This window comes from Streptomyces sp. NPDC051740, assembly GCF_044453165.1.
In the GTDB taxonomy this organism is placed as follows: Bacteria; Actinomycetota; Actinomycetes; order Streptomycetales; family Streptomycetaceae; genus Streptomyces; species Streptomyces atrovirens.
The window spans coordinates 55,131-111,809 of the sequence record NZ_JBITCL010000002.1; the positions used below are offsets into that span (position 1 = coordinate 55,131).

Annotated in this window: 50 protein-coding genes and 1 tRNA gene (2 of these 51 running past the window's edge); 17 read left to right on the top strand and 34 right to left on the bottom strand. The window is 71.4% G+C overall.

The annotated features are described in order from the left end of the window. A protein-coding gene (locus tag ACIA6T_RS03350; protein ID WP_399445298.1) for a carbohydrate ABC transporter permease crosses the window boundary here: on the bottom strand, positions 1–222 show its beginning. Its footprint begins 792 nt before the window's first position; 222 of the gene's 1,014 nt are visible here — the first part of the coding sequence; its start codon is at positions 220–222; its stop codon lies beyond the left edge, outside the window. Between the two features lie 5 nt (positions 223–227). Next, positions 228–1,586 (bottom strand): ABC transporter substrate-binding protein, encoded by a 1,359-nt coding sequence (locus ACIA6T_RS03355; protein WP_399444863.1) that lies wholly within the window; start codon positions 1,584–1,586, stop codon positions 228–230. A gap of 343 nt (positions 1,587–1,929) precedes the next feature. Between ACIA6T_RS03355 and ACIA6T_RS03360 the strand changes: the two genes are divergently transcribed. Continuing rightward, complete coding sequence (locus ACIA6T_RS03360) at positions 1,930–2,985, top strand: LacI family DNA-binding transcriptional regulator (protein WP_399444864.1); 1,056 nt, start codon at positions 1,930–1,932, stop codon at positions 2,983–2,985. Positions 2,986–2,989: 4 nt separating this feature from the next. Here the strand turns inward: ACIA6T_RS03360 and ACIA6T_RS03365 are convergent, their stop codons facing one another. The 4 genes from ACIA6T_RS03365 to ACIA6T_RS03380 form a co-directional block, all read right to left on the bottom strand. Continuing rightward, positions 2,990–3,841: a DUF6461 domain-containing protein gene (locus ACIA6T_RS03365; RefSeq protein WP_399444865.1), complete on the bottom strand. Its 852-nt coding sequence runs from the start codon at positions 3,839–3,841 to the stop codon at positions 2,990–2,992. A 134-nt stretch (positions 3,842–3,975) separates the two neighbouring features. After that, positions 3,976–4,048 (bottom strand) — tRNA-His (locus ACIA6T_RS03370). A 118-nt stretch (positions 4,049–4,166) separates the two neighbouring features. Further along, positions 4,167–4,769, bottom strand: a complete 603-nt coding sequence (gene orn, locus ACIA6T_RS03375; protein ID WP_399444866.1) for an oligoribonuclease — start codon at positions 4,767–4,769, stop codon at positions 4,167–4,169. A 261-nt stretch (positions 4,770–5,030) separates the two neighbouring features. Then, positions 5,031–6,248, bottom strand: a complete 1,218-nt coding sequence (locus ACIA6T_RS03380) for a helix-turn-helix domain-containing protein (RefSeq protein ID WP_399444867.1) — start codon at positions 6,246–6,248, stop codon at positions 5,031–5,033. Between the two features lie 764 nt (positions 6,249–7,012). On the opposite strand from ACIA6T_RS03380, the gene ACIA6T_RS03385 reads away from it, so the two are divergent. Then, the gene (locus tag ACIA6T_RS03385) at positions 7,013–7,540 is read left to right on the top strand and encodes a universal stress protein (protein ID WP_385053766.1); all 528 of its coding nucleotides are present in this window, start codon (positions 7,013–7,015) and stop codon (positions 7,538–7,540) included. 206 nt (positions 7,541–7,746) lie between these two features. Here the strand turns inward: ACIA6T_RS03385 and glmS are convergent, their stop codons facing one another. The 15 genes from glmS to ACIA6T_RS03460 all read right to left on the bottom strand — a co-directional run bounded on the left by glmS (position 7,747) and on the right by ACIA6T_RS03460 (position 27,094). Beyond that, a complete protein-coding gene (gene glmS, locus ACIA6T_RS03390) occupies positions 7,747–9,564 on the bottom strand; it encodes a glutamine--fructose-6-phosphate transaminase (isomerizing) (protein WP_085570645.1) in 1,818 nt (605 codons plus the stop codon). Positions 9,565–9,576: 12 nt separating this feature from the next. Further along, positions 9,577–9,834, bottom strand: a complete 258-nt coding sequence (locus ACIA6T_RS03395) for a hypothetical protein (protein WP_030217181.1) — start codon at positions 9,832–9,834, stop codon at positions 9,577–9,579. An 85-nt stretch (positions 9,835–9,919) separates the two neighbouring features. Continuing rightward, positions 9,920–10,807 carry a DUF4429 domain-containing protein gene (locus ACIA6T_RS03400; RefSeq protein ID WP_399444868.1) on the bottom strand — a complete coding sequence of 296 codons (888 nt, stop codon included), beginning with the start codon at positions 10,805–10,807 and terminating at the stop codon, positions 9,920–9,922. A 170-nt stretch (positions 10,808–10,977) separates the two neighbouring features. Next, entirely contained in the window at positions 10,978–12,750 is a 1,773-nt protein-coding gene (locus tag ACIA6T_RS03405; protein WP_399444869.1) for an IucA/IucC family protein, read from the bottom strand. Next, on the bottom strand, positions 12,747–13,295 hold the full coding sequence (locus ACIA6T_RS03410) for a GNAT family N-acetyltransferase (RefSeq protein ID WP_399444870.1): 549 nt from the start codon (positions 13,293–13,295) through the stop codon (positions 12,747–12,749). Before ACIA6T_RS03410 ends, ACIA6T_RS03405 begins: the two co-directional genes overlap by 4 nt. Next, positions 13,292–14,584 (bottom strand): lysine N(6)-hydroxylase/L-ornithine N(5)-oxygenase family protein, encoded by a 1,293-nt coding sequence (locus ACIA6T_RS03415; protein ID WP_399444871.1) that lies wholly within the window; start codon positions 14,582–14,584, stop codon positions 13,292–13,294. Before ACIA6T_RS03415 ends, ACIA6T_RS03410 begins: the two co-directional genes overlap by 4 nt. Next, complete coding sequence (gene desA, locus ACIA6T_RS03420) at positions 14,568–16,010, bottom strand: lysine decarboxylase DesA (protein ID WP_399444872.1); 1,443 nt, start codon at positions 16,008–16,010, stop codon at positions 14,568–14,570. Before desA ends, ACIA6T_RS03415 begins: the two co-directional genes overlap by 17 nt. A gap of 181 nt (positions 16,011–16,191) precedes the next feature. Then, entirely contained in the window at positions 16,192–17,241 is a 1,050-nt protein-coding gene (locus ACIA6T_RS03425; RefSeq protein WP_399444873.1) for an ABC transporter substrate-binding protein, read from the bottom strand. A 209-nt stretch (positions 17,242–17,450) separates the two neighbouring features. Further along, positions 17,451–18,146, bottom strand: coding sequence for a hypothetical protein (locus ACIA6T_RS03430; protein WP_399444874.1), 696 nt, complete (start codon positions 18,144–18,146; stop codon positions 17,451–17,453). Positions 18,147–18,194: 48 nt separating this feature from the next. After that, positions 18,195–18,500: a hypothetical protein gene (locus ACIA6T_RS03435; protein ID WP_399444875.1), complete on the bottom strand. Its 306-nt coding sequence runs from the start codon at positions 18,498–18,500 to the stop codon at positions 18,195–18,197. A 32-nt stretch (positions 18,501–18,532) separates the two neighbouring features. Further along, a complete protein-coding gene (locus ACIA6T_RS03440) occupies positions 18,533–20,737 on the bottom strand; it encodes a glycoside hydrolase domain-containing protein (protein ID WP_399444876.1) in 2,205 nt (734 codons plus the stop codon). Between the two features lie 606 nt (positions 20,738–21,343). Continuing rightward, on the bottom strand, positions 21,344–22,504 hold the full coding sequence (locus ACIA6T_RS03445; RefSeq protein WP_399444877.1) for an acyl-CoA dehydrogenase family protein: 1,161 nt from the start codon (positions 22,502–22,504) through the stop codon (positions 21,344–21,346). Positions 22,505–22,509: 5 nt separating this feature from the next. Then, the gene (locus ACIA6T_RS03450) at positions 22,510–23,457 is read right to left on the bottom strand and encodes a hydroxymethylglutaryl-CoA lyase (RefSeq protein ID WP_399444878.1); all 948 of its coding nucleotides are present in this window, start codon (positions 23,455–23,457) and stop codon (positions 22,510–22,512) included. Continuing rightward, the gene (locus tag ACIA6T_RS03455) at positions 23,454–25,463 is read right to left on the bottom strand and encodes an acetyl/propionyl/methylcrotonyl-CoA carboxylase subunit alpha (RefSeq protein ID WP_399444879.1); all 2,010 of its coding nucleotides are present in this window, start codon (positions 25,461–25,463) and stop codon (positions 23,454–23,456) included. Before ACIA6T_RS03455 ends, ACIA6T_RS03450 begins: the two co-directional genes overlap by 4 nt. Positions 25,464–25,477: 14 nt before the next feature. Further along, on the bottom strand, positions 25,478–27,094 hold the full coding sequence (locus ACIA6T_RS03460) for a carboxyl transferase domain-containing protein (RefSeq protein ID WP_399444880.1): 1,617 nt from the start codon (positions 27,092–27,094) through the stop codon (positions 25,478–25,480). An 87-nt stretch (positions 27,095–27,181) separates the two neighbouring features. Here ACIA6T_RS03460 and ACIA6T_RS03465 point away from each other — a divergent pair, with 87 nt between their 5' ends. The 4 genes from ACIA6T_RS03465 to ACIA6T_RS03480 all read left to right on the top strand — a co-directional run bounded on the left by ACIA6T_RS03465 (position 27,182) and on the right by ACIA6T_RS03480 (position 30,901). Continuing rightward, positions 27,182–27,778 (top strand): TetR/AcrR family transcriptional regulator, encoded by a 597-nt coding sequence (locus ACIA6T_RS03465; protein WP_399444881.1) that lies wholly within the window; start codon positions 27,182–27,184, stop codon positions 27,776–27,778. Between the two features lie 183 nt (positions 27,779–27,961). Next, positions 27,962–29,119, top strand: coding sequence for an acyl-CoA dehydrogenase family protein (locus ACIA6T_RS03470; RefSeq protein WP_399444883.1), 1,158 nt, complete (start codon positions 27,962–27,964; stop codon positions 29,117–29,119). Positions 29,120–29,154: 35 nt separating this feature from the next. Next, positions 29,155–30,024 (top strand): acyl-CoA thioesterase II, encoded by an 870-nt coding sequence (gene tesB / locus ACIA6T_RS03475; protein ID WP_385058580.1) that lies wholly within the window; start codon positions 29,155–29,157, stop codon positions 30,022–30,024. A gap of 355 nt (positions 30,025–30,379) precedes the next feature. Beyond that, a complete protein-coding gene (locus tag ACIA6T_RS03480) occupies positions 30,380–30,901 on the top strand; it encodes a DUF4232 domain-containing protein (RefSeq protein ID WP_399444884.1) in 522 nt (173 codons plus the stop codon). 64 nt (positions 30,902–30,965) lie between these two features. On the opposite strand, the gene ACIA6T_RS03485 is transcribed toward ACIA6T_RS03480, so the two are convergent. Together ACIA6T_RS03485 and ACIA6T_RS03490 are read right to left on the bottom strand one after the other, a co-directional pair. Then, positions 30,966–31,757, bottom strand: a complete 792-nt coding sequence (locus ACIA6T_RS03485; RefSeq protein ID WP_399444885.1) for a phosphatase — start codon at positions 31,755–31,757, stop codon at positions 30,966–30,968. A 119-nt stretch (positions 31,758–31,876) separates the two neighbouring features. Next, entirely contained in the window at positions 31,877–33,520 is a 1,644-nt protein-coding gene (locus ACIA6T_RS03490; protein ID WP_399444886.1) for a helix-turn-helix domain-containing protein, read from the bottom strand. 152 nt (positions 33,521–33,672) lie between these two features. Here ACIA6T_RS03490 and speB point away from each other — a divergent pair, with 152 nt between their 5' ends. Genes speB through ACIA6T_RS03510 form a run of 4 tightly spaced genes read left to right on the top strand, consistent with a single transcriptional unit; the run spans position 33,673 to position 39,051 of the window. Continuing rightward, positions 33,673–34,641: an agmatinase gene (gene speB / locus ACIA6T_RS03495; RefSeq protein WP_399444887.1), complete on the top strand. Its 969-nt coding sequence runs from the start codon at positions 33,673–33,675 to the stop codon at positions 34,639–34,641. Beyond that, positions 34,638–36,323 (top strand): thiamine pyrophosphate-binding protein, encoded by a 1,686-nt coding sequence (locus tag ACIA6T_RS03500; protein WP_399444888.1) that lies wholly within the window; start codon positions 34,638–34,640, stop codon positions 36,321–36,323. The genes speB and ACIA6T_RS03500 overlap by 4 nt, the downstream gene beginning before the upstream one ends. Before the next feature lie 59 nt (positions 36,324–36,382). After that, positions 36,383–36,802 (top strand): hypothetical protein, encoded by a 420-nt coding sequence (locus ACIA6T_RS03505; protein ID WP_399444889.1) that lies wholly within the window; start codon positions 36,383–36,385, stop codon positions 36,800–36,802. Beyond that, entirely contained in the window at positions 36,799–39,051 is a 2,253-nt protein-coding gene (locus ACIA6T_RS03510; protein ID WP_399444890.1) for a tetratricopeptide repeat protein, read from the top strand. The genes ACIA6T_RS03505 and ACIA6T_RS03510 overlap by 4 nt, the downstream gene beginning before the upstream one ends. Before the next feature lie 101 nt (positions 39,052–39,152). Here ACIA6T_RS03510 and ACIA6T_RS03515 read toward each other — a convergent pair whose 3' ends face one another. The 6 genes from ACIA6T_RS03515 to ACIA6T_RS03540 form a co-directional block, all read right to left on the bottom strand. Further along, positions 39,153–39,509: a peptidase inhibitor family I36 protein gene (locus ACIA6T_RS03515; protein ID WP_344563490.1), complete on the bottom strand. Its 357-nt coding sequence runs from the start codon at positions 39,507–39,509 to the stop codon at positions 39,153–39,155. A 518-nt stretch (positions 39,510–40,027) separates the two neighbouring features. Then, complete coding sequence (locus tag ACIA6T_RS03520) at positions 40,028–40,639, bottom strand: TetR/AcrR family transcriptional regulator (RefSeq protein WP_399444891.1); 612 nt, start codon at positions 40,637–40,639, stop codon at positions 40,028–40,030. Positions 40,640–40,755: 116 nt separating this feature from the next. Beyond that, complete coding sequence (locus tag ACIA6T_RS03525) at positions 40,756–40,962, bottom strand: DUF397 domain-containing protein (protein WP_399444892.1); 207 nt, start codon at positions 40,960–40,962, stop codon at positions 40,756–40,758. Positions 40,963–40,969: 7 nt separating this feature from the next. After that, entirely contained in the window at positions 40,970–41,200 is a 231-nt protein-coding gene (locus tag ACIA6T_RS03530; protein ID WP_399444893.1) for a DUF397 domain-containing protein, read from the bottom strand. After that, positions 41,133–41,987, bottom strand: coding sequence for a helix-turn-helix domain-containing protein (locus ACIA6T_RS03535; protein ID WP_399444894.1), 855 nt, complete (start codon positions 41,985–41,987; stop codon positions 41,133–41,135). Before ACIA6T_RS03535 ends, ACIA6T_RS03530 begins: the two co-directional genes overlap by 68 nt. 167 nt (positions 41,988–42,154) lie before the next feature. Continuing rightward, entirely contained in the window at positions 42,155–42,412 is a 258-nt protein-coding gene (locus ACIA6T_RS03540) for a hypothetical protein (RefSeq protein ID WP_399444895.1), read from the bottom strand. Positions 42,413–42,429: 17 nt separating this feature from the next. Here ACIA6T_RS03540 and ACIA6T_RS03545 point away from each other — a divergent pair, with 17 nt between their 5' ends. Next, positions 42,430–42,747, top strand: a complete 318-nt coding sequence (locus tag ACIA6T_RS03545; protein WP_399444896.1) for a hypothetical protein — start codon at positions 42,430–42,432, stop codon at positions 42,745–42,747. Here ACIA6T_RS03545 and ACIA6T_RS03550 read toward each other — a convergent pair. Next, the gene (locus ACIA6T_RS03550; RefSeq protein WP_399444897.1) at positions 42,710–43,516 is read right to left on the bottom strand and encodes an endonuclease I family protein; all 807 of its coding nucleotides are present in this window, start codon (positions 43,514–43,516) and stop codon (positions 42,710–42,712) included. The genes ACIA6T_RS03545 and ACIA6T_RS03550 overlap by 38 nt on opposite strands. Positions 43,517–43,659: 143 nt before the next feature. On the opposite strand from ACIA6T_RS03550, the gene ACIA6T_RS03555 reads away from it, so the two are divergent. The 4 genes from ACIA6T_RS03555 (at position 43,660) to ACIA6T_RS03570 (ending at position 50,425) form a co-directional block, all read left to right on the top strand. Next, complete coding sequence (locus ACIA6T_RS03555) at positions 43,660–44,628, top strand: esterase-like activity of phytase family protein (protein ID WP_399444898.1); 969 nt, start codon at positions 43,660–43,662, stop codon at positions 44,626–44,628. A 77-nt stretch (positions 44,629–44,705) separates the two neighbouring features. After that, positions 44,706–48,413 carry an ABC transporter ATP-binding protein gene (locus ACIA6T_RS03560; protein ID WP_399444899.1) on the top strand — a complete coding sequence of 1,236 codons (3,708 nt, stop codon included), beginning with the start codon at positions 44,706–44,708 and terminating at the stop codon, positions 48,411–48,413. A gap of 95 nt (positions 48,414–48,508) precedes the next feature. Further along, positions 48,509–48,895, top strand: coding sequence for a hypothetical protein (locus ACIA6T_RS03565; RefSeq protein ID WP_399444900.1), 387 nt, complete (start codon positions 48,509–48,511; stop codon positions 48,893–48,895). 96 nt (positions 48,896–48,991) lie between these two features. Beyond that, positions 48,992–50,425: a S28 family serine protease gene (locus ACIA6T_RS03570; protein ID WP_399444901.1), complete on the top strand. Its 1,434-nt coding sequence runs from the start codon at positions 48,992–48,994 to the stop codon at positions 50,423–50,425. A 14-nt stretch (positions 50,426–50,439) separates the two neighbouring features. Here ACIA6T_RS03570 and ACIA6T_RS03575 read toward each other — a convergent pair whose 3' ends face one another. The 3 genes from ACIA6T_RS03575 to ACIA6T_RS03585 all read right to left on the bottom strand — a co-directional run bounded on the left by ACIA6T_RS03575 (position 50,440) and on the right by ACIA6T_RS03585 (position 54,390). After that, complete coding sequence (locus ACIA6T_RS03575; protein ID WP_399445299.1) at positions 50,440–51,081, bottom strand: hypothetical protein; 642 nt, start codon at positions 51,079–51,081, stop codon at positions 50,440–50,442. A 148-nt stretch (positions 51,082–51,229) separates the two neighbouring features. After that, on the bottom strand, positions 51,230–53,074 hold the full coding sequence (locus ACIA6T_RS03580) for a glycoside hydrolase family 3 protein (protein ID WP_399444902.1): 1,845 nt from the start codon (positions 53,072–53,074) through the stop codon (positions 51,230–51,232). Between the two features lie 398 nt (positions 53,075–53,472). Further along, positions 53,473–54,390, bottom strand: a complete 918-nt coding sequence (locus ACIA6T_RS03585; protein WP_399444903.1) for a LysR family transcriptional regulator — start codon at positions 54,388–54,390, stop codon at positions 53,473–53,475. Positions 54,391–54,480: 90 nt separating this feature from the next. Here ACIA6T_RS03585 and ACIA6T_RS03590 point away from each other — a divergent pair, with 90 nt between their 5' ends. Together ACIA6T_RS03590 and ACIA6T_RS03595 are read left to right on the top strand one after the other, a co-directional pair. Then, positions 54,481–55,410, top strand: coding sequence for an EamA family transporter (locus ACIA6T_RS03590; protein ID WP_399444904.1), 930 nt, complete (start codon positions 54,481–54,483; stop codon positions 55,408–55,410). A gap of 28 nt (positions 55,411–55,438) precedes the next feature. Next, entirely contained in the window at positions 55,439–56,077 is a 639-nt protein-coding gene (locus tag ACIA6T_RS03595; RefSeq protein ID WP_399444905.1) for a GNAT family N-acetyltransferase, read from the top strand. A gap of 187 nt (positions 56,078–56,264) precedes the next feature. On the opposite strand, the gene ACIA6T_RS03600 is transcribed toward ACIA6T_RS03595, so the two are convergent. Next, positions 56,265–56,679, bottom strand: the end of a protein-coding gene (locus ACIA6T_RS03600; RefSeq protein ID WP_399444906.1) for an MFS transporter. The gene runs 815 nt beyond the window's last position; only the last 415 of its 1,230 coding nucleotides appear in the window; its start codon lies off the right edge, out of view — the gene reads right to left on this strand; the stop codon is at positions 56,265–56,267.

A 56,679-nucleotide genomic window follows, 5' to 3' on the forward strand; every position in this document is an offset into this window, starting at 1 on the left:
CCAGCCCGTGTAGATCAGCGGGAACAGGCCGAAGGCGATGAAGAGCAGGAAGAACGGCGAGACGAACGCGTACGGGCTCCAGCGCATGTCGCGCTGCCAGCGCCGGGACAGCTTGGCCCGGCGTCGCTGGTCCTTGTCCGTGGGCACGGAGCCCTTGGGCGGACGGCCCGGGGCCGCGCCCCCCTTGACGGGGAGCGCGGCGGTGTCGTGGCGGGTGGCCATCTCGGTCACTTGTCCAGGTTGTTGTCGATGGTCTTGGTGGCCGTCTCCCAGGCCTCCTTGGCGGACTTGCCCTTGGTCACCAGGATGACGCCGTTGTCCGTCAGGCCCTGCTGGATGATCTGGTCCTTCGGGCCGATGACCTGGACCGGGATCTGCTTGGCGGCCTCGGAGAAGATCTCACCGATCGGGGCGTCACCGGTCATCTCGTTCTTCGCGCCGGTCACCTCGGGGCTGTCGTACGCGCCCGGGGTGCTCGGGAAGCTGCCCTGCACCTTGAACAGCTTCGCCTGCTGCTCGGGCGCGGTCAGCCAGGTCACCAGCTTCTGCGCCTCCTCGACGTTCTTGCCGTTCTTCGGCACGCCCAGGAAGGCGCCGCCCCAGTTGCCGGACTTCGGCGCGACGGCGACGTCCCACTTGCCGGCGGCCTCCGGCTTCGACTTGCCCTTGATGTAGCCGAGCATCCACGGCGGGCAGGCGACGGTGGCGAACTTGCTGTTGGCGATGGTCGTGTCCCAGGCGGGCTGGAACTGCGTCTGCGACTGGACCAGGCCCTTCTCGGCGGCCTCGGCGGTCAGGTCGAAGGCGTCCTTGACGGCCGGGTTGGTCTTGTAGATGACCTCGCCGGAGGCGTCGTAGAACTTCTCCTCCTCACTGCTGAGGACGGCGTTGAGCATGCCGCCGGGGGAGTCCATGAAGAAGGTGTCCTTGCCGGCCTTCTTCTTGTACTTCTCACCGGTCTCGATGAACTTGTTCCAGTCGCCGGCCCACAGCTTGCCGACCTCCTCGCGGTCGGTCGGCAGGCCGGCCTTCTCGAAGAGGTCCTTGCGGTAACAGATGGCCATCGGGCCGACGTCGGTGCCGAGACCGACGGTCTGGCCGTCCTTGCTGGTGGCCTGCTCCCACTTCCAGGGCAGCCAGTTGGCCTTGTCGACGCCCTCGGCCTTGGACATGTCCGCGAACTTGTCCGCCTGGGTGCCGACGATCTCGGCGATGTTGGCGATCTCGATGGCCTGGACGTCCATCAGACCGCTGTTGGTGGTGAGGTGGTTGAGCAGCGCGGGGTAGTAGTTCTCGTTCCGCTCGACGACCGTCTGCTCGATCTTGACGTCCGGGTTCAGCTTCTCGTACTCGGCGTAGAGACCGGCCTCCTCGTAGCCGAAGGTGCCGAACAGACCCATCGTGATCTTGGTCTTGCCCTCGCTGTCGGACGAGGATCCGTCGCCGTCGCCACCGCCGTCGTCGGCACAGCCGGCCAGCAGCCCGGTGCCCAGCGACACCACGGCCGCTATGGCCAGCGCCTTACGGGCGATGGGCTTCCCCCCGCCCGACCGCTGACGGGAGAGGGGGAGGGTACGTGCTCGCATTGCGTCCTCCTGTTGCCCTGACGTACCGACCCCCCGGCCAACGGCTTTGTTGGTCCCGTATCTTGCGCGTTGCGGCTCGGGCGGGGAACGTGCGGGTTGTGTATGTGTCAGGTACCGTGGGAGCGCTCCCACAAGTGATGTGTTGAAGAGTCGCGGGTCCGGGCGGGGGTGTCAAGGGAACAGACGAGGCAAAGTGCCTTCAGTTATCTGCCTGTTAACTTGACGTCGAAGATCCGCCCACGGAAGCCCGTGGTCCGCACGCCGCCCTCCCGGCGGCGGCCACCGTCACTGGCGGGGCTGTTACATTCCAGGCCAGCGTGACATACGACGGAAGGCGGGGCCGATGGCAAGCCACGGAGCGCGGGGCCGGAGCGGCGGCCGGCCCACCCTCGAAGAGGTGGCCGCGCGCGCCGGCGTCGGCCGCGGCACGGTCTCCCGGGTGATCAACGGTTCGCCCCGGGTGAGCGACGCCACCCGCGCCGCCGTGGAGGCCGCGGTCGCCGAGCTCGGTTACGTCCCGAACACGGCGGCCCGCGCCCTGGCCGCCAACCGCACCGACGCCATCGCCCTCGTCGTGCCCGAGCCGGAGACCCGGTTCTTCGCCGAGCCGTACTTCTCCGACATGCTCCGGGGCGTCGGCGCGGCGCTCTCCGACACCCAGATGCAGCTGCTGCTGATCTTCGCGGGCAGCGACCGGGAACGGCAGCGGCTCGCCGAGTACCTCGCCGCCCACCGGGTGGACGGCGTGCTGCTGGTCTCGGTGCACGCCGACGACCCGCTGCCCGACATGCTGTCCCAGCTGGAGATCCCGGCCGTGATCAGCGGCCCCCGCTCGGCCGCCGAGACGCTCGCCTCCGTGGACTCGGACAACTACGGCGGCGCCCGCCAGGCCGTCGAGCACCTCATCGGCCGGGGCCGGCGCACCATCGCCCACATCACCGGCCGCCTCGACGTGTACGGCGCCCAGCGGCGCGTCGACGGCTACCGCGACGCCCTGCGTGACGCGGGCCACGAGGTGGACGAGCTGCTGATCGAGGCCGGTGACTTCTCCGAGGACGGCGGCCGGCGCGCGATGGCGGCCCTGCTGGAGCGCCGCCCCGACCTGGACGCCGTCTTCGCCGCCTCGGACGTCACCGCGGCCGGCGCCCGGCACGCCCTGCGCGACGCGGGCCGCCGCATCCCCGACGACGTGGCCCTGGTCGGCTACGACGACTCCGCCATCGCCCGCCACATGGACCCGCCGCTGACCAGCGTGCGCCAGCCGATAGAGGAGATGGGCCGCGCGATGATCGACCTCCTCCTCGCGGAGGTCGCCGACCGCCGCCCGTCGGTGTCCCGGGAGCTGGAGCGGCGCCAGATGGTGCTGGCGACGGAGCTGGTGGGCCGCGCCTCGTCGTGACGCCTCAGTGCTCCGTGCCGGGGGCCGGGTCCTTCAGGACCGCCTCGGCGTGCAAGGTGGGGGCGGCGACGCGGTGGTGTGCCCCGCGCTCCCACCACCGGGGGTCGGTGGCCTGCTCGTATTCCCTGCGCAGTCCGACCGGGACCAGGCCCAGGCGCCGGTCCGGCAGTGGTCTGCCGTCGGCCTCGGCCCAGGCGCTGATCTCCTCGAAGTCGTTCGCCGGTGAACCGGCGACCGCGTACACGGGGAGGCGGTCGGTGAGCACGGTGCGGGGCAGGGAGAGGCCGAGACGCTTCTCGAAGACGGCCAGGCTGCGGCGGTCGCGTTCGCGGTAGTCGTGGTCGTCGTAGTCGTCGTACTCCTCTTCGGGAACGGGGTCCGTCACGCCGTCGGGGAGCAGGAGTCCCGCGGCCACCAGGTCGGGCAGGAGCAGATCGGGTTCCTCGCCCCAGCGGACGCCCTCCTCGCCCAGTCCGTGTCCGCAGACGGTGCGGCCGTCGCGCGCGTACAGGACGGTGGTGGGCGGGTGCTCCGAGTTGTAGTGGTAGTGGACGGCCTCCACGCCGTCGCGGGAGACCTCCTCCCGCCGTTCGAGGTAGCGGCCGTAGAGGACGGCGAACGCCCAGCCCTCGTGCTCGCCGACCCGTACCGCGGCGCTGCCCGGCCCGCGCTCGGGGTAGCCGTCGACGTCGAGGTCGGCCATCTCGTCGTCGGTCATCGGTCCGGCGGCCGCCCCGCGCCGCGCCCCCATGCGCACCGCCAGCTCCTCGGCGTCGATGCCACGGGCGAAGTGCACATCGAACATGTACCCGGAACTCGTCACCGCGCCGACCATCCACCGCACACCGTCGCTCACGTGCCCTCCCCTGTGACGGCGAACAGGCCCTACGCCTGTTCGCCGACGACCGTAGGTCGGCCCGCTGACATCCCGGTGACGGAAACGAGTACAGCCGGTGACCTTGGCACAAGGTCACCGGCTGTACCGATGAGGGTGAGTGACGGGACTCGAACCCGCGGCATCCTGGACCACAACCAGGTGCTCTACCAGCTGAGCTACACCCACCATGGCCTTGTCGGTTGAGGTCAGTGACTTCTCCGACCGGCCGAGAAAAAGTGTACAGGGTCCGAAGGGGTGCTCGCGCACGCTTTCCGCGGCGGCCCCCGACGACCCCCCGATCCGCCTACTGAGCAGGCAGGACGTGCTTCGCGGCGATCTTCCTCGCGGTGTCCGAGTCGGGCCCCGGCTGCGGTACGAAGACGGCCTCGCGGTAGTAGCGCAGCTCCGCGATGGACTCGCGGATGTCGGCGAGGGCGCGGTGGTTGCCGTTCTTCTCGGGGCTGTTGAAGTACGCCCTCGGGTACCAGCGGCGGGCCAGCTCCTTGATGCTGGACACGTCCACGATGCGGTAGTGGAGGTAGTCCTCCAGGGTCGGCATGTCCCGCAGCAGGAAACCGCGGTCGGTGCCGACGGAATTGCCGCACAGGGGGGCCTTGCCGGGCTCCTTGACGTGTTCCCGCACGTAGTCGAGGACCTGCCGCTCGGCGTCCCCGAGCGTCGTGCCGCCCTCCAGTTCGGCGAGCAGTCCGGACGCGGTGTGCATCTCCCGCACCACCTCCGGCATCGTCTCCAGGGCCTGGTCCGGCGGGCGGATGACGATGTCCACGCCCTCGCCGAGCACGTTCAGTTCGGAGTCGGTGACGAGGGCGGCCACTTCGATGAGCGCGTCGTCCGACAGCGAGAGGCCGGTCATCTCGCAGTCGATCCACACCATGCGATCGTTCATGTGTCTAACCTTACGGTGCGCTGCGCCGTGCGGGGCCGGTGGTGACACCTGCCCGTGCCGGTGTGAACGTCACAGGGGCCGCCGCCCCCGGGCCCCCGCTCCGGCCCTGAACGGGCCTTGTCCTCGATCTCCCCCGGAGGGGCCACCCCCGACGGGCTGGATACGGCCGGGCCGTCCCCCCGGGTGCGGGCGGTGTGGGTGCGGCGCGCATGCCGGACGGGCCGGAGGCCATGGCCTCCGGCCCGTCCGGCTGCTGTCAGCTCACGGCGCGCTGCGCTGGCCCGGGAGGGCCGAGGCCGTCAGGGACGGGCCCAGGGCGCCGGCCGCCGCCGTGCGGCGGGACTGGTGCGGGAGCGGGTTGTCCGGGTGCGGGGCGGGTGGTGCCTGGTATCCCGGCTGGCCCGGTGGGAGGGCTCCCGCGGTGCTCGGGACGCCCTCGGTGTCCTGGTTCCGGTCGGCCTGCGGGCGCCGCGCGCGGTACGCGGCCCGGTAGGCGGCCGGGGACGAACCCAGCTGGCGCCGGAAGTGGCCGCGCAGCGCGACCGGTGAGCGGAAGCCGCAGCGGCCGGCGACCTCGTCCACCGAGTAGTCCGACGTCTCCAGCAGGCGCTGCGCCTGGAGCACCCGCTGCGTGATCAGCCACTGCAGCGGCGCGCTGCCGGTCAGCGAGCGGAACCGGCGGTCGAACGTACGACGGCTCATGTACGCGCGTGCCGCCAGCGTCTCCACGTCGAACTGTTCGTGGAGGTGCTCCAGCGCCCAGGCGACGACCTCGGCGAGCGGGTCGGCGCCGATCTCCTCGGGTAAAGACCTGTCCAGGTAGCGCTCCTGGCCTCCGCTGCGGCGCGGTGGCACCACCAGGCGGCGGGCCAGCGCGCCGGCCGCCTCGTTGCCGTGATCGGTGCGCACGATGTGCAGGCACAGATCGATTCCGGCCGCCGTGCCCGCGGACGTCAGCACGTCACCGTCGTCCACGAAGAGTTCCCGTGGATCGACGTGCACCGACGGATAGCGTTTCGCCAGCGTCGGCGCGTACATCCAGTGTGTGGTCGCGGGACGGCCGTCCAGCAGACCCGCCGCCGCGAGGACGAAGGCGCCGGTGCACAGCCCGACGATGCGGGCGCCCTCCTCGTGGGCCCGGCGCAGTGCGTCCAGGGCCTCCTCCGGCGGTGGCGAGGTGATCGAACGCCAGGCCGGCACCACGACGGTGCCCGCCCGGGATATCGCCTCCAGGCCATGCGGTGCGGTGAGTTCCAGGCCTCCCGTCGTCCGTAGCGGGCCCTCTTCGCCTCCGCACACGAGCAAGCGGTAGCGCGGTACGCCGGCGTCCTGGCGGTCAACCCCGAACACCGACAGCGGTATGGAACTCTCGAAGATGGGGCCGCCGCTGAACAGCAGCACCGCTACGATCTCCTTGCGGCGGCGGCCGGAGAGTTTCCGAGCCGTCGTTTCCGGCGCGGCAGTGGAGTCGTGGCTCATACTGCTAAGCCCCCCTTGGTGGTCGCGGCTCCTCGGTTGTGTCGCTCCTGCACGTTTCCCCTCGGTCCTGCACGAGTCCCCCGCCGTAAGACATCAAGATCGAATCTACTGCGTCCCGTCGCGCGCCGGTGGCCGGTTCGCCACCCGCGCATTGTCGACTTGGCAACTTGGCGTGAAGCATTCGATCACGAAGCGTTGCACTCGTGGGCCGTGCGGGGAAGTGCGCCTTGTCGCAGTGGCCAATCCACGTAGGGTGCGCGGGGCCCGGCGACCCCTTTTCGCGCAGGTCGAACGGGGGGTGGGGGGTGGTTACGGCGGAGGATGAACACCGGCCAGAAGTTGGCTGAAAAGAGACGGGTGAGGGCATGGAAACCGGTCAGTTGACCGGTGTATCCCCGCCACCGTCCGCGCCGGCCCCGCAAGGGCTCCGGATCCTCCCGGGCGGCAGCCGGCACGGAGTGCTCCGTGGCGCGGGGCACGGGGCCCGGCGTACGGCCGGGGCGTCGGTCACCGTGGGTCCGCGGCGGATCACCCCCGCCGGCGAGTGAACCCTGTGCGAAACACCTGTACAGCACAGCAACCATTGCGTGACGGGCGGACCCTCGTGCATGCTCCGGGGAACCCGCCTGCCGGTATGCGCGGGATCTGGGCTTAGGAGGCGTGCCGCCGTACCCTTGGGGGTATGGGGTTGGGAAGATAATTCCCGGACACAGCTCCGCCGCACACTGTCGTCCCCCACAAAGGATCACAACTCCGAGACAGCCATGGCCGGTCACGAATTCTTCGAACCCGCGGACCGCAAGCGGCCGGTCGCCGATCCCACGGCGGCCGAACCCCTGGCGGCGGAGGAACCACGCCATCCCTGCGACCCCGCGTTCCGGCACGGTGTGGTCGTCGGCTTCGACGGCTCCACCTCCAGCGAGCGGGCCCTCGCCTACGCCATCGGCATGACCCGGCGCTTCGGCTCGGGCCTGATCATCGTCCACGTCGCCAACCGGCTGCCCACGACCGTGTGGGCGGGCTGTGAGCCGCCGGTCTTCGTGGACGTCCCGGACCACCGCACGGAGGTGCTCGGACTCGAGCTGGCCTGTGCGGATTATCTGGCCGAGGTGCCGTGGATCCTCGTCGAGCGTGGTGGGGACATCTGCCACGAGCTCGAGGAGGTGGGGCGGGAGTACGCCGCCGACGCGATCGTCGTGGGTTCCACCCACGGGCTCGTGGGGCGGCTTTTCGGGTCCGTCGCCGGGAGGTTGGCCAAGCGGGCGCAGCGGCCGGTCGTCGTTATTCCGTGAGTTGTGACGGACCCCCGGTGCCGGGTGGCACACGTGGGGGTCCGTACTCATGTATCGGCCTGTGCGGGCGCGTTGGGGCTGATCGCGCGGTTCCCCGCGCCCCTGGGTGTCCTGCTCCGCCGTTTCCGGCCCGGTGAGGCCGCTGGGCTTGTCGCGCCCGTGCGGCGGGGCCGTGGATCGATACGGCCCCGCGCTCCCGGGAACTCCTACTCCACCGTCACCGACTTGGCGAGGTTCCTCGGCTTGTCGATGTCCCTGCCCAGGGCCAAGGCCGTGTGGTAGGCGAGGAGTTGGAGGGGGATGCCCATGAGGATGGGGTCGAGTTCGTCCTCGTTCTTGGGGACGAGGAGGGTGTGGTCGGCCTTCTCCTGGTCCTGGTGGGCGACCGCCACGATCTGGCCGCTGCGGGCCTTGATCTCCTCCATGGCCGCGCGGTTCTTCTCCAGCAGGTCGTCGTCCGGGACGATCGCGACCGTGGGGAGGGCCGGCTCGATCAGGGCCAGCGGACCGTGCTTCAGCTCGGAGGCCGGGTACGCCTCGGCGTGGATGTAGGAGACCTCCTTGAGCTTCAGGGAGGCCTCGCGGGCCACCGGGTAGCCCCGGACACGGCCGATGAAGAGCATCGAGCGGGCCTCGGCGTACCGCAGGGCCAGCTTCTTGATCTCCTCCTCCTGCTTCATGATCTCGGCGATCTGGCCCGGGAGCCTGCGCAGACCCTCGATGATCCGCTTGCCGTCGCGCACCGACAGGTCACGGGTGCGGCCCAGGTGCAGGGCGAGCAGGGCGAAGGCGACCGTGGTGTTGGTGAAGCACTTGGTGGACACCACGCAGACCTCGGGCCCGGCGTGCACGTAGACGCCGCCGTCCGCCTCGCGGGCGATCGCGGAGCCGACGACGTTGACCACGCCCAGCACCCGCGCGCCCTTGCGCTTCAGCTCCTGCACGGCCGCCAGCACGTCGTACGTCTCACCGGACTGGGAGACCGCCACGTACAGGGTGTCGGGGTCCACGACCGCGTTGCGGTAGCGGAACTCGGAGGCCGGCTCGGCGTCGGCGGGGATCCGGGCCAGCTCCTCGATCATCTGCGCGCCGATCATGCCGGCGTGGTACGAGGTGCCGCAGCCGAGGATCTTCACCCGGCGGATCCGGCGCGCCTCGCGGGCGTCCAGGTTGAGGCCGCCCAGGTGCACGGTGGAGAAGCGGTCGTCGATCCGGCCGCGCAGCACGCGGTCCACGGCCTCGGCCTGCTCGTGGATCTCCTTGTGCATGTAGGTGTCGTGGCCGCCCATGTCGTACGACGCCGCCTCCCACTCCACGGTGGTCGGCTCGGCGGTCGTACGGGTGCCCTCGGTGGTGTAGGTGCGGAAGTCGTCGGCCTTCAGCGTGGCCATCTCGCCGTCGTCCAGCGTCACGATCTGACGGGTGTGCGCGACCAGCGCGGCGATGTCCGAGGCGACGAACATCTCCTTCTCGCCGATGCCGAGCACGACCGGCGAGCCGTTGCGGGCCACCACGATGCGGTCCGGGAAGTCGGCGTGCAGGACGGCGATGCCGTACGTGCCCTCGATGAGGCGCACGGTCTCGCGGACCTTGTCCTCCAGCTTCTCGGCCGTCGAGCGGGCGATGAGGTGGACGAGGACCTCGGTGTCGGTCTCGGAGAGGAACTCGACGCCGTCCGCCTCCAGCTTGCGGCGCAGGTCGGAGGCGTTGTCGATGATGCCGTTGTGGACGACGGCGACCTTGCCCTCGGCGTCCAGGTGCGGGTGGGCGTTCACGTCGGAGGGGGCGCCGTGGGTGGCCCAGCGGGTGTGGGCGATGCCGGTGGTGCCCTTGAAGCGCGCCGGGACCTTGGCCTCCAGGTCACGCACCCGTCCCTTGGCCTTGACCATCTTCAGGCCGGACGCCTTCGGGGACGTGACGGCGATGCCCGCCGAGTCGTAGCCGCGGTACTCCAGGCGCTGCAGGCCTTCCAGCAGCAGGGGAGCGACCTCACGCCTGCCGATGTATCCGACGATTCCGCACATGTGTGTATGTTCCTAGCCGTAGACGATGCGGCGCAGTTGCCGGAGCGAGAGCTCGGGCGGGGCCACCGCGCGGTATCTGAGGTCCGCCTCGATCCGTTCGAAGATCGTCGCGTTCACCAGGCCCTGGGCCTGGAGCTCGCGGTGGCGGCGACGGACGTACTCCTCGGTCGTCTCGTCGAAGTAGGCGAGCACGTCCTGGACCACGCGCAGTGCCTCGCCCCGGCTGAGGGGCGTGGACCGCGTCAGATGATCAACGAGTTCGTCGTGCACTCGATGATCCTGGGGTACCGGCCGTGGTTTCGCAACAAACGTGCCCGATTTCGGGCAGGACTCACAGGCGGGGCCCAGGTTTGGCTCACAGGCGCTTGAGGACGGCCTGTTTGGCGAGGGTGAACTCCTCGTCCGTCAGCACCCCGGACCGGTGCAGCTCGCCCAGCTCCCGCAGCCGGCGCAGCAGGGCGTCGTGGTCGTCCTCGGCCGGGGCGGGGGCGGTCAGGGGCCGAGGTGCGGCCTCCAGCTCCCGCGGGTGGTCGTCGGCGGGTGCGGACGGGTGCGGCAGGCGGGCCTGGACGGCGGCGGCGACGAGCGCCATCAGCGGGTCCTTCCTGAAGCCCCACAGCTCCACCGAGTTCGGGTCGTACTTGGCGGGGGCCTTGGTGGGGGAGTGCCGCACGGAGAAACGGAGGTGGCCGTTCTCCAGTCCGACCGCCGGCTGCCACTCCACGCCGGTCAGGTCCGCCATCGCGAGGGTGCGGGTGCCGGCGGCGGCCTTGGCGTCCTCCGTCTTCCAGTTCCACTCCAGCCGGACGCGCTCGCCGTCGAAGCTCACCGTGCCGTCCCCGGCGGAGACGGACAGCGGCACGGACGGGCCGGGCAGCAGGTACTCGGTGACCGGGTCGGAGGGGACCTGGTCCAGCAGCAGGGCGGTGCGGACCTCCTCCGTGAAGTACTCGGCGACGCCGTAGCGGTCGGAGTCGACGATCAGCTGGTAGGGGTCGTGCGGTTCGGTGAGCCGGCCGCCGGTCGCGTGCAGCAGGGGGTCGGCGCCGTCGCGCAGCCGCAGCTTGAGTCGTCCCGACTTCTTGCCCTGCTCCAGGGAGATGCCGGCCAACGCCTGTAGCGGCAGTACCAGTTCACCCAGGGTCCTGCGGAGCAGGCCGACGTTCTTGTCCCGGCCGGGGGTCAGCCGCAGGGCGTCCCCGTCGAAGGTCCAGGTGCCGTCCTTCTGGATGATTTCCGCCATGGGACCGATTGTTTCATCGGATCTGCGGGCCGGTGGGGGGCTGGTCGCGCCCACGCGGCGGAGCCGCACGGTGATACGGCCCCGCGCCCCTGAGTGTGTTCGCCCCCGAGGTGTTCATACCGACGAGCACCCCGGAGGACCGTACTCCGGGGTGCTCGCCCGTCTGTGGGTCAGAGCCCGGCGATCGGGTTCCTCAGGGTGCCCACCAGCTGGAGCGCGCCCGACGGGTCCGTCAGGTCGACCATCTGCCTGTTGTTGCGGAGCTGGAGGCGGTTGAGGCAGGAGAGGGCGAACTCGGGGGCGAACATGTCGTGGCGGGCGAACCTGTCGGCGAGTTCGGGGACCGACGCCTGGTACTCGCGGGTGATCTCCGCGACCGTGCCCCAGAAGTCGTCCTCCTCCACGATGCCCTCCTCGGCGAGGTTCGCCGCGAGGAAGCGGAAGAAGCAGTCGAAGACGTCCGTGAAGACGGACAGGAGCTTCGTGTCGTCCGGGACCTCCACCCGGATGCGGGAGACCTCCGGCGGCAGCACCGCGTCCGGGTCCATCACCGCGATCTCCTCGGCGATGTCCTTGTAGATCGCCCGCCGCACCACCCCGTCCTCCAGGACGAGGATCACGTTCTCGCCGTGCGGCATGTACACCAGGTCGTAGGCGTAGAAGCTGTGCAGCAGCGGGACGTAGTACGCCCGCAGGTAGTGCCGCAGCCACTCGGCCGGGGCGAGCCCCGAGCGTGCGATCAGCGCGCCCGCGAAGGACCTCCCCTCGTGGTCGACGTGGACCAGGGAGGCCATGGTGGCGAGCGACTCGCCGTCCTTCAGGGACGGCACCGGGCTCTCCCGCCACAGCGCGGCCAGCATCTTGCGGTACGGCGAGTAGCGGTCCGTGGCCTGCTCGTACTCCAGGTGCCGGTAGCCCACGGCGGCCCGCTCGCGGATGACGGACAGCCCCGTGGCCCGCAGCACCGGGTCGCCGTCGATCAGCCGGGCCAGCCAGTCGTTGATCGCCGGGGTCGCCTCCATGTAGGCGGCGGACAGTCCCCGCATGAAGCCCATGTTGAGGACGGACAGGGCCGTCTTCACATAGTGCTTCCCGGGGTGCGAGGTGTTGAAGAAGGTGCGGATGGACTGCTGGGCCAGGTACTCGTCGTCGCCCTCGCCCAGGCAGACCAGGTGCCCGCGCGCCACCTCGGCGGCGAAGGTGACGGACAGCTTGTTCCACCACTGCCAGGGGTGGACGGGGATGAGGAGGTAGTCGTCGGGGTCGAGGTCCTGCTCGCGCAGGATGCCGTGGAAGCCCTCGACGGTCTCCTCGCCCAGTTCCTGCCGGACGAACGACTCGTACTCGATCCCGACGCCCGCCGTGAACGCGGCCCGCGAGCGGTGCGCGGCCAGCCACACCAGCCGGACCGGGTTCGCCGTCTCCGGCGCGTACGACCGGTACTCGTGGATGCCGAAGCCGAGCCGTCCGTTGTTGGCGACGAAGCAGGGGTGGCCCTCGGTCATCCCGGTCTCGATGGCCTGGAAGCCGGCGTCGACCAGCTCGGCGACCGGGACCTGCGGCTTGGTGAGCTTGTAGCAGGTGCCGGAGAGGGTGGAGGAGATCTCCTCCAGGTACACCGGCAGGATCTCCTCGCTCAGGCCCAGGGACTTCCGCAGCTCGATGAAGAAGTCCAGGGCCGCGAGGTCGAGTTCGGTGTCGCCCCGGTGGCGGGTGATCGAGTCGGCGTCGATCACCCAGTGGTCCAGGGCGCGGAGCGTCGCCGTGAAGGCGTACCGGGTCAGGCCGTCGTCGCTGCGGACGACGTACCCGCCGTCGCCGGTGGCCTCCGGTGCGACGAGCCGCTCGTGCGCGAACTCGGCGAGCGCCTTGCGGATCAGCAGGCGGTTGGCCCGCGCCCAGCGGTGGGGGGACAGATGCGCCACGGCGTCGGACAGGGTCATACGGATGCTCCTCGGGCGGCCTCGAACTGTTCGCGGGTGCAGAAGCTCAGCAGCGCGCGCTTCTCCGGTTTGTCGATCTCGCGCTCGGGCACGAAGCCCACGACCTCGTTCAGGGCGTGCACGGCCTTGTTGGTCACGTCCGGTTCGACCACCACCCGGCGGGTGTCCGGGTCGGCGAACAGCTCCTCCATCACGGCGGTGATGACGGCCCGGGTGAAGCCGTGCAGCGGCCGGTCGGTCGGCGCGACCAGGAAGTGCATGCCGACGTCGCCGGGCTCGGGGTCGTACAGGCCGACGAGTTCGACGTACCGGGGGTCGTACTTCTCCATCAGGAAGGCCGGTTCGCCGTCGTGCAGGCCCAGGTAGGCGTGGTGGTGCTCGTGGGCGGCGATGCGCATGTACTCGCGCTCGACGTCCTGGAGCTTCGCGTCCTGCATCATCCAGAACGCCGCCTTGGGGTCGGTGACCCAGCGGTGCAGCAGCCCGGAGTCCTTCAGCGGGTCCAGGGGGCGGACGGTGAACGTACCGATGCTCGTACCGCTCATATGCCGAACTCCTGGAACGCGATGGTCTTCTCGACCGGGTAGTACTCGGTGCCGAGCAGTTCGCGGATGATGGTCGCGTTCCGGTACGGGCCCATGCCCAGGTCGGGGCTGGTGACGCTGTGCGTGTGGACGCCGGCGTTCTGCAGGAAGATGCCGCGGCCGGTGACGTCGACGGCGTAGTCGCGGCTCACGTCGAAGCGGCCGTGCCCGTCGAAGCGGATCCGGTCGCGGACCGGGTCGAGGAAGGCCGGCGGCTCGTAGTGGTAGCCGGTGGCCAGCACCAGGCCCTCGGTGCGGATCTCGAAGTCCTTGCCCTGCTCGTCCTGGTGGAAGCCGAGCGTGTAGCCGCCGTCCTCGTACCGGGCGGTGGTGAGCGAGGAGTTGGTGAGCAGCCGGGTGGCCACCGGCCGGTCGCCGCTCTCGACGTTCTTCTGGTAGAGCAGGTCGAAGATCGCGTCGATCAGCTCCGAGTTGATGCCCTTGAAGAGGCCCTTCTGCTGCTTCTCCAGCCGGTAGCGGGTCTCCTCGGGCAGCGCGCGGAAGTAGTCGATGTAGTCCGGGGAGGTCATCTCCAGGGTCAGCTTGGTGTACTCCAGCGGGAAGAACCGCGGGGAGCGGGTGACCCAGTTGAGCTGGTAGCCGTGGACGTCGATCTCGGAGAGCAGCTCGTAGTAGATCTCGGCGGCGCTCTGCCCGCTGCCGACGACCGTGACGGACTTCTTGTCCAGCAGCTCCGCCTTGCGGTGCATGTACTGCGCGTTGTGGAAGAGCCCGCCGTCCAGGCCACGGCACGGCTCGGGGACGAACGGCACGGTTCCGGTGCCGAGCACCAGGTGCCGGGCGCGGTAGGTGCCGCCGGCCTCCGTCGCCACCAGGTACAAGCCCTCGCCCTCGTCGTACGTCACCTCGGTGACCGTCGTGCCGAAGCGGATGCTGCTCAGCTTGCCGGCGGCCCAGCGGCAGTAGTCGTCGTACTCGACCCGCAGCGGGTAGAAGTTCTCGCGTATGTAGAACGAGTACAGCCGCCCCTTCTCCTTCAGGTAGTTGAGGAAGGAGTACGGGGAGGTCGGGTCGGCCAGGGTGACCAGGTCCGACATGAACGGGGTCTGCAGGTGGGCGCCGTCGAGGAACATGCCGGCGTGCCAGGCGAAGCCGGGCTTGGACTCCAGGAAGACGCCGTCGAGTTCGTCGATGGGCTCGGTGAGGCAGGCGAGGCCGAGGTTGAAGGGGCCCAGTCCGATGCCCACGAAGTCGTAGGTGGTCTCAGGGGCTTCAGGAAGCGCGGTCAAGGGACTCTCCCAGGTACTGCTCGGCGTGGCCGGCGATCAGATCGAGGACGGCGGTGATGTCGGACGTCGTGGTCTCGGGGTTCAGCAGGGTGAACTTCAGGTAGTGGCGTCCCGCCACCTTGGTGCCCGCCACCACCGCGTCACCGGAGGCGAACAGGGCCTTGCGGGCGTAGAGGTTGGCGCGGTCGATCTCGGCGGGGTCGGTGACGGCGGCCGGGACGAAGCGGAAGACCAGGGTGGACAGGCTCGGCTCGACCACGACGTCGAAGCGGGGGTCGGCGGCCAGCAGTCTCCAGCCCTCGGCGGCGAGGTCGCACACCTCGTCGAAGAGCTGCCCGATGCCGTCGGCGCCCATCACGCGCAGCGTCATCCACAGCTTCAGCGCGTCGAAGCGGCGGGTGGTCTGCAGGGACTTGTCCACCTGGTTGGGGATACGTTCCTGCACCATGCGGCGCGGGTTGAGGTACTCCGCGTGGTAGGTGGCGTGCCGCAGCGTGGCCGCGTCGCGGACCAGCACGGCCGACGAACTGACCGGCTGGAAGAAGGACTTGTGGTAGTCGACGGTGACGGAGTCGGCGCGCTCGATGCCGTCGATGCGGTCCCGGTGCTTCAGGGAGGCGAGCAGTCCGCAGCCGTAGGCGGCGTCCACGTGCATCCACACGCCGTACTGCGCGCACAGTCCGGCGATCTCCGGCAGCGGGTCGATGGAGCCGAAGTCGGTGGTGCCGGCGGTGGCGACGACGGCCATGGGGACCAGGCCCGCCCCGGCGCAGCGCTCCAGTTCGTGGGCGAGGGCGACGGTCTGCATGCGCTTGTCGTGGTCGACGGGGACCGACACGACGGCGTCCGGGCCGAGGCCGAGCAGTTTCGCGGACTTCTTGACGCTGAAGTGGCTGACCTCGGAGGCGAAGATGCGCAGTTTCGCCAGGTCCTCGGCCTTGGCCTCCTCGCGGGCCAGCAGCAGTGCCTGGAGGTTGGACTGGGTGCCGCCGGAGGTGAACACGCCGTCGGCGGCCGGACCGAGCCCGATGCGGCCCGCCGTCCAGTCGATGAGCTTCCGCTCGATGAGGGTGCCGCCGGCCGACTGGTCCCAGGTGTCCAGGGAGGAGTTGACGGCGGAGAGCACGGCCTCGCCGAGCACGGCCGGGATGACGACCGGGCAGTTGAGGTGGGCGAGGTAGCGGGGGTGGTGGAAGTAGACGGCGTCCCGGAGGTAGACGTCCTCCAGTTCGTCCAGCGCGGCGGTGGTGTCGTGCAGCGGCTGGTCGAGGTCGATGCCGTCGATGCGGGGGGAGAGCGCGTCGACGGTGACGCCGGTGAACGGCCTTTCGGCGGTGGCGAGTTTGGCCGCCACCCGCTCGACTCCTTCGGTCACGGAGCGGCGGTAGTGCTCCGCGGTGGTGTCGTTGAGCAGGTGCGAGCGCATGTGGGGGTCCTCCGGTGGGGACGATCCGGTGCGGGGAAAGCCGACGGCGTATTACTTAGGTTAGCCTAACCTAAGTAATACGCCGTGAAACCGGAGTCCGCCGTGACCGTGGTCACTCCTGAGTCAGGAGTGAACGGCGTCGAATCCGTTTTCCGCCGCCCCCGTTCGGGCGGTCGGGGGGTCAGCCGACCTTCTTGGCCTTCTCGATGGCCTCGGCGAGGTTGTCGAGGAGCGGCGTGCACTTGTCGTAGGACAGGATCGGCTCGGGGGAGCGGGCGATGACCTGGCCGGCCTTGACCGCGGGGAGCTTCTTCCAGGTCGCCTCGGTGATGTCGGCGGGCTGGATGGTCGAGGCGCGGTCGTCCATGATGATGACGTCGGCCGGGTACTTGTCGACGTTCTCCCAGCTCAGCGTCTCGAACCAGCCGCCGGTCGCCTTCTTGGCCTCCTCCGGGGGCTCCACCAGGTTCACACCGAGGGCCTTGAAGTACTCCAGGTCGATGGAGTAGTTGGAGCCGGAGACGTAGAAGACGTCCTGCGCGGCGGAACCGGCCAGCACCCTGATCTCCGGGCGGGCCTTCGCGGCCTTGCGCAGCCGCTCGGCGGCGGCCTCGAACTTCTTCTTCGCCTCGACGACCTTCGTGGCCTTCATGTCGGCGCCCAGCGATTCGGCCAGCTCGGCCATGCGCTGCAGCGGCTCGGGCATCTGGAGGTCGTAGACGGAGATCGCGACGCTCGGGGCGAGCTTGGCGATCTTGTCCTTGGAGGCCTCCGGGACGTACCAGAGCGACCCGGCCTCGTCGAACGTCGTGGAGACGAGCACCTCGGGCTGAAAGGCCGCGTACTGCTCGACGTTGAAGCTGTCGAACTTGTTGCCGAAGATCGTCAGCTTGCTGACGTCCATGTCGCCGGCCTGGACGTCGGCCTTGCCGTCCGTCGTCCTGGTCGGCCCGAAGACGCCCTTGACCTCGATGCCGTAGTCGAACAGGGCGGCGGCGACACCGGTGAACGCGACGATGTTCGTCGGGACCTTGTCGAGCTTCACGGTGGTGCCGCGGTCGTCCTTGAAGGACCAGGGGCCGGACTCGGACGCACCGGACCCCGTCGCGTCCGAGCCGCCGCTCTTCGCGTCGTCGTCCCCGCAGGCGGTGAGCACGGCGCCGAGTCCGAGGGCGCCACCGGCGGCGAGCAGTCCCCGACGGGAGAAGCGGGCGGTACTGGCGTTCGACATGGGTGGGTCTGCTTTCGTGCGTGCGGGGCCGATGGCCTGAAACGCGATTAGGTTAGCCTAACCTCAAGTGCTTACTGAAGGTGACCCTTCTAGTGATGTGGGTCACGGTGCCGGTCGAGGCGCTGCGGAGCCGACCGCGCCGCCCGCGTACGACGAAAGGCCGCCCCGTCACCGGAACCGGTGACGGGACGGCCCCTCGTGTCGTCCGGTCAGTGCGCCCGCTGCTCCCGGTGCAGGCGCTTCGCGCGCTCGCGCTGGGACGGGGCCAGCACGTCCACGGTGACGCCGGCGCCCAGGCCGGGCGTGACCTCCTGGACGCGGAACCGGTCGGCGACCTCCCGCACCCGTGCGTCGTCCGGGCCGAGCCCGATGTAGAACAGCGACTCGTCGACGGGGTCGTCGTCGCCGCCCCAGCGCACCACGCCCTCGCAGTCGGCGAGGATGTCCCGCACGGTCAGCACCTGCAACGGGAAGAGCGAGCCGCTCGCGCCGGCGCCCGGACGGATCCGCACCGCGGTGCCGGAGGCGAGGTTCGACTCCGGCCCGTCCTTCTTCAGGCCGCCGATCGGCTGCCAGCCGGTGAGGTCGACGCGGGGCAGCTGCTCGACCTCGTAGTGGTAGCGCCGTACGACGTGGAGCAGGATCGCCTCCACGTCACCGATCCGCACGTCGACCTCCAGCCCGGTGCCGGACACCTGGCGGGTCCACACGGTGGAGACGCGGTTGGCCTCCTTCTCCAGGGACCAGCCGTTCGCCGACGTGGGCGCCTTCTTCCCCGGCGCGGTCGCGGGCCCGGTCGTCGCGCCGTCCCGGGGACCGGCCAGGGCGGTGCCGGGGGCGACGAGCCCCGCGGCGACCGCGGCGGTGATCACCCCGGTGGACTTCACCAGGACTCGTCTCGACATGCCGTTCACGCTGCCGCGCCTCTCGGTGTGCACGTCATTGTTCCCTTCTCACGGTGAGTAGATGATGAGCGCCGTGGTCGGCAGGAAGGTGGCCAGGGCGCTGAGCAGCCAGTAGGTGCGGGGTACGAGTGGACTGCGGCGCTTGAAGGAACGGTTCACGGCGAGCCAGAGCATGACGTACGGGACGACGATGACTGCGGCGATCGGCAGCCAGAACACCATGGGGTCGTCGTCCGTCGGTTCGGGACCGCCCGCCCAGCTCGCCGCGAGGAACCACAACAGCCAGATCGGCACCACGCCCGGGACGCCGAGAAGCACGTTGACACCCAGGGCGACCTGCCACCGTCCGGTCATCGAGACCGGCCCTCCTTCGTCCGCCGCCGGCACTAGGCGCGGGACAACGCGTTGTACTGCTCCAGGACGTTGTACAGGCCCATCAGTTCCCGGCCGTACTGCTCGGCGTCCGGACCGGTGCCGTTGTACTGGCCGAGCACGGCCTCCGTGACGTGGACGTTTCCGCTCAGGTCGGGCCGGTCGATGCCGAGCAGCTCCGAGTTCCACAGCAGCACGTAGGCGACGGTGCGGACGTTGTACTCCTGGTCGTCGTGGAGCTGGTACCAGACCTTGCGGAGGTCGGCCGAGGAGTTGTAGTCCAGCCCCTCGCCGTTGATGATGCCTTCGCCGATGCAGTAGTTGCGGGCCTTGATGGCGGTCGCGGCGAAGATCTGTCCCCAGCCGGTGCTGCAGTCGTCCCTCTCGCCCGCCTTGACCGCCGCGTCGGCGATGAAGTCGAGCGGGTTGAGCTTGCGCAGCTCCCACAGGACCGGCGCCTGGATGAGCGCCTTGCGCATCCGCAGCGACCGGGCCAGCGAGGTGAACAGCCAGTCCGCGTCCATCACCGCGTCGAAGGCCTCGGTGGTGGAGATGCCGCCGAGGGAGGCCCAGTCCTTGTCGGTCCAGCCGTCGCCGCCGGTCTCCGGTACGCCGATCGACTCCAGGTACGCCTTCACGTCCTGGAGCATCGGGGCCCGGTAGGCGTCCTTGTCCAGGTCGGTGTCCAGCTCGTTGAGGTCGGCGCCCGGGTTGAAGTCGCTCTGGCCGTAGTCCCGTCCGGACGCGATGTTGTTGTCGATCTCGATCAGGCCGTCGCCCGAGCCGACCGTGATGGTGGAGATCTGGTCGAACGCCCAGTTGGTGGGCAGCGGGTAACCGAGGTTGCCGGAGAAGCCGCTGGACATGTCGCAGACGAAGCTCGTCACCGCGTAGCCGGCGTCGGAGACGCGCTGGCAGACGTTGCGCGGGCCGTAGATGCCGACGCGGTAGCCGGAGTTCTCGCCGATGGTGCGCATGATCCCGCGGAAGTGCGGGATGACGTAGTCGGTGACCTCGCCGTCCATCGCGTCGTAGTCGACGGCGAAGTAGATGATGGTGCCGGCCTTGAAGCCGTGGTACCTGGCCCACTCGATCGCGCGGAACGCGTCGATGGTGCCCTGGTTGTGGCTGAAGTAGTCCGCGGACCGGCTCCACGTCTGGAAGATCGGGAAGCAGCTGAGCCCGTACTCCTTGATGGTGGCGAGCTCGCCCGGCTGGATCTGCTTCTCCGGCAGACTCGTGGCGGAGGGGTTGAAGAGGTAACGGCCGATGTACCTGTAGCCGGCGTCCTTCAGGGCCTGCGCCCGCGCGGGCGTGATCTTGGTGACGCCGTCGCAGGCCGTGCCCTTGCGGGACTGGTCGCCGTAGGAGACCAGCAGCGAGGCCCAGGTCTGGAAGTCGCCCTGGCCGGTCACGGGGAGCTTGCTGAAGGACTGGAAGGTCTCCACGCCGGACTGCACCGTGGAGGTGAAGTTGCCGAAGGGGACGTTCCGCTTGTTCAGGATCATGGCCGCGGTGAAGAGCTGCGCCCAGACGCCGGTGGAGCCGTTCGACACGGTGTGGCTCTTCAGGCCGGACTGGGTGCCCGGTCCGAACACGCCGTTGGCGACGCCGTCCGCCATGCCCAGCTCGTACTGGATCGCGAACAGCATCGACTTGGCCACGTCGCGGGAGTGGTGGCCGTCGCAGGGGATGACGTAGAAGTCCTTGCGCAGGATGTACCGGCCGTTCAGCCACTGCTGGATGGAACGGATGCTGTCCGAGCCGTTGCTGACGGTGACGTAGGCGTCCATGTTGAACAGGCCCTTGACCACCTTGGGCCACAGGGAGCTGCCCGGGTAGGTGCCCGAGACGCCCATGTTCTGGTTGAGCTTCGCGACCGCGTCCTTGACCCGGTCGTTGTACTGTCCGTCGATGTCGCCGCCGTCGTAGCCCTTGCAGTACAGGGCGGACTGGATGATGCGGCAGAAGTTGGCCGACGGGATGGTCGTCTCGTCGAGCTTGCCGTACAGCTCCCCCAGCTTTCCGAGGGTGGTCGGGCCGAAGGAGTTGGACAGGGCGGTGATGCCCATCTCGTACTGGAGCGCCCGGGTCAGGGCGTACATCACGGGCCAGCCGGTCTGGCCGTTCTCGCTCAGCTTGGATATGCCCAGGGTCGCGCCGTCGTTGTACGTGGTGTTGATGAATCTCTGGGCGCGAAGCACCATTTCGTCAGCCATGACTCCGTCTTCTCCTGTCGGTCCGGCACGGAGCGGACCCTGTGGGGCCCGCCGGTCATGAGGTCGTTCGTGGCCTGTACGGCTGCGTCGGGTGCGGCGCCGTCCGCCCGGCCGTGAGCGGTGACGGCGCGCGGGCGTGCGACGGCCGCGGGTGCGCGGCCGCTCGACGGCGGGGCGGTCCTTCAGGGGTGCGGGTCAGTGGAACGCCCGCCACCGGATCGTGGCGCGGCGACGTGGAGCAGGTCCCCCCGAGTGTCCGTGCGCGCCGCCCGTACGGCGGCACGCGCTGCTGGAAGCTGTCGCGCGGACCCGGCTGCCCCCTCGGCTCTGTGCCCGGCACACCGGTCGCGTGCTCCGTGGCAACGTTCGTGATCTTGCTTTTCCCCTGACGGCCGGTCAAGTCCGCTATGGACAGACTGTGTTGTTCCGGGAGTCGAGGGGGAGGATTCGTGATGGAAACGTGACCGGAAGGGAATGGGGATCGTGCACAACCCCGAGGCCGTTTCGGGTGTCACGGGGGCCTGACGCGGGCGCCCGCACACGCCGACCGGTCCCGCGCCGAAGGGCGCGGGACCGGTGTCCGTCAGGGCCCGGGCGGGCGGTGGCTCAGCCCGCCAGGCCCAGCTCCCGGGCGATCAGCATCCGCTGGACCTCGCTCGTGCCCTCGCCGATCTCCAGGATCTTCGAGTCGCGCCACATACGGGCCACCGGGTACTCGTTCATGAAGCCGTAGCCGCCGTGGATCTGCGTGGCGTCACGGGCGTTGTCCACGGCGACCGTGGACGAGTACAGCTTCGCCAGCGCCGCCTCCTTCTTGAACGGCTCGCCGGCCACCAGACGGCTGGCGGCGTCGCGCCAGGCGAGGCGGGCCGTGTGGGCCCTCATCTCCATGTCGGCGATCTTGAACTGGATCGCCTGGTTGGCGCCGATCGGCCTGCCGAAGGCGTGCCGCTCCTTGGCGTACTTCACCGACTCGTCCACACAGCCCTGCGCGAGACCCGTGCCCAGCGCCGCTATGGCGATACGGCCCTCGTCCAGGATGCGCAGGAACTGCGCGTAACCCCGGCCCTCCTCACCCAGCAGGTTCGCCGCCGGGACGCGGACGTCCTGGAAGGACAGCTCCCTGGTGTCCGACGCGTTCCAGCCGACCTTCGAGTACGGGGCCGCCACCGTGAAGCCCGGTGTGCCCGACGGGACGATGACCGCCGAGATCAGCGGCCTCCCGTCGGGCTTGCGGCCCGTCACCGCCGTGACCGTGACCAGGCCCGTGATGTCCGTGCCCGAGTTGGTGATGAAGCACTTCGTGCCGTTGACGACCCACTCGTTCGTCGACTCGTCCAGCCGGGCCGTCGTACGGGTCGCGCCCGCGTCACTGCCGCCGTCCGGCTCCGTCAGACCGAACGCGCCCAGGATCTCGCCCGAGCAGAGCCGGGGCAGCCACGCGCGCTTCTGCTCCTCCGTGCCGAAGAGGTGGACCGGCATCGCGCCCAGTGAGACGCCCGCCTCCAGGGTGATCGCCACCGAGGAGTCCACCCGCGCCAGCTCCTCCAGGGCCACGCCCAGGGCGAAGTAGTCGCCGCCCATGCCGCCGTACTCCTCCGGGAACGGCAGCCCGAACAGGCCCATCCGGCCCATCTCCCGCACGATCTCGTACGGGAACTCGTGCCGCTCGTAGAAGTCACCGATCTTCGGCGCCACCACGTCGTGCGCGAACTCCTCCACCGTGCGGCGGAGTTCTTCCAGTTCGGGGGAGAGCTTGTGGTCCATGTCGTTCACTGCTCCTGGTGGGAGAGGGCTCGTACGGTGCGGGACGGGCTGGGTCGGCCCAGGTGGGCGGCCATCCAGACGCTCGTGGCGACCAGACGGCCGAGGTCGACTCCGGTGTCGATGCCGAGACCCCTCAGCATCCACACGAGGTCTTCGGTGGCGAGGTTGCCGGTGGCGGACTTCGCGTACGGGCAGCCGCCCAGTCCGCCGGCGGAGGCGTCGACCGTGGTGACGCCCCGCTGGAGCGCGGCCAGCGTGTTGGACAGGGCCTGGCCGTAGGTGTCGTGGAAGTGCACGGCCAGCGCGGACACGGGCACGTCCGCCTCGCCGAGCGCGGTGAGCAGGGCCGTCACGTGGCCCGGGGTCGCCACCCCGATGGTGTCGCCCAGGCTCAGCTCGTCACAGCCCATGTCGAGCAGGGCCCGGCACACCCGCACCACCTGGGGGACCGGGACCGCGCCCTCCCACGGGTCGCCGAAGCACATCGACAGGTAGCCGCGGACGTGGACGTCCTCCGCCTTCGCCCGCCGCACCACCGGCTCGAACATCGCCAGCGCCTCGTCCACCGTGCGGTTGAGGTTGGCCCTGGCGAAGGACTCCGTGGCACTGGCGAACACCGCGACCCGCCGGGCGCCCAGCGCCAGCGCGCGGTCCAGTCCGCGCTCGTTCGGCACCAGGACCGGCAGCGACACCGGCAGGCCGGACACCGCCGGGTACAGGTCCTCGGCGTCCGCGAGCTGGGGCACCCACCCGGGGTGCACGAAGCTCGTCGCCTCGATGGTGCTCAGACCGGTGCCGGCCAGGCGGCGGACGAACTCCGCCTTGACGGCCGTCGGGACGGTCGCCTTCTCGTTCTGCAGTCCGTCGCGCGCGCCGACCTCGTGGATCCGTACCCGCGCGGGCAGGCCCTCGGCCGGTACGACCATGGGCAGGACCGGTTCCGGGGCGTTCATGCCGTCTCCTCCTCCACGGGGGCGATGACCGCCAGCACCTGGTCCATCGCGACCGTCGTGCCCGGGGCCACGTCCAGTTCGGTGACCGTGCCGGCGTGCGGGGCGGAGATGACGTGCTCCATCTTCATCGCCTCCACCACCAGCAGGCTCTGGCCCGCCGCCACCTCGTCGCCGACGGCGACCTTCACCACCGTCACCGTGCCCGGCATCGGCGCGGTCAGCGAGTCGGCGCCCGCCTGGCCGGCGCGGGTGAGGGACGCGGCGACCGGGTCGTGGTCGCGGACGTGCCAGGCGTCGCCGTCCCGGCCCAGCCAGGTGCCGTCCGGCAGGGCGGCGAAGGTGTGGGTGACGCCGTCGAGCGTGCAGGTGAACCGGTGCCCGCCCACCGGGCCCGCGGACCCCCGCACCGGGGTGCCGGCGCCCGGCAGCAGCAGTTCCGTCCCGCCGTCCGCCGTGCCGCGCACGCGCACGGTCACCGGGTCGTGGCCCGCCACCCGCAGGTGGTGCGCCGTCCACGCCCGCTCGCCGCCCATCCGCCAGCCGTCGGCGGCGGCGAACGGGTCGGCCCAGCCGGATCCGCCGGCGGGCCGCCGGAGGGAGGCCTGGCGCAGCAGCGCCGCCGCCGCGTACGTCTCCGCCGGCACCTCGTCCGGTACGAGCCCGTCCACCTCACGCTCCACCAGCCCGGTGTCCAGGTCGCCGCTCACCACCGCCGGATGCGCCAGCAGCCGCCGCAGGAACCCGGCGTTGGTCTGTACGCCCAGCGTCACCGTCTCCGCCAGCGCCGCCCGGAGCCTGCGCAGCGCGGTCGCGCGGTCGGGGCCGTACGCGATCACCTTGGACAGCATCGGGTCGTAGAGGCTGCCGACCTCCGTGCCCTCGCTCAGCCCGGAGTCGGTGCGGACGCCGTCGCCCCGCGGTTCGCGCAGCCTCAGCACCGTGCCGCCGGAGGGGAGGAACCCGCGTGCGGGGTCCTCGGCGCAGACGCGGGCTTCCACCGCGTGCCCGGTGAGCCTGACGTCCTCCTGCCCGAACGCCAGCGGCTCGCCCGCCGCCACCCGGAGCTGCCACTCCACCAGGTCCAGCTCGGTGATGAGCTCGGTGACCGGGTGCTCCACCTGGAGGCGGGTGTTCATCTCCATGAAGTAGTACGACGACGGGTCGTCGCCCGGGACGATGAACTCCACCGTGCCCGCGCCCCGGTAGCCGCACGAGCGGGCCGCCTGGACCGCCGCCTCGCCCATCGCGGCCCGGGTCCCCTCGTCGAGGAGCACGCTGGGCGCCTCCTCGATGATCTTCTGGTGGCGGCGCTGCAGCGAGCACTCGCGCTCACCCAGGTGGACGACGCCCCCGTGGCCGTCGGCCAGCACCTGGATCTCGATGTGCCGGGGGCGGTCGATCCACCGCTCGACGAGCAGTGTGTCGTCGCCGAAGGAGGCGCGGGCCTCGCGCCGCGCGGCGGCGATCTCGTCGGCCAGCGCCGAGGCGTCCCGCACCAGGCGCATGCCCTTGCCGCCACCGCCCGCCGACGGCTTCAGCAGCACCGGCACACCGATGTCGCGGGCCGCGTCGGCCAGCTGCCCGTCCGTGAGGCCGCTGCCGCTCGAACCCGGGACCACCGGGACCCCGGCCGCCCGCACCGTCTCCTTCGCGCGGATCTTGTCGCCCATCAGGGCGATCGCGTCCGCCGGGGGCCCGATGAACACCAGCCCCGCCTCGGCGCACGCCCGCGCGAACCCGGCGTTCTCGGCCAGGAAGCCGTACCCCGGGTGCACCGCCTGCGCGCCGCTGCGGGCGGCGGCCTCGAGCAGGCGTTCCACCGACAGATAGCTCTCCGAAGCGGCCGCCGGCCCGATCCGTACCGCCGTGTCGGCCTCCCGGACGTGCCGGGCGTCGGCGTCCGCGTCGGAGTACACCGCCACCGAGCGCACGCCCATCGACCGCAGGGTGCGGATGACGCGCACCGCGATCTCGCCCCGGTTGGCCACAAGCACTGTCTCGAACATCGTTGTCCGTCCCCTCACATCCGGAAGACGCCGAACTGAGGGTCACTCAGTGGCGCGTTGGCGCACGCGGTCAGGGCCAGGCCCAGGACCTGCCGGGTCTCCAGCGGGTCGATCACGCCGTCGTCCCAGAGGCGGGCCGTCGCGTAGTAGGCGTTCCCCTGACGCTCGTACTGCGCACGGATCGGGGCCTTGAAGGCGTCCTCGTCCTCGGCCGGCCACTCCTCGCCGCGCCCCTCCAGCTGGTCCCGCTTGACGGTCGCGAGGACGGAGGCGGCCTGCTCGCCGCCCATGACCGAGATCTTGGCGTTGGGCCACATCCACAGGAACCGGGGGGAATACGCCCGCCCGCACATCGAGTAGTTGCCCGCCCCGTACGACCCGCCGACCACCACCGTCAGCTTCGGCACGCGCGTGCAGGCGACCGCCGTGACCATCTTGGCGCCGTGCTTGGCGATACCGCCCGCCTCGTAGTCCCGGCCCACCATGAAGCCCGAGATGTTCTGCAGGAACACCAGCGGGATGCCGCGCTGGTCGCACAGCTCGATGAAGTGGGCGCCCTTCTGCGCGGACTCGGAGAACAGGATGCCGTTGTTGGCGACGATGCCCACCGGGTGGCCGTGGATCCGGGCGAAGCCGGTGACCAGGGTCTGTCCGAACTCCGACTTGAACTCCGCGAAACGGGAGCCGTCGGTGATCCGCGCGATGATCTCGCGTACGTCGTAGGGCGTGCGGGAGTCGACCGGCACCGCCCCGTACAGCCCCGCCGGGTCCACCTTGGGCTCGACGGCCGGTTCCACCTGCCAGGGAAGCCGCCCCCGCGCGGGGAGCGTGGAGACGATGGTGCGGACGATCCGCAGCGCGTGCGCGTCGTCCTCCGCGAGGTGGTCGGTCACGCCCGACACCCGCGAGTGGACCTCGCCGCCGCCCAGCTCCTCCGCCGTGACCACCTCACCGGTGGCCGCCTTCACCAGCGGCGGGCCGCCGAGGAAGATCGTGCCCTGGTCGCGGACGATCACCGCCTCGTCGCTCATCGCCGGGACGTACGCCCCGCCCGCCGTGCACGAGCCGAGCACCGCCGCGATCTGCGGGATGCCGGCGCCGGACATCCGGGCCTGGTTGTAGAAGATCCGCCCGAAGTGGTCCCGGTCCGGGAACACCTCGTCCTGCATCGGCAGGAAGGCACCGCCGGAGTCCACCAGGTAGACGCAGGGGAGCCGGTTGTCGAGGGCCACCTCCTGCGCGCGCAGGTGCTTCTTCACCGTCATCGGGTAGTACGTGCCGCCCTTGACGGTGGCGTCGTTGGCCACGACCACGCACTCCCGGCCGCCGACCCGCCCGATCCCGGCGATCACTCCGGCCGCCGGGGCCTGCCCCTCGTACATCCCGTCGGCCGCCAGCGGGGCCAGCTCCAGGAAGGGCGAGCCGGGGTCGAGGAGGGTGTCCACGCGCTCGCGCGGGAGCAGTTTCCCGCGCGCGGTGTGCCGTGCCCGCGCCCGCTCGCCGCCGCCGAGCGCCGCCGCGGCCAGCTTGCCGCGCAGCTCCTCGACGAGGACGCGGTGCGCCTCCTCGTTGGCCCGAAAGGCCTCCGACGCGGGATCGGCCGCGCTGTGAAGCTCCGGTGCCTCATGCATCCTGCGGGTCCCCTCACCTTGTTAATGAGCGTTAACGCATTTCCCTCAGGTTAACGACCGCTAACCGTGCTGTCTAGAATCGTCTTCATGGCCACCAGAACCGACGCCCCCACCCGCCGTGAGCAGATCCTCAAGGAGGCCGCCCGGCTCTTCGCCGATCGCGGCTTCCACGGCGTCGGGGTCGACGAGATAGGCGCCGCGGTCGGCATCAGCGGCCCCGGGCTCTACCGGCACTTCGCGGGCAAGGACGCGATGCTCGCGGAGCTGCTGGTGGGGATCAGCGGCCGGCTGCTGACCGGCGCGAAGCGGCGCCTGGAGGAGGCCGACGGGGTGGCCCCCGAGGCGGTCCTCGACTCGCTGATCGAGGGGCACATCGACTTCGCGCTCGACGACCGCCCCCTCATCACCTTGCACGACCGTGAGCTGGACCGCCTCCGGGACACCGACCGCAAGCTGGTGCGCCAGCTGCAGCGGCAGTACGTCGAGCTGTGGGTGGGCGTGGTGCGCGAGCTCTACCCGGAGCTGGCCGAACCGGCCGCCCGCTCGGCGGTCCACTCGGTGTTCGGCCTGCTCAACTCCACCCCCCACCTGACCCGCGCCGGCTCCCTGCCCGGCCGCGCCGGCACCGCCGGGCTGCTGCACCGGATGGCCCGGGGCGCGTTCGCGGCGGCGGGCACGGGGTGACTCCGGGGGTGACGAGCATTACGGGGTCTCCGCTCTGGACGGCTGTGGATACTCGCCGGTATCTTTGATCTGAGCAAGCGCTTAGACACGTGGGACCGCAACCATCGATTGAGGAACCCCCACGGCGAGCAACCACGTACGCGAGAGCGGCGCCGGCTTAGGCGCAAGAAGGGGTGGCGGACAGTGCGCCGTACGGTTTTCAACGAGGATCACGAGGCGTTCCGGGAGACCATCCGCGCCTTCATCGAGGCCGAGGTCGTCCCCGTCTACGACGAGTGGTTCGCGGCGGGCCAGGCGCCCCGCGACTTCTACTGCAAGCTCGGTGAGCTGGGCATCTTCGGCATCAGCGTGCCCGAGGAGTTCGGCGGCGCGGGCATGGACACCCACAAGTTCGAGGCCGTCCTCTACGAGGAGACCGCCCGCGCGGGCGTCCAGTTCGGCGGCTCCGGCGTGCACGTGCTGCTCGCCCTGCCCTACCTCAAGATGCTCGCCACCGACGAGCAGAAGAAGCGCTACCTGCCGAAGTTCGTCACCGGCGAGGAGATGTGGGCCATCGCGATGACCGAGCCGGGCACCGGCTCCGACCTCGCGGGCATGAAGACCACCGCCAAGCTCAGCGAGGACGGCTCCCACTACGTCCTCAACGGCGCCAAGACCTTCATCACCGGCGGCGTCCACGCCGACAAGGTGATCGTCTGCGCCCGCACCGCCGCCCCGACGGCCGAGGACCGCCGCCACGGCATCTCCCTCTTCGCCGTCGACACCAAGTCCGAGGGCTACTCGGTGGGCCGCAAGCTCGACAAGCTCGGCCTGAAGACCTCCGACACCGCCGAGCTGGCCTTCGTCGACGTCAAGGTGCCCGTCGAGGACCTGCTCGGCGAGGAGAACAAGGGCTTCTACTACCTCGGCCACAACCTGGCCTCCGAGCGCTGGGGCATCGCCTTCGGCGCCTACGCGCAGGCCAAGGCCGCCGTCCGGTTCGCCAAGCAGTACGTGCAGGAGCGCACCGTCTTCGGCAAGCCGGTCGCCCACTTCCAGAACACCAAGTTCGAGCTGGCCGCCTGCCAGGCCGAGGTCGACGCCGCCGAGGCCGTCGCCGACCGTGCCACCGAGGCCCTGGACGCCGGCGAGCTGACCCCCGCCGAGGCCGCCTCCGCCAAGCTGTTCTGCACCGAGGTCGCGCACCGCGTCATCGACCGCTGCCTCCAGCTCCACGGCGGCTACGGCTACATGAACGAGTACCCGATCGCCCGCCTGTACGCGGACAACCGCGTCAACCGCATCTACGGCGGCACCAGCGAGATCATGAAGACGATCATCGCCAAGGACATGGGCCTGTAAGCCCCCCGAAATCCCTGCCGTATACAACTGACCCCATGAGTCAGGCACTACAGGAACTCCTCGATCTGCTCGACCTCGAGCAGATCGAGGAGAACATCTTCCGCGGCCACTCCCGCAGCGCCGTCGTCCCCCGCGTCTTCGGCGGGCAGGTCGCGGCGCAGGCACTGGTCGCCGCCGGGCGGACCGTCCCCGAGGACCGGCCCGCCCACTCCCTGCACGCGTACTTCCTGCGCCCCGGCGACCCCGGCGCCCCGATCGTCTACACCGTCGACCGGATCCGCGACGGCCGCTCCTTCACCACCCGGCGGGTGGTCGCGGTCCAGCACGGAAAGCCGATCTTCCACCTCTCGGCGTCCTTCCAGACGTACGAGGAGGGTCTGGACCACCAGGACCCGATGCCGCCGTCCCCCGACCCGGCCACGCTGCCCACGTCGCAGGAACGCCTGCGCGGGTACGCCCACCTCGCCCCCGAGGTCGTGGAGCGCTTCCTGGAGGCCCGCGCCGCCGTCGACCTGCGCTACGTCGACGAGCCGCCCTACGGCCGCTTCGGCGAGCCGCGCGAACCCCACTCCCAGGTCTGGTTCCGCACCAATGGCAAGCTCGCCGACGACCCCCTGCTGCACGTCGTCCTCGCCACGTACGTCTCCGACATGACGCTCCTGGACTCCGTCCTCCTCGCCCACGGGCGCGGCGGCTGGGCCGTCGGCGACGTCGTCGGCGCCTCCCTGGACCACGCGATGTGGTTCCACCGCCCGTTCCGCGCCGACGAGTGGCTCCTGTACGACCAGCAGTCCCCCTCGGCCCACGGCGGCCGGGGTCTCGGCCAGGCCCGCATCTACACCCAGGACGGCCGCCTCGCGGTCTCGGTCATCCAGGAGGGCGTGGTCCGGGTCCCGCGCTCCTGAGCCGGCTCCGGACGCCCTCTCCACGGCGTACGGGCCGGACGGCCTCTCCCTCTCCACGGCGTACGGGCCGGACGGCCTCTCCCTCTTCCTGGCGCACGGGCCGGACGGCCTCTCCCTCTTCCTGGCGTACGGGCCGGACGGCCTCTCCCTCTCCACGGCGCACGGATCGGACGGCTGTCCGCGTCCCAGCGGACCGTTCCAGGCGGCCGGCATCCGTGCTGGTCAGAGGCCGTTCCAGCGTTCCGGCGTCCCGTGCTGGGCGTCCGGTGTGGCGGGTGGGACGGATCACGGCACAAGCTGCGGTCATCCCGGCAGCCCGCCGGCCGATCCACCACGTCACACCATGGAGACCACCATGCGTTCTCGCTTCGCCGCCCGCTCCGCCCGCCTCGCCCTGGCCGCCGTCGCCGCGCTCGCCCTGGGCGGCGCCGCCACCGCCACGGCCACCGCCGACAGCGGCAGCCTCACCACCCGGCCCTGCGCGACCGGCGACCTGAACCTCAAGGTCACGTCCGAGACGCAGGCGGGCGGCTACTACCTGGTCACCGCCAAGGCCAAGCCCGGCATCGTCTGCCACCTGGAGGGCGTGTTCCCCTCCGCCTCCTTCGGCTCCCACCCCGACACCGCGGTCTCGCCCGCCGAGCACAGCGTCAGCGACGACGTCGTCCTCGCCGGCTCCACCGCCGCCTACGCCGGCATCAGCCCCAAGTCCACCAACAACGACAACGGCATCCAGTTCGACCGGCTCCACCTCTCGGTCGCCGGCGACGAGGAGAACTCCGTCACGCTCCGCCTCCCCGACACCGCCACGGTCGACCGGCCGATCGCCACCAACTGGCACGCCGACCGCGCCGACGCCGTCCCGTTCGTCAACTGATCCCCGCGTCCACCGGCCGCCCCGTCGGCCGGGCGTGTCCCCCGCGCCCGGCCGACGGGGCGTCTCACTGCGCCAGACCGGCCTCCGCCAGCAGGTACGCCGTCATCGGGTCGTAGTGGCGGGGGCTGGTGACGTGGTCGTCGAGGGGGACCGTGACCTGGACGGTGCCCTCGGACTCGGCGACGAACAGGGCCGGGTCGTTGCAGTCGGCGTAGCCGACGCTGTCCACGCCGTACTGCCCCGCGGCACCCGCCCAGCCGTGGTCGGCGACGACCAGGTCCGGCAGCGGGCGGCCCTCGCGCTCCAGGGCGGTCAGGATGGCCTTCATCGGCTCACCGGAATGGGTGTGCCACAGCGTGGCGCCGTGCTCCAGCACCGCCACGTCCGCGAACTGCATCACATAACCCTCGTCCGTCGTCAGCCCGTCCGGGATGACCACGATCTCGCAGCCGACGGCCCGCAGCGCGGCGGCCGTCGCACGGTGCACGTCCAGCAGCCCGCCCGGATGACCGGTCGCGAACAGCACCCGCTGCTGCCCGTCCGCCGCCTTGCGCAGCCGCCCGGCCATGCGCTCCAGCCCGGCCACGGTCAGCTCCGGGTCGATGGTGTCCTGCCCGTACCGGTGCTCGGGGTCGTCGTTGACGCCGACCCGCTCCGCCATCACCGCCAGCACGTCCTGCTCGTCGGTCCAGCGGTCGCCGAGCTCCAGGCCGAGCCAGAAGTGACGGTCGCCGTTCGCCAGTTTGCGGTAGTGGGAGAGGTTGTTCTCGCGCGGCGTGGCGACATCGCCCGCGATGCGCGTGGCGACGAGGTGAGCGAGGAGTTCGGCGCGGCTGGGTGTCCCGGGTATCGGCATGCTCCCCATTCTGGGGCAGCGGCCTGTGGGCGTCCCTGGCGTATCGCGCGCTGGGACGTGCGTCACGTACTCAACCGACTCCGTACGGCTACTCAGTTGCCCGGTACCGCCCGCACGGCTCACGTGCGGCGCAGCGCGAACCACAGCTCCATCCGTACGTCCGGGTCGTCCAGGTCCGCCTCCAGCAGCGCCGCGCACCGCGCGATGCGCTGCCGCACGGTGTTGCGGTGCACGGACAGCGCCACCGCCGTACGGTCCCAGCTGCCGTGCAGGGAGAGCCAGGTGCGCAGGGTGTCCGTGAGGGCGGGAGCGGCCGCTATCGGCGCGAGCAGCGACCGGGCGTGGGCGTCCGCGTCGTGCGGCGGGACGAGGTCGGCGAGGGCGGGGCGGTCGCCGTGCCGGAGCAGCGGGGCGCGGGTGGCGCGGGCCCGGGCCAGGGCGCGGGCGGCCCGGGTGTCGGCGTCCGGCCAGTCGGGCGGGGCGGCGGCGGTGCTGACGCCGAGGGTCCAGCCGGGAAGCGGCTCCACGGGGCGGTCGGCGGGCACCAGGACGCGTACGACCTCGCCGGCCGGGTCGACCAGGGATGAGCCGAGCGCCGTGCCGAGCGCGGAGGTGGCCAGGGGGTCCGGTGCGGTGTGGCCGTCCGGCCGGGCGTGGACCACTTGCCACCGTTCTCCGCCGAGGAGTGGGGCCACGTCCTGGGGTGGGCTGCCCAGCAGGAGCCGTACGAGTGCGGAGGAGCGGGCCGCGGTGGTGCCGCTCTGTTGCCGGGCGGTGAGGAGGGTGAGCAGGACGGCTGCGACGGAGGCGATGCCGTGGTTGCCCGGGTCGCGTTGTGGCGAGGCCACGCCGAGTACGTATCCGGTGCCGAGGGCGTAGGTGGCGAGGTGGGTGCCGTTGACCGTGTCGCTGGCGGTGGTGGGGGTGGACGCCGCTTGTCGGTGCTCGCCGGGTGCGGGTGTCACTTGCCGGCGTTCGCCGGGTGCCGCCGCGCCCACCCTCCCCCACTCTCGACTCCGCTCGAGCGGGGGGACCCCCATCGCCCCAGCGGCACGACTGCCCGCGGCCGGGGTGGTGCGGCTGCCGGTGGCCGGGGTGGTGCGGCTGCCCGCAGGTGCGTCGGGGGGACTCACCACCTTGGCCAGGTCGGTCAAGGTCTGTCTTGTCTCCGGGGGTGGGGTGGTTCCCGCGGTGGCCAGTTCCGCGGTGTCCGGGGTGTACAGGGCGGCCCAGCCTCCGATCCGTTGGGCCAGTTGGCGGAGGACCGGGCGGACCGGGTCCGGGCGGGACGCCGCGGTGGCGAGGCTCTGCTGGGCCTCCGTGACCCGGCGCAGCTCCGCCAGCCGGGCCTGCGCCATGAGCTGCCAGACCGCCCGCGCCACCCCCGAGAACGTGGTCCGCGGCGGCACCTCCAGCAGCGGCAGCCCGTGCATCTCGCACGCCTCCGCCAGTTCCCCCGGCACCGCCTCGTGCACCGGTGCCACGCCGAACCCGAGCGCCGCCCCGCCCGCCGCCACGATCCGGGAGACGTACGCGTCGAAGTACCCCGCGCCCGCCCCCTCCGGGATGTGCACCCCCGCCGACAGCAGCAGCTCCCCGCCCAGCAGGTACGGGTACGGGTCCGCCATCTCCGAGGCGTGCGCCCAGTGCACGACGGTGCCGGGGTCGTCGGGCCCGGCGACCCGGCGCAGTCCGAGGTCCTCGCGTGCCAGGAGTGCGTCCAGACGCACGGGGGGCGTGGGGGGAACCATGGGGTCCGACATGCTGGACACTTCCTCCATTCCGTGCGGCGGGAATGGATGAAACGTACACTTCGCAGGTGCTTTCCGCCGCTCTATGGTCGGGACAGACCGGCAGCCCGCGGGTGCGGGCGGACGCATGAGCCAAGGCGAAGAGCAGGAAAGAAGGCAGTCCCATGAGCAGCAACGAGACGCCCCGCGGCCCCGTCGACTCCTCCCGCGTCCCCCGGTACGCCGGTCCCGCGACCTTCGCCCGGCTGCCCCGTCTGGACGAGGTCGGCCGCGCCGACGTCGCCGTGGTGGGCGTGCCGTTCGACTCGGGCGTCTCCTACCGGCCGGGCGCCCGCTTCGGCGGCAACGCCATCCGTGAGGCGTCCCGGCTGCTGCGCCCCTACAACCCCGCGCAGGACGCCTCCCCCTTCGCCCTCGCCCAGGTCGCGGACGGCGGCGACATCGCGGTGAACCCCTTCAACATCAACGAGGCCGTGGAGACGGTCGAGGCCGCCGCCGACGACCTCCTCGGCACCGGCGCCCGCCTGATGACCCTGGGCGGCGACCACACCATCGCCCTGCCGCTGCTCCGCTCCGTCGCCAGGAAGCACGGCCCCGTGGCCCTGCTCCACTTCGACGCCCACCTCGACACCTGGGACACCTACTTCGGTGCCGAGTACACCCACGGCACCCCGTTCCGCCGCGCGGTGGAGGAGGGCGTCCTCGACACCTCCGCCCTCTCCCACGTCGGCACCCGCGGCCCGCTCTACGGCAAGCAGGACCTCACCGACGACGAGAAGATGGGCTTCGGCATCGTCACCTCCGCGGACGTCTACCGCCGGGGCGCCGACGAGGTCGCCGACCAGCTCCGCCAGCGCATCGGCGACCGCCCGCTGTACATCTCCATCGACATCGACTGCCTGGACCCGGCGCACGCCCCCGGCACCGGCACCCCCGAGGCCGGCGGCATGACCTCCCGCGAGCTCCTGGAGATCCTGCGCGGACTGGCCTCCTGCGACCTGGTCTCGGCGGACGTCGTCGAGGTGGCCCCCGCGTACGATCACGCCGAGATCACCTCGGTCGCCGCGTCCCACACGGCGTACGAGCTGACCACGATCATGTCCCGTCGGATTGCGGAGGCCCGCGCGCAGTGACCCACGACCACGACCTGGTACTCCGCCCGACCGCCGCCCAGACGGAGGCCGCGCTGAATCCTCCCCCCGGCCGCAACGGCGGAGACCTGGTCGTGGAGACCCTGGCCGGGCTCGGCGCGACCACCGTCTTCGGCCTGCCCGGCCAGCACGCCCTCGGCGTGTTCGACGCCCTGCGCCGCTCCGACCTGCGCTACATCGGCCTGCGCGTGGAGAACAACGCCGGTTTCGCGGCGGACGCGTACGGCCGGATCACCGGCGAGGCCGCCCCGCTGCTGCTGTCGACCGGCCCGGGAGCCCTCACCTCGCTGGCCGCGCTCCAGGAGGCGGCGGCGGCCTCGGCGCCGGTGCTGGCGATCTGCGGCCAGGTCCCGACGGCCGGGCTGGGCGGTGGCCGCCACGGCCACCTGCACGAACTCCCCGACCAGGCGGCCTCGTTCCGGGGGGTCGTCAAGTCCGTCCACACGGTGCGTACGGCGTCCCAGATCCCGTCGGCGATCGCGGAGGCCTGGAAGTCGGCGCTGACCGTCCCGCACGGCCCCGTGTGGGTGGAGATCCCGCAGGACGTCCTGCTCGCCGAGACCGCCCTGCCGGTGGTGACGGCGATGGACGCCACCCCGGACGAGCTTCCCCCGCGCCCCGAACTGACCGCGCTCGCCGCCCACCTGCTGGCGAACGCCGACCGCCCCGCGATCATCGCGGGCGGGGGAGTGGTCCGCTCCGACGCCTCCGGCAAGCTGAGGCAGCTCGCCGAGCGCGTCCAGGCCCCCGTCGTCACCACCCCCGGCGGCAAGGGCGCCTTCCCCTGGACGCACCCGCTGTCGCTGCAGTCCTGGCTGGAGGACCGTCACACCACCGACTTCCTGGAGGACGCCGACGTCCTGCTGGTCGTCGGCTCGGGTCTCGGCGAACTCTCCTCGAACCACCACACGTTCGAGCCGCGCGGCCGGGTCGTCCAGATCGAGGCCGACCTCGGCAAACTGGAGTCCAACCACCCGGGCCTCGGCATCCACGCCGACGCCCGCCTCGCCCTCCAGGCCCTGCTGGAGACGGTGGAGGCCCGCGAGGACGCGACCGCGCCCGAGCGCGTACGGGGAGTGCTGGACCATGTCCGCGAGCGTCTCGCCTCCCAGGAACTCGCCCTGGAACAGCAGGTGCTGACGGCGGTCCGCCGTGCCCTGCCCACCGGCTCGCCGTCCTTCTGGGACATGACGATCCTGACGTACTGGGCCTGGTCCGCCTTCGACGCCATGGGCCCCAACCACCTGCACTCCGCGCAGGGCGCCGGCGGCCTCGGCTACGGCTTCCCGGCCGCCCTGGGCGCGGCGGTCGCCGACCCCACCCGCCCGGTCCTCGCGGTCTCCGGCGACGGCGGCGCCCTGTACTCCGTCGCCGAACTGGCCACCGCCCGCCAGCACGACCTCGACGTCACCTGGCTGATCGTCGACGACGGCGGCTACGGCATCCTCCGCGAGTACATGACCGACGCCTTCGGTGAACCCACGGCGACGGAACTGACCCGCCCCGACTTCGTGGCCCTGGCGGAGTCCTTCGGCGTACCCGGCGTGCGGACCAGCCCCGAAACCCTGGAACAGGACCTCGTAAAGGCCCTGACGACACCGGGCCCGTCGGTGGTCGTACTCCCCGCCGTGCTGCGGATGTTCGCGCCGACGCACGGGGAGTGAATCCTTGTGCCGCGAGCGGCTCGGGGCCCTAGGATCGGGAGCCGGCCGTAGGGGGGACCGTGGATCCGGAGATCGCAGCACTGGCAGGGACGGCGGGCACGACCGTCGTCACGTTGATGGTCACGAACGCCTGGGAATCGGCGAGGGACGGCATGGTCGCCCTGTGGCGCCGTTTCCAGCCCGCCAGAGCCGAGAGCGTCGGTGAGGAACTGGAGGCGGGCCGTGAGGAACTGCTTCTCGCGCGCCAGGCCGGCGACGCCGAATCCGAGGCCGAGCTGACCGCCGAATGGCAGGGCCGCGTACGACGCCTGCTTCTCGCCCGACCGGATGTCGCCGACGAACTGCGCACCCTCCTGGACGAGTTGGCCCCGTCGATGCCGGAGGAGCCGGAGACGCGGCACATCCACTTGCAGGCCCGCGCGTCGGGCAGCGCCCGGATCTACCAGGCCGGGCGCGACCAGCACATCACCGAACGATGAGCCTGCCGAGGCCGATGGAGGGCCGCGCCTCGGGCAGCGCCCGGATTTACCAGACCGGTGGCGACCAGCACATCGAGGAACACGTCCACCACTACGCCCCGGGCTCGGCCCCGCTGTTCGGACATCCGTGGACGGGCCCGGCCGAACCCCGGGGAACCGCTCCCGACTCCGTCCGCATGCCCCTGGTCGGTCGTACGCCCGGCGTCCTGCGGGACCGTACCGACCTCATGGAGCGCCTACGGGCCGCCGTGGCCGGTCCTGGCGGCGGCATCCAGGTCCTGCACGGAATGGGCGGCTGCGGCAAGACGGCCGTCGCCCAGGCCCTGTTCACCGAGGCCGTACGGGACCACGGCCGCGTCGGCCTGTGGGTCAACGCCTCCGAACGGGTGTCCCTGCGCGCCGGCATGCTCGCCGTCGCCGGTGACCGCGGTGCCGCCGCCGGCGAACTGGCCGCAGCGGCCGGCGGCCAGCGCGCCGCGGCCGACCTGGTCTGGCACCACCTGGACCACTCGGCACAGCCCTGGCTGCTGGTCCTCGACAACGCCGACGACCCCGCCATCCTGGAGGAAGGCGCCTGGTTGCGCCCGAGCCCCTCGGGGACGGTGCTGGTGACCACCCGCCACGCGACCTCCCCGCTGTGGCACACTCCGGGAGCGAGCAGTCACCGGCTCGGTGTGCTTCCCCTGGAGGACGCGACCCTGGTCCTGCGTGATCTGGCCCCGGACGCGGGTACGCGGGAGTCCGCGCGGAAGGTCGCCCGGCGTCTGGGCTGCCTGCCCCTGGCACTGACCCTGGCCGGGGCCCATCTGGCCCACCAGCTGCTGGAGTCGTGGTCCATGGACGAGTACGACCGGAAACTGACCGAGGAGTCGACGGCCCTGGTCGACCGGGGGGCGCCGGTGACCGGCGGCGGACACTCCCGTCACCTCGTGGGCCGCACATGGCAGCTCTCGCTGGACAGCCTGGCGGAAGGCGGCCTGCCGGAGGCGACGGCCCTGCTGCGGCTGCTGTCCTTCTGGGCGGCGGACCCCGTGACGCTGTCGCTGCTGATGCCGGCGGCACAGGGCGGGGTCGACGAGCTCGATCGCCTCGATCCGCCGCTGACCGCCGACCGGGTCGAACCGGCCCTGCGCGCGCTCCTCGACCACTCGCTGATCGATCTGGTCGAGACGGACGGGCACCGCTGTGTGAAGGCCCACGGGGTCCTGCTGGACAGTGTCGCCGCGGGCGTGCCCGACGCGGAGCGCGAACTCCTGGCGGGAGCGGCGGGCCGGCTGCTGCGGGCGGCACTGCCGCAGGAGGGCGCCGCGTCACAGCGGGCCCGCTCCCAGGTGCGGCTCCTGGCACCGCACGCGACCGGCCTGCTGCACCGTTCCCACCGCCACGGCCTGGTGACGGCGGAATCCGTACGGATCGCGGCGCGCGTCGCGCGGCTGGTGTACGAGGCGGGGGACTGGACCGCCGCGCTGGCCCTGGCCTCCACCGCCGCGAAGACCGCCGCGGAGCACCTGGGGGACGAGCACCCGGCGACCATCGAGGCCCGGTCGGGCCAGGGGCCCGTCCTGTTCAGACTCGGCCGGTACGCCGAGGCCGCCGACCTCCTGCGGCCGGTCCACCGGGACGCGCTGCGCACGCTCGGCCCTCATGACGCGCGCACCCTGGACGCGGCCTACGAACTGCAGCGGGTGCTGCACCGCCTGGGCGACCTGACCCAAGCCCGTACGCTGCTGGAAACAGTCCTGGACGGTCGCCGCCACGCGCTCGGCGAGGACCACGTCGCCACCCTCAAGACCCGCTGCGAGATGCTGGAACTCCGCCTCTCACAGGACGATTTCGACCACTACACGGCGGCGGCCGAGGAACTGGCGGGGGACTGCGAACGCCGTCTCGGCCCCGACCACCTGGTGACCGTGTGGGCGCGTGACGCACTGGCGCGGGGACTCCTGCGCTCCGGCCGGGGCGCCGAGGCCGAGGACCTCTTCCGCCGGGTGCTCGCCGGACAGCGGGCCGGGTACGGGGACGACCACCCGCTGGTCCTCGGGGTGCTCATCCAGCTCAGCCGCGCCCAGCACGCGCAGGGCAAACGGGAGCAGGCCGCCGACAGCGCGCGCGAGGTGGCCGAGCAGCGGGCCGCGATCCTGGGCGAGGACCACCCCGAGACCGCCGCGGCCCGCGCCTGGTACGCCGAGGTCCGGGCGGAGCAGCCCGCGGGTCCCCGAGGAACGGAGCGACGGAGCCGTACCCGCTGACCGCGGCATCCCGAGGCGTTCGGGGCCCGGAAGTCCGTACGATCCCGGCCCCAGGAGCGCTGGCCTCGCGAGGGCGGCGCTCCTGGAGTGAGTCCGGTGGGTCAGCAGCCGCCCGGACCGACCCCGTCGATGCGTCCGCCGAAGTCGCCGAGGTAGCGGGAGCGCCAGTCGCCGTTGAAGACGTCCCGCTTCTCGACGGGCTGCCAGTTCACGAAGCAGGCCCGGGTGCCGGCGACGAACGAGCCGACGTGGTCGTGGAGGCGGGGCGGCATGTCGCGGTAGCCGCTGCGCGCGGTCCACTCCCAGTAGTCGCCGTCGAAGCCCTCGTCGCTCCAGAAGCAGACCGACCCGTCGGGGCACGACGGGGGCGCGGCCGGGGCGGCGGACGCGGCGTGGGCCGGCAGCAGGAGGGCGGTCAGGGCGAGGGCAGCGGCGAGGGACCAGGAACGAGTCTTCACGGCACTCTCCAGTAAGGCGTCGTGGAGGCATGGAATCGCCCCGGCGGACGTGCCGGGGCGATTCCAGGGTTACGGCGGGGCGGGGGCAATCGGCCCGGTCCGCCGTCCACACCACCTGATGGAGCGAACCGGAGGCTCGGCGAGGGTGCCTCCCGCCGGGCGGCGGGCGCCGCACGCGCGGGGCGTGCGGGTCCGGGGCCCGGCGCCACCGGATCCACCCTCCTGAGCCGTCGGGTGGGGACGGCTCACCCACGACCGTCCTGCGCGGCCCCGCCGCATCGGCCGTTCTGGGTGGCTTCGTCGGTGTCGGCTGTCCTGCGTGGCTCCGCTGATGTCGGCTGCTTTGCGTGGTCCGTCGGTGTCGGCTGTTCTGCGTGGTCCGTCGGTGTCGCCTGCTCTGCGTGGTTCCGCTGATGTCGGCTGTTCTGCGCGGTTCCGTCGGTGTCGGCCGGGCACAGGCGGGCCGTGGTGTGAGTCCGAGCCTTCGATCCCTGACCGTCGGGAGGCCGTACCGGGCCTCACTGTGTGCCAGTGGTCCAGGGGGCGAGCAGGTCGCGGAGCAGCTCGGCGAAGGCGTTGTCGAGTGTGTCCTCCCGGGTTCGGTCGCCGACGGCTTCGGGACAGAGGGCGGCGGGGCGGGCGGCCCAGAGGATCTTCCAGGGCCTGGAGGCCAGCGCGGGGTCGCCCCAGACACCGCCGTGCGGGCAGAGGGGGTGCAACAGGTCACTGATGCGCTCCGTGGCGACCTGCATCAGCGGCGCCTCCGTTGCGGAGTGGGCCGCCCGGAACGCTTCCGGGGAGGAGCGCGCGACGGCGGCCGTGGTCGGGTGACGGCGAACGACCCGCACGACCTCGGTGAGGTGCTCGGCAATGCCCCGTACGGTGCCGTCGCTCGGACGGGCCCACGCGGCCGTGTCGAACGCCTCCGCCAGTTCGGCCTTCAGCGCGTGCAGATGAAGCGCCGAGACCGACTTCCAGTTGGAGTAGAGGAAGTTGCGCGTGATTCCGCCATCGCGGGCGATGGCGGCCAAGGACACGTCCAGGCCGTCGGCGCGCATGAGGGCGCGGGCGGTGCTGATCACGTGCCCTGTGCTGTGGGGGTTGTGGCCGAAGGCGGATCGGGAGCTCATGGTGAGCACTTTGCTGAAAAGTGTGAGCACAGGGCGGGTGGATGTCACTTGGCCACTCGTATGAGCGATGGGCGAACAGTGAAGGCTGGTGTGCTCACGCTTTTCGGGAGAGGTGGTCAGTCCCTGAGGGTTGCGATGAACGACGCCCAGCCAGTCGCAGAGAAGACCACGACAGGCCCGCCCACCACCTTGGAGTCCCGAACCGGCACACCGACACGGTGGCCATCGAGGATTTCCAGGCAACTTCCCGCTTCGGGACCGCTGTACGACGACTTACGCCAGCCGCTGAGAACGGCAGTGTTCGAGAGGAGGTGCTCTGGCATCGTGTCGCTACTCCTTCGCAGACGGCGACCTGCTGCTCTTGATCGCGGTGATGAAGGACGACCAGCCGGACACCTGGAAGATCACAGCCGGGCCGTCCGGCACCTTGGAGTCCCGAACGGGCACGCCCGAGGCATAGCCGTCAAGGACCTCCAGGCAACTGCCGCCTTGGTCATTGCCGTGTGATGACTTCCGCCAGCCCTTCAGTGCGGCCGTGTTCGGGATGGTTCGGTCGGTCATGGCCTTCGTAGCCCCTTGCCGTCGCTCTGAGCAGAGCCAGTGATTCCTTGAGCGGCAGTGGATTGCCCAGCGCGAAATCGTAGCGATGCTGCAGATCCAGGACCACGGCCGGGGCATCATGAATCTTGCCCATGCGCGGCCCTTCGCCGTAAGCCATCGGCGGCTGATCCTCGAACCACATCAGCGTGAGCATGTTGCTGAGGAGTGGGTGGGCGCCCAACGCGAACGGCATCACGTGCACCTGGATCCGGCCGCTCTCGGCGAGGCGTACGAGGTGGTGGAGCTGCTCCGCCATGATGTCCGGCCCGCCGATCTGGCGGCGGAGTACTGCCTCGTCCAGCAGCGCCCATACCACCGGCGTCACCGGATCGTCGAGGATCTTCGCCCGCTCGAGGCGTGGGACAACGCGTCTGTCACGCTCTTTGTCGCTCGCCGGAGGGAACGACAGGCCGAGAACCGCTCGTGCGTAGCTCTCCGTCTGGAGGATGCCCGACACGTACGACAGAGCGAACTCGCGGATCATCACCGCCTGCTGTTCGAGCTGCCGCGCCGTCTCGAAGTGGTCCGCGACGGCGACGTCCTGCTCCGGCAGGAAACTGCTCAGGACGTTTCCCGTGTTCAGCGCCTCGTCCAACCGGCGCGCGTCCTCCTTCGACGGCACCCGGCGACCCGCCTCGATGTGGGCGATGTGTGAACACGTCATGATCGCCCGGTCGGCCAACTGCCGCTGAGTGAGGCCCCCCGCCTCGCGCTGTGCCTTGAGCCAGTCGCCGTAGATGCTGCCCAATCCGCCAACCCCCTTGTGACAAAAGCTCTGTCACCAGCTCCTCCCTGGCGAGCCTAGCCCCGCCCGTCTCACTCTGCGAGTGCATCGCCACACAGGGTGAATGCGTCGAGCGCGATCAGAGGGTCCATGACATGAGCAACCGCACCGCCCGCTTCTTCGAACCGCTGCTACGGCTTCTGCTCCCCGGCCGTGGGCGACACCGCCATGTCGCGGTCCTGCCGGGCCGGCGGGCCCACGTTCCGCGCGCCGAGGCGCCGACCGACCGCCGGCTGGGGGCGTCTCCGCTCCGAGGTGAGGAGAACGTCCTGGTCCGCCCCTACCTCGTCGCACACGAACGCAAGGAGGAAGCCCGGCGGCAACGGGTCCGACGTCGCGCGCTGTGGTTCGCCGTCCACGGGATCGACATCGGGCCGCGCGTCGTCCACCGAGTGGAGGTGACGGCATGGGCGGTGGGAACGACCACGCGCGGCTGCTCCCCTGGACGGGGGCGGAGGGCAAGCCCGGTTACCTCCTCACGGACGGAACCGGCTACCTCTCCCGTCGCGCCGACACCGTCGAACAACTGCAACTCGCCATGGCCGACGACCTCCTCGGCCACGCGGCGGACCTGCTCGGCGACCGCCGCGCGACCTCGGACCAGCTCCGGTTCCTGCTCGCGTGCATGCGCGAGTCGCTGACCGACGTGTGTCGGATCACCGAGAGCCGGGGCGCCCGCCTGGTGGCTACCAGATCGACTCGACCCACTCCGGGTGGTCGATGAACGGGTTGCGGTTGTGCTGGTAGGAGTCGTAGATGACCTCGTTGCGGTTCTCCTCGAACGCGCTCGGCGGGTCCTCCTGGTGCCACTGCTTCAGGACCGAGAGGCGGCCGTGGTACGGGTTGCTGCCGTTGGTGACGGAGTCGTTGGGCTCCAGGTCCGGCCAGCCGTCGGTGCCCTCGTAGCGGACCGCCATGTAGAGGATCATGCGGGCCACGTCGCCCTTGACCGCGTCGCGCGGCTCGAAGGAGTTCGAGTCGGTCAGGCTGCCGCCGCTGTTGGTGAACGAGCTGCCGCCGTTGTCGAAGTCCTTGTTGCCGCGGATCGAGTTGACCTGGACGTCCTCGGGGCGCAGGTGGTGCAGGTCGGTGCCGGGGCCGGTGGCGGTGCCGAAGTCACCGTGGGACTTGGCCCACACGTGCTCGCGGTTCCAGTCGCCCGTGTCACCGCCGTTGAGGGACTTGCTGCGGGAGATGCCCGAGTACAGCAGGATCACGTTGTTGCTGTTGTTCGGGTCCTGGTCGGTGACCTTCAGGGCGTTCCAGACCGCCGAGTACGAGATCTTCGTCTGGTCGCTGATGATCGCGTTCAGGGAGTCCTTCAGCGCGGTGCCGGACTTGCCGATCGCGGCGGCGTAGTACGTGTCGTCGTACGCGGTGGTCGCGGCGCCGGCGGAGGGGGCGTTCAGCGCGGGGACGGCGAGGCCGACCAGGACGGCCGAGGTGGCCAGGGCGAGGGTCTTCCAGCGGCGGCGTATGGGTGTCACGGGCATGGGGGCGTCCGATCTACGCGGGTTGATTGAGCGGCCGAGGGGAAGCGTGACATGGACATGCGTACAGGAGGGTGAAGAAGAGGTGTCGGTCGTGTGTCGGTAAACGGTGACCGGCCGTCACCCGGCCGCCCTACGGTGGCGGCATGCGCCTGAGAACCCTTCTCGCCACCGCCACCGCGGCCCTCGCCGCCGCGACCTGCCTGACCGCCGCCGGGCCGGCCGGCGCCCAGCCGAACGGGACGCCCCACGCCTGCTCCCCGTCCGTCTCCGTCGACCGCTTCTCCGACGCGCTCGACAAGACGACGTACGACGGTGCCTACGTGGGCAACCTCTCCGCCCTCGCCCCGGACCGTCACCGCACGGTCGCCGCGCTCTCCGACCGGTCCGCCCTGTTCCGGCTGGACGCGCGGACCCTGCGGCCCGAGGGCGTGACGCCGCTCGCCGACGAGAACGGGGCCGCGCTCGACGCGGAAGGGCTGGTCGTCGACCGGGACGGGACCTATCTCGTCTCCTCCGAGACCGAGCCCACCGTGCGCCGCTACTCCCGTGACGGGAAGATCCTCGACCGGCTCCCCGTACCCGAGGAACTCCGTACGCGCGCCCGCGCCAACGGCACCTTCGAAGGGCTGACCCTCCTCCCCGGCGGACGCACCCTGATCGCCTCGATGGAGTACCCCCTCACCGGCGACCCCGGCGACCGGGTCCGTCTCCAGAGCTGGCGGCGCACCGCCCACGGTGACTTCCGGCCCGGCGCGCAGTACACCTACCGGACCGACCCGGGCCACGGCGTCTCCGAGGTCACCGCCACCCCCGACGGCCGCCTGCTCGTCCTGGAGCGCGGCTTCACCTCCGGCGTCGGCAACACCGTCCGGCTCTACCTGGCCGACCGGCACGGCACCGCGTACGACAAGACCCTGCTCGCCGACCTCGCCGACTGCCCCTCCCTCGGCGCCACCGCCAAGCAGCCCCAGGTCAACCCCCTCCTCGACAACATCGAGGGCATGACCGTCACCGGCCGGTCCAAGGGCCGCCTGAACCTCCTCCTGGTCAGCGACGACAACCAGAACGAGAACCAGACCACCCGCCTCTACGCTCTGCGCGTACGCCTCTGAACATCGCGGAGGGATGAAATCCGCCGCCGGCCGCGTTGGTGCCTTCCGGTAGATCAGGACGATCGGAGGGCACCCGCGTGACACCGCAACGGGGATGGGCACGGCGACTGGCCGGATACGCGTGGCGTCATCCGAAGGACGTCGTCCTCGCGCTGGGCTCCTCCCTCGGCGGCATGGCCGTCATGGCGCTGGTCCCGCTGATCACCAAGGTGATCATCGACGACGTCATCGGAGACAAGACCAAGTCCATGACCACCTGGGCGGGCGTCCTGATCGGCGCCGCGCTCGCCGTCTACGTCCTCACCTACATCCGCCGCTACTACGGCGGCCGGCTCGCCCTCGACGTCCAGCACGACCTGCGGACCGAGATGTACGGGACGATCACCCGGCTCGACGGCAGACGCCAGGACGAGCTGTCCACCGGGCAGGTCGTCGGACGCGCCACCAGCGACCTCCAGCTCATCCAGAGCCTGCTCTTCATGCTGCCGATGACCATCGGCAACCTCCTGCTGTTCCTGATCTCCCTCGTGATCATGGCGTGGCTGTCGCTGCCGCTCACCGCCGTCGCCCTCGCCGTCGCCCCCGCCCTGTGGTGGATCGCCAGGCGCAGCCGCACCCGGCTGCACCCCTCCACCTGGTACGCGCAGGCGCAGGCGGGAGCCGTCGCCGGGGTGGTCGACGGCGCGGTCAGCGGCGTACGCGTGGTGAAGGGCTTCGGACAGGAGGAGCAGGAGACCGGCAAGCTGCGCGAGGTCGGACGGCGGCTGTACGCCGGGCGGCTGCGCACCATCCGGCTGAACTCCCGGTACACCCCGGCCCTCCAGTCCGTCCCCGCCCTCGGCCAGGTGGCGATGCTGGCCCTCGGCGGCTGGCTCGCCGTACGCGGGCACATCACGCTCGGCACGTTCGTCGCCTTCTCCACCTACCTCGCCCAGCTCGTCGGCCCGGTCCGGATGCTCGCCATGGTGCTCACCGTCGGCCAGCAGGCCCGCGCCGGCACCGAACGCGTCCTGGAGCTGATCGACACCGAGCCGTCCCTGACCGACGGCACCAGGGAACTGCCCGCCGACGCCCCGGCGACCGTCGAGTTCGACGACGTCTCCTTCGGCTACGACCCCGGCCGGCCGGTCCTGGACGGCCTCTCCTTCGAGATCCGCCCCGGGGAGACCCTCGCCGTCGTCGGCGCCTCCGGCTCCGGCAAGTCCACCGTCTCCCTGCTCCTGCCGCGCTTCTACGACGTCACCCACGGCGCCGTGCTCGTCGGCGGCCACGACGTGCGCGAGCTGACCACCGAGTCCCTGCGGGCCGCGATCGGGCTGGTCCCCGAGGACTCCTTCCTCTTCTCCGACACCGTGCGCAACAACATCGCGTACGGCCGCCCGGACGCCACCGACGAGCAGATCACCGCCGCCGCCCGCGCCGCCCAGGCCGACCGGTTCATCGACGAGCTGCCCGACGGCTACGACACCACCGTCGGCGAGCACGGACTGACCCTCTCCGGCGGCCAGCGCCAGCGCGTCGCCCTGGCCCGCGCGATCCTCACCGACCCGCGCCTGCTGGTCCTGGACGACGCGACCTCCGCCGTGGACGCCCGCGTCGAGCACGAGATCCACGAGGCGCTGAAGGGGGTCATGCGGGGCCGTACGACGCTGCTGATAGCCCACCGCCGCTCCACCCTCAACCTCGCCGACCGCATCGCCGTCCTCGACGGCGGCCGGCTCGCCGACATCGGCACCCACGACGAGCTGCAACGGCGCTCCGCCCTCTACCGCAGGCTGCTCACCGACCCCGACGAGCTGGGCGCCGTCTCCCCGGGCCACACCCCGCCCGCCGGGCCGCGGGAGGAGGACACCTCGGTCCGCGCGGAGCTGGACGCCGAGTTCGACGCCGAGCGCGGGGTCACGCCCCGGCTGTGGACCGGCGACCGCGAACCCAAGGACACCGCGCTGGCCGGCACCCCGGCCACCCCGGAACTCCTCGCCCAGGTCGAGGCGCTGCCCCCGGCGGACGACGTCCCCGACGTCGACGAGGACCGGGCCGTCCGGCCCGAGGACTCCTACGGCCTGCGCCGTCTCCTGCGCGGCTTCCGCACCCCCCTCCTGATCAGCCTCGGCCTGGTCGCCGCGGACGCCGGGATGGGCCTGCTGCTGCCGGTGCTGATCCGGCACGGCATCGACCAGGGCGTCACCCGGGCCGCCCTCGGCGCGGTCTGGGCGGCCGCCCTGCTGGGCCTGCTCGCCGTGGCCGCGCAGTGGGCGGCGCAGGTCGGCGAGATCCGGATGACCGGACGCACCGGCGAACGCGTGCTCTACGCGCTGCGGCTGAAGATCTTCGCCCAGCTCCAGCGGCTCGGCCTGGACTACTACGAGCGCGAGCTGACCGGCCGGATCATGACCCGGATGACGACGGACGTCGACGCGCTGTCGACGTTCCTGCAGACGGGCCTGGTCACGGCGTTCGTCTCGGTGGTCACCTTCTTCGGCATCATGGCCGCCCTGCTGGTCCTCGACATCGGGCTCGCCCTCGTCGTCTTCGCCACCCTGCCCCCGCTGATCGTCGGCACGTACTTCTTCCGCCGGGCCAGCGTGAAGGCGTACGAGCTGGCGCGGGAGCGGGTGTCGGTGGTCAACGCCGATCTGCAGGAGTCGGTGGCGGGACTGCGGATCGTGCAGGCGTTCCGCCGCGAGCGGGACGGCGGACGCCGCTTCGCCGGGCGCAGCGCCGACTACCGCGAGGCGCGGATACGGGGCCAGTGGCTGATCTCGGTGTACTTCCCGTTCGTCCAGTTCCTGTCCTCGATCGCGGCCGCGGCCGTGCTGGTCGTGGGCGGGGGCCGGGTCGACGACGGGACGCTGGCGATCGGCTCGCTGGTCGCGTACCTGCTCTACATCGACCTGTTCTTCGCGCCGGTGCAGCAGCTCTCCCAGGTCTTCGACGGCTACCAGCAGGCGTCCGTCTCGCTGGGCCGCATCCAGGAGCTGCTGCGGGAGCCGGCCTCCACGGGGACCGCCGCGAAGCCGCTCGACGTGCCGTCCCTGCGCGGGGAGATCGCCTTCGAGGACGTGCACTTCGCCTACGGGGACGGCGAGGAGGCGCTCGACGGCATCGACCTCACCGTCCCCGCCGGACAGACCGTCGCCTTCGTCGGCGAGACCGGCGCCGGAAAGTCCACGCTGGTCAAACTGGTCGCCCGGTTCTACGACCCCACCGGCGGGCGGGTCACCGTCGACGGCACGGACCTGAAGGACCTGGACATCACCGCGTACCGGCACCGGCTCGGGGTCGTACCGCAGGAGGCGTACCTCTTCCCCGGCACCGTCCGCGACGCCATCGCCTACGGCCGCCCGGACGCCACCGACGCCGAGGTGGAGGCGGCGGCCCGCGCGGTCGGCGCGCACGAGATGATCGCCACGCTGGACGGCGGCTACCTCCACGAGGTCGCCGAACGCGGCCGCAACCTCTCCGCCGGACAGCGCCAGCTCATCGCGCTGGCCCGTGCCGAACTCGTCGACCCGGACGTGCTGCTGCTCGACGAGGCGACGGCCGCGCTGGACCTGGCCACCGAGGCGCAGGTCAACCAGGCGACCGACCGCCTGGCGGGACGCCGTACGACGCTGGTCGTCGCCCACCGCCTCACCACCGCCGCCCGCGCCGACCGGGTGATCGTGATGGACCACGGCCGGGTCGCGGAGGACGGCACGCACGACGAACTGCTGCGGCGGGGCGGCAAGTACGCCGCGCTGTGGCGGACGTTCGTCGGGGAGGACGTACCGGCGCCGGCGTGAGGGGCGGTGCCCCGGGCGCAACCATCCGGCGTACGTCATGCGTCCGTACACGCGTACGCCGCCTGACGCGGCAGGCGCGGTACGGGAGGACGACTGTGGGCAGTGGAGCGATACGCCGGCGACTCGCGCCGGTCCTTGCGGTGCTGATCACCTCGGGGCTGCTCGCCGTCGCCGCGCCGGAGGACGCGCACGCCGCCTCCTACTGTGCCGGGCGCAAGGTGCGCACGCTGCCGTTCTCCACCGGCTCGGTCGTCGTCTACAAGCGGGGCGGCTACGTCTGCGCCGTCACCCTCGCCAAGAAGCCCGGCACCAAACGGAAGATGTCGGTGAGCGTGCGGGCGCGCGGAGGCCGCCCGGTCGTCGACGAGGGCGACTTCAAGCACCACGCCGGGCCGGTGACCGTGCACGCCGGCCGCCGCTGCGTGTGGGTGAAGGGCAGGGTCGGCGGGGGGTCCGTCAGCTCCGGCTGGATCCTGTGCTGACCCTTCGTCGGCCGAGGGTTATCCCTATGTCCCCTGGTGCTGCGGGGAGTTGGTCCAGTAGCTTCCGGCGCACATCTGTCTCACAGGGGAGTGCGCATGCGCAAGGCGCTCAGATGGCTGCTGGCGCTCACGGTGCTCATAGGCACACTGAGTACGGCCGGGGCGGCCACCGCCGCCGAGCCGGAGGCCACCGGCACCACTGACATCAAGGAGAGGCTGCTCTCCGTTCCGGGCATGAGCCTGATCGAGGAGAAGCCGTACACCGGGTACCGCTTCTTCGTCCTCGACTACACGCAGCCGGTCGACCACCGCAGGCCCTCCAAGGGCACGTTCGAGCAGCGGATCACCGTGCTGCACAAGGACACCGCGCGGCCGACCGTCTTCTACACGGGCGGCTACAGCGTCTCCACGACGCCCCGCCGTGCCGAGCCGACCCAGATCGTGGACGGCAACCAGGTCTCCATGGAGTACCGCTTCTTCACCCCGTCCCGGCCCGAGCCGGCCGACTGGTCGAAGCTGGACATCTGGCAGGCCGCCAGCGACCAGCACCGCGTCTTCAAGGCGCTGAAGGGGATCTACGCCGAGAACTGGATCTCCACCGGCGGCTCCAAGGGCGGCATGACCGCCACCTACTACGAGCGCTTCTACCCGCGTGACATGGACGGCGTGGTCGCCTACGTCGCCCCCAACGACGTGGTGAACAAGGAGGACTCGGCCTACGACCGCTTCTTCCGCACCGTCGGCACCAAGGAGTGCCGCGACCGGCTGAACGCCGTGCAGCGCGAGGCGCTGGTGCGCCGGGCCCCGCTGGAGAAGAGGTACGAGGCGGTCGCCGCCGAGAACGGCTACACCTTCGACACCATCGGCAGCCTGGACCGGGCGTACGAGGCCGTCGTCCTCGACTACGTGTGGGGCTTCTGGCAGTACAGCACCCTCGCCGACTGCGCGGACATCCCGGCGGACGCGAAGAACGCCACCGACGACGAGATCTGGACGTCGATCGACACGATCTCCGGGTTCTCGTTCTACACGGACCAGGGCCTGAGCCCGTACACGCCGTACTACTACCAGGCCGGTACGCAGCTCGGCGCGCCGACCATCGACTTCCCGCACATCGAGAAGAAGTACGTCCGCTACGGCTACCAGCCGCCGCGCAACTTCGTGCCCCGCTCGATCGACATGAGGTTCGAGCCGTGGGCCATGCGGGACGTCGACTCCTGGGTCCGCCACAACGCGAACCACATGCTGTTCGTGTACGGCGAGAACGACCCGTGGGGCGCCGAGCGGTTCCGTCTCGGGCACGGCGCGCGTGACGCGTACGTCCTCACCGCGCCCGGCATGAACCACGGTGCGAACGTGGCCGGTCTGGTCGCCGAGGAGAAGGCGCTGGCCACGGCCCGCATCCTGGACTGGGCGGACGTCACGCCGAGCACGGTGCGGGAGAACCCGGCGGCGGCGAAGCCGCTGGCGAAGTTCGACGCCAAGCTGGACAAGCGGGACGTCGAGCAGGAGCGGACGCTGCGCCCGTAGGGCGCGCGGCGGGACTACACCGGGCGGGCGCAGCCCACCGGTGACGTGCCGCCGAGCCGCACGTAGAGGGCCGTGGACGCCGGGCATTCGGACCGGTCGTCCACGGCCCTCACCACCTTGAACTCCGGTTCCCGCTCCTCGCTGCCGTCGCACGCCGTCTCGCGGACCTTGCCGTCGCCCAGGTCGTAGACGCAGTCGCCGACGATGGTGCGCGGCCCGCCCCCGCCGCCCGGATCGCCGGGGTGCGGCGGCTGGAGGTGACGCATACAGGCGTAGCCGCGCGGCACCGCGCCGTCGCCGTCCTCGTCGAAGGAGGGGCGCTGCTCGCTGATGTGCAGCACGAAGTCGGTGGTGGCCGGGCAGCGCGGCCCGTCGCGCGCGGTCCCGTCGTGGCGGGCGACGACCCGGGCCGCCGCCCGTTCGCTCCCGCAGGACACCTCGGTGAAACTGGTCCGGCCGAAGGAGCTGCACTCGTCGACGGCGAGGAACACCGCCCCGTACCCGGACTGCCGGACCGGCGTCGGCGACACCGTGCGCCGCTCGACCGGTCCGCCCTCCTTCTCGGCACCGCCCGGCGCGCTCTGGCACCCGGTGAGCAGCACCGCGACCGCCGCCGCGAACGCGGCGCGCGTCCCCCACCCGCTTCGCACGTGCATCGTCATCCCCCGCACACCCCCGTCCAGCGTGACCCGGTCCGTCGGGCCACGCCAGACATGTGGTGAGCTTTCACCACATCGGGGAAGACGCGTCGGGTGGGTGACGTACGCGCGCTACGCCCGGCAGGGGTGATGCGCCCGTGTGCGCCTAGTACCTCAGCCCGTGCCCGACCGGGTACAGCACCGCCGCCGGGTCGTCCGCCCGCTGCACCGGCACCGGCAGCGTGCCGCGCGGGTCCGCCTTGCCCGCGATCACCCGTGCCGCCGCCCGCAGCTCGACGTCGGTCCAGGAGTACGTCGCCAGATACGCCGCCACGCCGGGCAGATGGGCCACGTCGTACGGGTTGCGGACCGCGACCGCGACCACCGGCCTCCCCGTCGCCAGCAGTTGCTCGACCAGCGTCTTCTGGCTGCCGGCCGCCGTGACGTTGTACGTCCCCACGACGACCGCGTCCGCGTCCCGGGCCGCCTCCACCGCCTTGGCGATGGTGGCGGCGGACGGTGCGGTGCCGGTGGACAGGGCGGTGGCGGTGAAGCCCAGCTCGGTCAGGGCGTCCGCGAGGACACCGGTCGGCGGTCCCGTCGTACCGGACGGGGAGGCCGGGTCGGCGCCGACCACCAGCAGCTTCTGCTGCCTGCGCCGGGACAGCGGCAGCAGGCCGCCCTCGTTGACCAGCAGGGTGGTGGTGCGCTCGGCGATCCGGTCGGCGGCGGCCAGGTGCGCGCGGGTGCCGACGGTGCGGTCGACTCCGGCGTGCGAGACGTACGGGTCCTCGAACAGGCCCAGCCCCGCCTTCAGCCGCAGCACCCGCAGGACCGACTCGTCGAGCCGGTCCTCGGTCAGTTCGCCGTCGCGTACGGCGTTCAGCACCGCGTTCCAGGCGACGTCCAGGGAGGGCGGGTTGAGCAACTGGTCCACGCCCGCCTTCAGCGCCAGCACCGGCACCCGGTCGTCGCCGTACTTCGTGCGGACGCCCTCCATGCCGAGGGAGTCGGTGACCACGACCCCGTCGTAGCCGAGTTCCTCGCGCAGGATGCCGGTGAGGATGGGGCGGGAGAGCGTGGCCGGGTCCTCGGAGGCGTCGAGGGCCGGGACGACGATGTGCGCGGTCATGATGGAGTCGATGCCCGCGGCGACGGAGGCCCGGAACGGAGGAGCGTCCAGCTCCTCCCACTCCTCGCGGGTGTGGTGGATGTACGGCAGTTCGGCGTGGCTGTCGGTGACCGTGTCGCCGTGTCCGGGGAAGTGCTTGGCCGTCGAGGCGACGCGGGACGACTCGTAGCCCTCGACCTCCGCCGCGACGAGGCCCGCGACGGCCTCCGGGTCGGAGCCGAAGGAGCGGACGCCGATGACGGGGTTGGCCGGATCGACGTTGACGTCGGCCACGGGGGAGTAGTTCTGGCGGATGCCCAGCGCGCGCAGTTCGGCGCCCGCGATCCGGCCGAGGGTGCGGGCGTCGGAACGGGAGCCGCCCGCGCCGACGGCCATCGCGCCGGGGAACAGGGTGGCGGGTTCGCCCACGCGGGCCACGATGCCGTGCTCCTGGTCGGTGGAGATCAGCACGGGCAGCCCGCGCGGCAGACCGAGGGACGCCTTCTGGATGCCGTTGGACAGGTCCGCGATCTGGTGCGGGTCGCGGGTGTTGTGCGCCCAGGCGAAGTAGATGATGCCGCCGACCCGGTACTCGGCCAGCAGTTCGGCGGCCGTGCGGACGCCGATCTCCTCCAGGTTGGCGTCGGCGTCGGCCTGGTCCGGGTCGGTGGCGGAGTGGCCGTAGACCCGCATCACGAAGAGCTGGCCGACCTTCTCCTCCAGCGTCATGCGGGAGATGAGGGCGCGCAGCCTTCTGTCGTCGTGCGCGGACCGGCCGGTGGCCGCGTGGACGGTGCCGCCGGCCGCGAGGGCGGTGGTGGCGCCCGCCGTCGCGGCGAGGACGGTACGTCTGGACGGACGTGCGGTGCTTCCCGTGCTTCCGGTGCTGCTGTCGGGCACGTGCGCTCCTTTGGAAGGTGATCCGCGGGGACCGGGGATCCACTGAAGGACATCCTTGAAGGAAACTGCCAGGAGGTCACCAATATCCGGGAAGTTTCTGCCAGTCAAGGGAATGCGCAGCAACCGGGCGGGACCCGCAGGACCTGGAGGGCTCGGGGGCCTGGGGCCCCGGGGCCTGGGGCCGTCATCGGCGCGACGGGAGGGGGCGCGCCGATGACGGCGTGCTGCCGGCCACGGTACGGCGGAGAGGGTCGGTCAGCGATCGCAGCCGGCAGCGAGGGCCGACACCGCACCACGGAGACTCGTCCGGCAGCCTGCACATGGGACGGACGGAGGAGGGGACGGGTTCCCCGGCCGGACCGGATTCCCCGAAACCGGGACCGGGGGTGCGGACGGGGTCAGCGGGGCGAGTGCGCCGACACCTCGGGCCAGTGCCCGCACAGCGTGCGGACGGTCTCCGCGATCGCCGGACGGCGGGCCGCCCCGGTGCGCCACAGCGCGTACAGCCGTCGTACGGGCATCGGGTCGAGCGGTACCTCCACCACGCCGGCGGGCAGCGGACCGCGCCCCAGCCGGGGGATCAGCGCGATGCCGAGCCCGGCCGCGACCAGGGCGACCAGGGTCGGGTTCTCGTCGGCCTGATGGACGATCTCCGGCTCGTGCCCGGCCGCGCGCAGGGTGCGCACCAGCCACTCGTGACAGACCCGCCCCGGCGGCTGGCAGATCCACCGCTCACCGCCCAGCTCCTCCCGCCGTACCGCCGTACGCCCCGCGAAGGGGTGGTCCTCGGGCACCAGCAGATCGCACAGGTCGTTCCCGATGACCGCCTGCTCCACGCCCGCCGGGGCGGGCAGCGGCGCGATGTCCCAGTCGTGCGCGACGACGAGGTCGACCGCGCCCTTGGCGACCAGGTCCACGGAGAGATGCGGGTCGATCTCGGTGAGCCGCGTGTCGAGCGCGGGGTGCCGGCGCGCCAGGTCGGCCAGGACGGGCGGCATCAGCCCGCGGGCCGCCGACGCGAACGCGGCGATGGTCAGCCGCCCGGCCGGCACCCCGCGCCGCTCCTCCAGCTCGGTCTCCGCCCGCTCCACGATGGCGAGCAGCTCCCGCGCGGTACGCACCAGTTGATGCGCCTCGTCGGTCAGCCGTACGCCCCGGCCCTCCCGCTCCAGCAGCACCGTCCGCGTCTCCCGCTCCAGCTTGGCGATCTGCTGGGAGACGGCGGACGAGGTGTAGCCGAGCGCCACGGCGGCGGCACCTACGGTGCCGTGGACGGAGACGGCGTGCAGGGCGCGCAGCCGCTGGAGGTCGAGCATGACGGCTCCCCGATCGGTTAGCGGTGCTTCATCCAACCATGCAGGAATCATCGCTGGTGCTGAAGTGTGGTGGGCGGTGATCCTCGACGTATGCGACCTTCCCACCTGTTCCTCGCCGTCCTCGTCACCGCCGTGTGGGGAGTGAACTTCACCGTCATCGAGGTCGGGCTCGACCACTTCCCGCCGCTGCTCTTCTCCGCCCTGCGCTTCCTGGCGGCGGCGCTGCCCGCGGTGTTCCTCGTGGGGCGGCCCAAGGTGGCGTGGAAGTGGATCGTGGGGGTGGGGCTCGCACTGGGGGTGGCCAAGTTCGGGCTGCTGTTCGTCGGCATGGACGCGGGGATGCCGGGCGGGCTGTCCTCGCTGGTGCTCCAGATCCAGGCGGTGTTCACGGCCCTGTTCGCCTTCGCGCTCCTCGGCGAACGCCCATCGCGCGTACGGCTGGTGGGCATGGCGGTGGCGCTGGCCGGGATCGGCGTGGCGGCGGTCGACGAGGGCACCTCCGGACCGCTGCTCGGCTTCGCCCTGGTCGTCGCGGCGGCGGCCTGCTGGGGCGTCTCCAACATCCTCACCCGCAAGGCCGCACCCCCGGACGCCCTGAACTTCATGATCTGGGTGAGTACGGTGCCGGTGCTGCCGCTGCTGGGCCTCTCCCTGCTGCTGGAGGGCCCGTCACGGGACCTGGACGCCCTGCGCGGCCTGGACTGGGCGGGCGCGGGCACGGTGCTCTTCGTCGCCTGGGTCGCCACGGTGTTCGGCTTCGGCGCCTGGGGCTGGCTGCTGCGCCGCCACCCCGCCTCCACGGTCGCGCCCTTCTCCCTGCTCGTCCCGGTCTTCGGCATGTCGTCGGCCGCGCTGTTCCTGGGCGAGTCGGTGACCCCGCTGCGGTGGTGCGCGGCGGCACTGCTGGTGGGCGGGGTGGCACTGGCATCGGTGACGCTACGGCGGCCCGGGGCGGTGCCGGCGGTGAAACCCGTTCGACGGGCGGAGGTCCGTACGGAAGACTCCCCGGTCGGCGGATGAGGAAGATCGGGAGACCGGGAGACCGCACATGGGTTTTGTTCTGGAGGGACCGGTCCTCGAGGGCACGTCGGTGCGCCTGGAACCACTGGAGCACCGGCACACGGCCGACCTCGCGCTGGCCGCGGAGGAGAACCGGGACACCTACGCCTACACCTGGGTGCCCAGGGCCGACGAGGTCGGCGCGTACATCGACGCGCAGCTCGCCCGCGCGGCGACCGGCCGCCTCGCCCCCTACGCGCAGATCTCCCTCGCCACGGGACGCGCGGTGGGCGCCACCGCGTACTGGGAGCCCCGTTCCTGGCTGAACGAGGACCGGCTCGACGCGATCGAGGTCGGCTTCACGTGGCTCGCCGGCTCGGCCCAGGGCACGGGCCTCAACGCCGAGTCCAAACTCCTGCTCTTCGGCCACGCCTTCGAGGGGTGGGGGGTGTCCCGCGTCGACCTGAAGACGGACGCCCGCAACACCCGCTCCCGCACCGCGATCGAACGCACCGGCGCCCGCTTCGAGGGCGTCCTGCGCAACTGGTCCCGCTCCTGGGCCCCGGGCGAGGAGGGCCGCCTGCGCGACTCGGCGATCTACTCGATCACGACGCAGGACTGGCCGGAGGTCCGCCACGGACTGGAACAGAGGGTTTCGGAACACGCCGGGGAGCGGAGCGCCCTTTAGGGGCGCGGGGAACTGCGCGGAAAGGGGCGCGGGGAACTGCGCGGAAAGGGGCGCGGGGAACTGCGCGGAAAGGGGCGTGGGGAACTGCGCGGAAAGGGGCGCGGGGAACTGCGCGAACAACCCCCACGCACCCGCACCCGCCCCACAAGGCTCCCGCCCCGAGTTCTCGCCCCCCGCAGGGGGTCGGTCATGCCGAGTGGGACCCCTCCCGCAACTCCGGCGTACTCGTACCGACATACACCACCGCCACCACACACAACACCCCGCCCACCACCAGCGCCGCCGTCCCGGACGTCGCCCCGGCCACCAACCCCGCCCGCATATTGCCGAGGTGCGGGCCCGCCTGCCCGACGATCTGCTCCGCGGCCGTGACCCGCCCCAGCAGCGCGTCAGGCGTACGGGTCTGCACGATCGTGGTACGGGAGAGCACCGACAGCGCGTCGGCCCCACCGGCCACGACCAGCAGCCCCAGGCCGACCCAGGGGCTGCTCATGACCCCGAACGAGGCCAGCGCGGCACCCCACACACCGGCACCGCACAGCATCACGAGGCCGGGACGGCCCAGGTGGGTCACCGCCCCGGACAGCGCCGACGCCAGCACG

Bases quoted from the DNA above. Each gene is read 5' to 3' on its own strand.
- ACIA6T_RS03355 (WP_399444863.1), bottom strand. From the start codon at position 1,586: ATGCGAGCACGTACCCTCCCCCTCTCCCGTCAGCGGTCGGGCGGGGGG.
- ACIA6T_RS03360 (WP_399444864.1), top strand. From the start codon at position 1,930: ATGGCAAGCCACGGAGCGCGGGGCCGGAGCGGCGGCCGGCCCACCCTC.
- orn (WP_399444866.1), bottom strand. From the start codon at position 4,769: ATGAACGATCGCATGGTGTGGATCGACTGCGAGATGACCGGCCTCTCG.
- ACIA6T_RS03380 (WP_399444867.1), bottom strand. From the start codon at position 6,248: ATGAGCCACGACTCCACTGCCGCGCCGGAAACGACGGCTCGGAAACTC.
- ACIA6T_RS03385 (WP_385053766.1), top strand. From the start codon at position 7,013: ATGGCCGGTCACGAATTCTTCGAACCCGCGGACCGCAAGCGGCCGGTC.
- glmS (WP_085570645.1), bottom strand. From the start codon at position 9,564: ATGTGCGGAATCGTCGGATACATCGGCAGGCGTGAGGTCGCTCCCCTG.
- ACIA6T_RS03400 (WP_399444868.1), bottom strand. From the start codon at position 10,807: ATGGCGGAAATCATCCAGAAGGACGGCACCTGGACCTTCGACGGGGAC.
- ACIA6T_RS03405 (WP_399444869.1), bottom strand. From the start codon at position 12,750: ATGACCCTGTCCGACGCCGTGGCGCATCTGTCCCCCCACCGCTGGGCG.
- ACIA6T_RS03410 (WP_399444870.1), bottom strand. From the start codon at position 13,295: ATGAGCGGTACGAGCATCGGTACGTTCACCGTCCGCCCCCTGGACCCG.
- desA (WP_399444872.1), bottom strand. From the start codon at position 16,010: ATGCGCTCGCACCTGCTCAACGACACCACCGCGGAGCACTACCGCCGC.
- ACIA6T_RS03425 (WP_399444873.1), bottom strand. From the start codon at position 17,241: ATGTCGAACGCCAGTACCGCCCGCTTCTCCCGTCGGGGACTGCTCGCC.
- ACIA6T_RS03430 (WP_399444874.1), bottom strand. From the start codon at position 18,146: ATGTCGAGACGAGTCCTGGTGAAGTCCACCGGGGTGATCACCGCCGCG.
- ACIA6T_RS03435 (WP_399444875.1), bottom strand. From the start codon at position 18,500: ATGACCGGACGGTGGCAGGTCGCCCTGGGTGTCAACGTGCTTCTCGGC.
- ACIA6T_RS03440 (WP_399444876.1), bottom strand. From the start codon at position 20,737: ATGGCTGACGAAATGGTGCTTCGCGCCCAGAGATTCATCAACACCACG.
- ACIA6T_RS03445 (WP_399444877.1), bottom strand. From the start codon at position 22,504: ATGGACCACAAGCTCTCCCCCGAACTGGAAGAACTCCGCCGCACGGTG.
- ACIA6T_RS03450 (WP_399444878.1), bottom strand. From the start codon at position 23,457: ATGAACGCCCCGGAACCGGTCCTGCCCATGGTCGTACCGGCCGAGGGC.
- ACIA6T_RS03455 (WP_399444879.1), bottom strand. From the start codon at position 25,463: ATGTTCGAGACAGTGCTTGTGGCCAACCGGGGCGAGATCGCGGTGCGC.
- ACIA6T_RS03460 (WP_399444880.1), bottom strand. From the start codon at position 27,094: ATGCATGAGGCACCGGAGCTTCACAGCGCGGCCGATCCCGCGTCGGAG.
- ACIA6T_RS03465 (WP_399444881.1), top strand. From the start codon at position 27,182: ATGGCCACCAGAACCGACGCCCCCACCCGCCGTGAGCAGATCCTCAAG.
- tesB (WP_385058580.1), top strand. From the start codon at position 29,155: ATGAGTCAGGCACTACAGGAACTCCTCGATCTGCTCGACCTCGAGCAG.
- ACIA6T_RS03480 (WP_399444884.1), top strand. From the start codon at position 30,380: ATGCGTTCTCGCTTCGCCGCCCGCTCCGCCCGCCTCGCCCTGGCCGCC.
- ACIA6T_RS03485 (WP_399444885.1), bottom strand. From the start codon at position 31,757: ATGCCGATACCCGGGACACCCAGCCGCGCCGAACTCCTCGCTCACCTC.
- ACIA6T_RS03490 (WP_399444886.1), bottom strand. From the start codon at position 33,520: ATGTCGGACCCCATGGTTCCCCCCACGCCCCCCGTGCGTCTGGACGCA.
- speB (WP_399444887.1), top strand. From the start codon at position 33,673: ATGAGCAGCAACGAGACGCCCCGCGGCCCCGTCGACTCCTCCCGCGTC.
- ACIA6T_RS03510 (WP_399444890.1), top strand. From the start codon at position 36,799: ATGAGCCTGCCGAGGCCGATGGAGGGCCGCGCCTCGGGCAGCGCCCGG.
- ACIA6T_RS03520 (WP_399444891.1), bottom strand. From the start codon at position 40,639: ATGAGCTCCCGATCCGCCTTCGGCCACAACCCCCACAGCACAGGGCAC.
- ACIA6T_RS03525 (WP_399444892.1), bottom strand. From the start codon at position 40,962: ATGCCAGAGCACCTCCTCTCGAACACTGCCGTTCTCAGCGGCTGGCGT.
- ACIA6T_RS03530 (WP_399444893.1), bottom strand. From the start codon at position 41,200: ATGACCGACCGAACCATCCCGAACACGGCCGCACTGAAGGGCTGGCGG.
- ACIA6T_RS03545 (WP_399444896.1), top strand. From the start codon at position 42,430: ATGGGCGGTGGGAACGACCACGCGCGGCTGCTCCCCTGGACGGGGGCG.
- ACIA6T_RS03550 (WP_399444897.1), bottom strand. From the start codon at position 43,516: ATGCCCGTGACACCCATACGCCGCCGCTGGAAGACCCTCGCCCTGGCC.
- ACIA6T_RS03555 (WP_399444898.1), top strand. From the start codon at position 43,660: ATGCGCCTGAGAACCCTTCTCGCCACCGCCACCGCGGCCCTCGCCGCC.
- ACIA6T_RS03570 (WP_399444901.1), top strand. From the start codon at position 48,992: ATGCGCAAGGCGCTCAGATGGCTGCTGGCGCTCACGGTGCTCATAGGC.
- ACIA6T_RS03575 (WP_399445299.1), bottom strand. From the start codon at position 51,081: ATGCACGTGCGAAGCGGGTGGGGGACGCGCGCCGCGTTCGCGGCGGCG.
- ACIA6T_RS03585 (WP_399444903.1), bottom strand. From the start codon at position 54,390: ATGCTCGACCTCCAGCGGCTGCGCGCCCTGCACGCCGTCTCCGTCCAC.
- ACIA6T_RS03590 (WP_399444904.1), top strand. From the start codon at position 54,481: ATGCGACCTTCCCACCTGTTCCTCGCCGTCCTCGTCACCGCCGTGTGG.
- ACIA6T_RS03595 (WP_399444905.1), top strand. From the start codon at position 55,439: ATGGGTTTTGTTCTGGAGGGACCGGTCCTCGAGGGCACGTCGGTGCGC.